The following is a 41611-nucleotide window of genomic DNA, read 5'->3' as shown; positions in this document are numbered from 1 at the left end:
TGCTGTGTCTTAATCCTTGTTTTAATGGATGGTGCACTCGTACGCAATATCTGATAATGCTTGGGTGTATAGCAATACGTCTTAATCCTTGTTTTAATGGATGGTGCACTCGTACGGATGAAAGAAATTATACTTGTGAAGTTAAGTAAGTCTTAATCCTTGTTTTAATGGATGGTGCACTCGTACATATTGAAAAAGAAAGGAACTTATCACACAATGGTGGTCTTAATCCTTGTTTTAATGGATGGTGCACTCGTACAATGCTTTTGTATCTGGTAAAGCTCGGGTATATGATAGTCTTAATCCTTGTTTTAATGGATGGTGCACTCGTACAAATATATAGTGAAATGAAAAAAAAGGATATTATTAAGTCTTAATCCTTGTTTTAATGGATGGTGCACTCGTACACATTAAGGTTATTAAGGTAAAGATGAAGGATGAAAAGGTCTTAATCCTTGTTTTAATGGATGGTGCACTCGTACTTAGAGATTTAGAGTTATCTGAAGAAGTTCTCAAATTGTCTTAATCCTTGTTTTAATGGATGGTGCACTCGTACAAGAAAAATATCAATTCCATAATGTCTAAGCTTATGGATGTCTTAATCCTTGTTTTAATGGATGGTGCACTCGTACAGAAAGAGCAATTCAAGCAATATGCCATCGGCAATGCGTCTTAATCCTTGTTTTAATGGATGGTGCACTCGTACAAAGTGTTTCGAAACACTTTCGTCTTTTTCTTTTAATGTCTTAATCCTTGTTTTAATGGATGGTGCACTCGTACTATCACAAAGTGGACTCTTTATATGGCACTCAATTATGTCTTAATCCTTGTTTTAATGGATGGTGCACTCGTACCAAGAACGGCAACATCAAGTACAAGACAAGACTGTCTTAATCCTTGTTTTAATGGATGGTGCACTCGTACTCGAGCCCATCCACACATGGTGTGTCCGTTATGCTATAGTCTTAATCCTTGTTTTAATGGATGGTGCACTCGTACTACATCTCCTCAGGAAGGAGAATGTAATCTGAGGTAGTCTTAATCCTTGTTTTAATGGATGGTGCACTCGTACATGAGGTCGAAAAGATATTCGAGCCCATCCACACATGGGTCTTAATCCTTGTTTTAATGGATGGTGCACTCGTACGGGTTCACACCAAAACAACGATTAAAAAAATGAAAAGTCTTAATCCTTGTTTTAATGGATGGTGCACTCGTACGCTTGGTGGGAAGGTCGAAAGCTATCATGTGGCTGAGTCTTAATCCTTGTTTTAATGGATGGTGCACTCGTACACACAAAATGGCTCAATTAATTTCAATCGTACAAGAGTCTTAATCCTTGTTTTAATGGATGGTGCACTCGTACCTGATGTTAGCCCGAAAGGGTGCGGTTGAAAGCCAGAAAAGTCTTAATCCTTGTTTTAATGGATGGTGCACTCGTACTAGAATAATCTGAGGTAGTGTAACACCTTGGGAAGTCTTAATCCTTGTTTTAATGGATGGTGCACTCGTACTGAAAAATAATGCAGTAGTAAACGAGAGTGCAAAAGTGTCTTAATCCTTGTTTTAATGGATGGTGCACTCGTACGGGCTAGGTGTTTGGGTGCGGTTTGAAGGAGAAGCGTCTTAATCCTTGTTTTAATGGATGGTGCACTCGTACAGCAAAACTCGGGTTATGCTTTGTTTAAGCGCATTGTAAGACTTGTTTGTGCATCGTAAGACATGTTTTTAACAAATATTACGTACCTTTTAAGCGAGTGCAAAATTACAAAGAATTGGCGAGAATGACGAATGTTTTACGTTAAAATTTAGATTGAAGAAAAGCAACAATATTGTGGAAATAAAGGAGAAACAAGCGGCATGGCATCATCAAGTCCCCTATCTCTTACCCCTACTCAATCGCACATCTAGTCTTAACAACCCCTCATTAGCCATTGTCAAGTCCTCCAATTTCTTGCCTTTCTACCACACATCTAACCTTAGCAACCCCTCATTAGCCATTGTCAAGTCCTCCAATTTCTTGCCTTTCTACCACACATCTAACCTTAGCAACCGCTCATTAGCCATTGTCAAGTCCTCCAATTTCTTGTCTTTCTACCACACATCTAACCTTAGCAACCCCTCATTAAGTGCTATCAAGTCCTCCAATTTCTTGTCTTTCTACCACACATCTAACCTTAGCAACCCCTCATTAAGTGCTATCAAGTCCTCCAACGTCCTGCGTTTCTACCGCACATCAAGCCTTAATACCCCCTCATTAGCCATTATCAAGTCCTCCAACGTCATGCCTTTCTACCGCACATCTAACCTCAATAACTCCTCATTATCCGTTATCAAGTCCTCCAACATCCTTCCCTTATATCGCACATCCAGCCTTAATAACCCCTCATTATGTGCTATCAAGTCCTCCAACATCCTTCCCTTATATCGCACATCCAGCCTTAATAACCCCTCATTGTGTGTTATCACTTGCAAGCTCAACAATTGTTGGCTAGTTAAGTGGCGCAGCCATTTTTCACCAATATTAGTTGACAAGTTGACGAGTTAACGAGTTAACGATATGAATAAGTTAACAGGCGCAGCCATTTTTCACCTTATTCACCCTTTCACCTTTTCACCTTTAAAGGCGCAGCCATTTTTTCACCTTTTCACCCTTTCACCTTTTCACCTTTAAAAGGCGCTGCCATTTTTTCACCTTTTCACCTTTTCAATTTTTCACCTTTATAATCCTTTTCACCTTTAAAATCTCTTTATCATAATCGCCCCCAGCCTTTCTCCAAACGTAGAAGGACTGGGGGCGACGTTGTTACGCGTTGATAAGTGTTACTTCTTCATCATTTTTTCCGTCTTCTTGCTACCATCGGCATACGTAGTAACAACGATGTTAACACCATCGAAGGGTTGTGCCGACTGCAAACCAGCTGCATTGTAATAGCGGATGCTAACCACGCGCTTGCCTGCGGTGGGTTGTTCAACAGCTGTTGTGGGCTGTCGTTTCACCGTTAAGGAGCGTTTGGCAGGCGTAAGCGTTTGGTTATGCTCGGTGGGAATACTCAAGATGCAAACCTCCTTGCCTGCACATACCAAGTTGCCCGCGGGGTCGAAGGCCATTTGGTATATCTCTTTGCCCAAGCCTTCGTAGCTATATTTCTTGGTAAGCGTGGGCGTTGAGCCGTTCCATGCAACGTTGAAGAACTGCAATGCCAAGCTGCCATCGCATATAACGAGGCTCTTTCCATCGTCGCTAACAGCAAATCCCGACCTGCGCGACCCGTTGAGATTCTCTACCCAATCGGCGTTGCCAGAGTTAAAGGTTACTTTTCCGTCCTTATCTACGTACATCAGCGAAGGCACACCCTTGGTGTTGTTGCCTGCTCCGCGATATTGCACCACCCAAAGTCCACCATCAGGACCGGCTGCCAGGTTGTCGTCGGCATTGATAAGCCCACTAACTTTAAGCGTCAGGCTAGGTGCCTTGTTCCACGATGTAAGCACAGAGCCATCTGGTTGCCCAATGTTGTACACGCCAATGGCCGCCTTCATATCTTCTAAGCAAACGTATAGCTTGGCATTACTGCCGCTACCCGTTGGCAAAACCATCGAGGCCGACGAGCCAACGCTTTCTCCATCGTTGGTGATTAGTCCGTCTTCATCAGGCTTACCCACGAAGAACTGCTCGAACTTGCCGTCCATCTGGGCAGGGTTAGCAATAAACACACCCGGATTTTCGTCGCTAAACTCGGCAATATAGAGCTTACCTGTTGCATCAACACTCATTCTGTAATTCCCCATCAGCTTTTGTCCGCCCTTGTACGGAGCTGCATTGTTGCGCGCGCCGTTGGCATCGCACACGTAAACGCCCGTTACGTCAAGTTGTTTCTTATTGGCTTCGCCCACATACATGCGGCCAAAGAAGTCGCTCTCGGTGCTCTTGTCGATGGCCACAGTTGCACGATTGTATGCCGTTGCAACCTCTGGGTTGATGCGGTTGATGCTTGCGATGCGATTTCCCGTTAGACTCACGGCCCAATTCAGTTCTTGTTGCAAACGGCCAGGCAATTGGTCGGTGGCAAAGTCGAAACTGTTGTGCCCAGCCTTTACGCCATTGAGTGGCAGTTCGCCCACGGCAGCGTTTGTTTTGGCATCAGTGAACACCAGTTTAGCGGCTGTGGGTTCGTCATTGGCATCGAACGAGAAGGTGTAACGTTCGCCGGCCTGTGCCAAACGCAGGTTGTAGGCATACACACCTTTCACTGCGGGCTGGGCAACACCCTTGGTGGTAAAGTTGGTCAGCACGCTGTCGGTAATGAGTGTAAGGGTGATGTCGGCATCCTTCACCGTGGCCGTGGCAGCCATAAAGCCCACCTTTTCTAGTGGCGTGGCAAGGTTTAGCGTGGTTGCCTTTATCAATTTGGCCTTTTCTAAACCCTCGCTCACGTCAAAAAGGCGCAGTCCGGCCACCTTTGCATCTTTAAGATAAGGCGTGGCCAAAAGCGTATGCTTGGCGTACTTAAAGAATATGGCACCCGATGCAGCAGCCACTTCGCCCTCGCTGCCCAATATGTCGGCAGGCAAACGGCCAAGTATCTCGCTGTTTACATTAGATGTTGTTGCGGGCTTAAACTCCATCGGCGAGGTTACGTTGCCGTCTACCATCCACTGATCGTCGGCAAAGGGCGATGCACACAACTTGTAATCGTTGCCCAATTTCACCTCGGTGAAGTTGCTGCTGGCGTTGATGGTTTTCTCGGTAAAGAGCGAAGAGGTGATGGTGTTGTTCTCAACGTAGAGCACTAAGTTTCTCACCCCCTTGGCAACACCATTGGCATTGGTTCCGCCAACAATCACTTTGCAGCTCTTGGCAGCACCGCTTACGGCCACCGTCTTGCCCATATCGGCGTTAAGGAAGTTGGCCGAGCTTTGCGTTGTGAGCCACTCAATGGGGTCGGCATCCATGTCTTGCCATTTAAAGATGCGCAACGTGCCACGTTTGTAACCTTTGTCCGTTTCCACTTCTCCATCGTTAAACTGGCATTCCACGCTGTTTACGCCCACCAATTGTCCGTCGGCAGTAAAGGCGATGTCGTTCAAACGGCTGTGGAAACCCTTGTTATCGGTTTCGGCTGCTGGCAGTCCGTTGGTGCTCAACTGCTTTTCAATCTTCCTCGTGGCGTTGTTCACCAAGTAAAGCAGTGGCGTACCGTTGTCGTTGGTCAATATAACCGTCTTGCCTTCGCGCGTGATGGCGCGCTTAACTTCGCCCTTTATGGCCAGTGTAACGGGCTCTTCAGCCTTCATGTTCAGTGCCGCTGGCATGGTTAAGTAGGCCGGTTGCTCAGGGTCGGGATAGTTATGATAGGTGTCGGCGGGCGGTTCGTAGCCCTCAACTTCAAGGTATAGCTTGGTGTAAGTCGTTTGATTTGCCTTAACCACCAGCTTTTCCATGCTCTGTGCCACGAGGTTTTGATACTCGGTAGACGTGGCATCGGCAGTGAATTTGCCTTGTTCCTTATAGCCTTTAAGGGTGGCCCGCACGGTGTATTCGCCCGGTTCTAGGTCTTCGAACACAAAGATACCATTGTATAGCGTATCTACCTGATAGGTTTTCACGGCCTTATCGCCCTTAAAGAGCGTAACGGTGGCTCCGTTCAGGGGCAGCCATTGGTCGTTGGTACGCGGCGCATAGTGGAAAACGGGGTTGACGATACGTTCGTGAAGGTCTTTCACCGTACCCATAATGTAGCCCGTTTTTTCGGCCGGGAGGTTAAAGATGTCGGCCAATCCGCGCGACATCCTGATGGCATCCTGCTTGCAATAGTCGGGGTTTAAGGCGCGATGCCGAGCAGGTTGGTAGGTATGGAAATAGCCTTCGATAAGAAAGCCCGGCACACCATGTTTCAAAACGCCTAGGTAACCCTCGTAATCGCCATGCGTTCCGTGACGAACGGACGAGCTATGATAAAACGAAATGTCGCCCCGAACGTTCATGTTCGTTCGGCTATAATAGCTTTGCGGGTCCAGTTCGTCCATGTAATGGGGTTCCCACATCTTTATGGCCATGTCTCTGCTACCAGGTACAAGGTCGTTGCCCTCTTTATCTCTGCCGCGATAAAGGATAAGTGGATAGTTGGTGTTTCCCCCATCGGTGGCGGCATTAGAGTGTACCGAGATAAAGAAGTCCATGTTGTTGGCATCCACCTCTTCGCAAATCTCCGACAATGGTCGGTCGTATTTATCGTTCTCTGGGTCACCAGTAACATAGGGATATGGTCCGTTGTCTGTTCGCGACAGCATGATGTTATCGCGTTTAACGCCCATCTTCACCAGCTTGTCTACCATAGGGAGGGTTCGCATCAGCACGGTAGTCGACTCGTAGAATCCTTTCTTGCCTGGCCTACCTGTTTCTGGCAGGTTGGGATAAGGTATGGTAGGCATCGGACGGTCGTTAGGTCCGTAGCATCCATGCCCAGGATTGAGGTAGATACGCAGCTCGCTTGCATTTTTTGTCTGTGCTTGCGCAAGGGCAGTAAAGGCCATTGCTATAAAAAGTAATATCTTCTTCATGGCTGTTGGCTTTTAGTTACGTTGATGATATACGCCTTTCCGCTAGGCGTTGAGAATGCAATCTTACCCGCCTGAGCCGAAACTTTGGGGTACATCGCAATGAGCGAGTCGGGCGTGAGTGTCTGTTTGTCGCCTTTGAGGTTGGTTGCCACGATACGCGATGCGTAAACAAACTCGCCATCGTCTTGGTCGTACATGCCTACCACCGTGGAATCGTCCCACCATTGGGGTGCACGCATCATGCCAAGTGGCTTTACATTGCTGCCATCGAGGTTGCAAACAAATGCCCCTTCGGCCCCCACATAATACAAAATCTTGGTTCCGTCGGGCGAAAGCGATGGCCATAGATAACTCTTTTCTTTACCATTGGGCGAGAGATTGCGGGTTTTTCCGTTGCGCGAAATCATCAGTTGGCGGTTGTTGATGCTCAACACCACGGCGTTCTTGGCCGAAACCTTGCCCTCGAACCCCTTGGCAGCCACCTGTCCACGCGTAACGGGCAGGGCAGCTTGATTGTTTAGCGCCATCCCTTGCAGACTTCTCGTGGGGGCAACCAATTCATTATGCTGTCCCGATTCCAAGTTAACGCTACGCAACGACACCATTCGGAGATGTCCAGGCGTGAACGAATTTTCTCGATACACCACGCGTTTGCCGTCGGGCGACACACGTGCATCGTAGCCGGCACCTGCTGCCTGCGTAATGTTTTGGGCTTTCCCTGTGTTCAGGTCTAGCTTAGTAAGTCCGCTGTTGTTGTCGGTTGTGAGTAAAAGAAAATCTCCTTGCCCACTAATTGCCACCACCTTGCTCCCCACATCCGACGGAAGTTCCACAGGGACAAGGCTTGCGACGTTGAAAACTTGCGCCCAACAGCCAACAGTAAGTGCTGCGGCGAGGGCTAATGCTGCTTTCCTCATACGAAAGTTGTTTTTAGGTTAAAACAATAATGTTAGGTTCTTAGATAGCAAGTTCGTGCGTTATTGGGTTGACGAGTTCGCTAGCTTGTGGGTTGAATACGAGATACCACGTCCCACTAAGTTGTCAATAAAACACAAACACGCATAATTTAGGCTTTCGTAGGCCGCACGCTTACGGCCGAAAGATGGTCTTTTACGATGATGTGTGTAAGGGCGATATGTATCAGGTTTGCCAGGGTTGGCAAATTATCCTTAGATGTTTTTACTCGCTTTCACAACACTCCAACGCCACTAACGCGCCCATTTGCTCATGCGCTTGGGCGTGCTTGGCCAGTAAAAACAAATCAAAATAACAAGTTTCTTACAGTTTTGTGTTGCGCTGTTCTTCTTTGGTTTGCGTCTAATGCGCCGTTTCTCTCTTCTCAAAATGTCCGATTTCCATATAAAATAGCCTAATGGCACACTTGCAGCGCTCTCATTTGCGAAGTTAAGAAATAAATAAATACCCTGCAATAAGCCTTAATTTATTTTCATGATATTTAAATATTGTAATGACATTGATGCGGAAAGATGAACGAACAATGGGCTGTTGAATACGCAAATGGACCAGTTGGCGAGCCTAAAACCCAATTAACCGTGGCCATTACTTAAAGTATAAGTCATAGAAGTAGCCTTGATTTTTAATCTTTCTATAACGCGAGGCCCTTGCTATCTTTGTGTTGCAAAACCAAGATAAGCTCTCCGCTCATATACAAAGGGCAGGACAAATCAACTCACTAGCTTATAAACTCACGAAGACCCAATAACGCCCAAATACATCAGCTCATCAACATACAAACTCAAAAACTCACAAACCCATCAACTCAAAAACTTAAACACTCACGAACCAACACATTCGTTAACCTCTCTACCCATTAACTTGTCAATTTGAATTCTTGTTAACTCGTTAACTTGTCAACTTGTAAACTTAAAACCTTGTCAACTCGTTAACTTGTCAACTTGTTAACTCGTCAACTTGTTAACTCATTAACTTAAAATCTTGTCAACTCGTTAACTCGTTAGCTTGTCAACTTGAATTCTTGCCAACTTAGCCCCTTGTCAACTTTTCAGCATAAATTTTAACATTATTAGTACCCTTTCTGTCCACCAATCGCCAACCTTACCGCAAAAAACCGATTCTCGCGAAGGTTGGTTTTGGTGCAAAATGGGGATTGTTGTACATACGGGCAAAATGAATTTTTATTTAAGTTCCCAGCCATTTGCGCCAGTTTTGGGGCTATTTGCTGCTAAACGCAGTGCAATATGCCGCTAAATGCAGTGCATTTTGCTGCTAAATGCAGTGCGTTTTGGTGCTAAATGCGGTGCGTTTTGGTGCTAAACGCAAGGTAAAATGGTGCAAAACGCAGTGCAAAATGCTGCTAAAAGCAAGACAAAAAGCATAAAAATACGCTATAATTGTATAAACAAAACCTATCAGATCCATGAAACACATGACTGAGAAGGGCAAAATAGTCGTTAAAAAGTAGGATTTTAGGGTCTAAAAGTGGGTTTTGGGGCGTAAACAATCATGAGTTGGCAACCAATCTAGAAAGGCTAAATGGTGCAAAACGCAGGTTCTTTTCTTAAAAAAGGACAAGTTAGAAGACGTGAGAGGTTAGAAATAGCGGCTATTTACCCACTTTTTAAACTAAATTTTCGCTAGAACGGGATAAAAATTAGAGTGGTGTTGTAAAATAAAAATAACAATTTTAAGTTTTTGAGTTGGTGAGGTTGCAAGCTGATGGGTTAGTAAGCTGATGAGCTGATAAGTTGGCGAGGTTGCAAGGCTGACAAGGTTGTGGGTTGGTGAGTTGGTGAGTTGGTAAGCTGATGAGTTGATAAGTTGGCGAGGTTGTGAGCCGATGAGGTTGCGAGTTGGTGAAGTTGTGGGTTGGTGAGGTTGTGGGTTAGTGAAGTAGTGGGCTGATACATTCGGGAGTTATTGGGTTTTCGTGACTTGATAAGCCAGTGAGTTAATTTGCCCAGCACTCCGTATATGAGCGGAGTGTTTTTCTTGTGTTTGGTGTCACAAAGACAACAAACTCCTCTCAATTTATAGAAATACAAAAAGTCAATACGGCCTCATCATAAAGCGCATGTTACCATTGCTGTTATCAGCATTTTTCGTATATTTGCATCATAAAAAGCGCAACATCATGAAAACAATCGCCCTTTGGATTATCGGCTGCCTTGCACTGACTGCGATAGGTTGCACCGAACGCACAGACATACGCACTGAATTACCACTTAACCGCATTGACACGGCAAAGCTCAGGTCCGAGCTGAAGGCCGTGGTGAGAGCCTATATCAAGGTGCATCCGCAATACAAAACATTCTTATTAGCGCCAACAGAATTACCCGCAGATGATTGGTCGGTGTACCCCGAAACCTATTTCCTTATCGGTCCTGCATTTGATGGCCTATACAATGGTGGAGAATTCGGCTTTGTGGAAAGCTATCCCACCAGTTACTTCGACCTAGACGGCCATATCGTATTCGTAAAAACCATACAAGAAGATTTGACAATACCAGATAAGGCCGCCATTGACACCTATAATAGGCTTGCCGAACCCCAAGACACATTCGACAAAGGTACGCCAACACCATACGTACATCCTATAAAGAGCTACATATTTAAGGCATGGGTGGTGGAAACAGGTTTCAAAACAACAACAAAACTCCTATCTACACGAGCCGATACACTTGCTACTGTAAAAAGGGTACCCTGCAATCTGCCCAACATGGAATTGCTTTATTCCAATAGTAAAGCACGAAAACCAAGGCACGCAACAAAGAAAGACACCACGCTGAACGACACCGCAGTAGCAGACAGCATATAGGCCATGCGCTTAACCTCAAACCACTAAAAAGTTTCTAGTTCTCGTTGCATACCGTGCAAAATGCTCTTTATTGCATTGAATAAGACGAAAACTTGGCCACTTTTTTATTAAATAAACAACAATTCGTTATCTTTGTAGTGCAAAAAGAGTTGTTCGGTGCATCAAGTTACCATTGTCGTTATCAGCATTTTTCGTATATTTGCATCATAAAAAGCGCAACACCATGAAAACAATCGCCCTTTGGATTATCGGCTGCCTTGCACTGACTGCGATAGGTTGCACCGAACGCACAGACAAACGCGCAGAATTACCACTTAACCGTATTGACACGGCAAAGCTAAAACCAGAGTTGAAAGCCGTGGTGAGGGCCTATATCAAGGCGCATCGGCAATATAAAACGTTTTTGATGGTGCAGGGAAAAGTACAAGAAGAAGAAGAATGGCTTGATTACAAAACACCCTATTATTTCTGCATCGGGCCAGCGTTAGAGCAACTTTTCGATGGTGGAGAATTTACCCTTGGCACAAGCTATCCCACCTCGTACTTTCTACTAAACGGCCGTACAATATTGGTAAAAACCTTACAGGAGGAGTTTGTTGTGCCAGATAAGGCAGTTATCGACACTTATAATCGACTTGCCGAACCGCTAGACACATTTGAAAAAGGCACGACATTATCATACACCTCGCCCGCAACAAACTACATTACAAAATCGTGGGTGATAAGAATTGGAAGAGAAATACCAACGAAAGTGGTGTCTACGCGAGCAGATACCTTTCTAGGTCGTAAAAGAGTTGAATGGACGCCACCACTTACTTGTGTGAAAAGAACCAAGTGCAAGCCCACAAGGGCTAACAAATAATGAGCATTTGTAAACCGCAAAAACAACCCTTAAACATCATTTTCATTCACCCCGACCCAAGCAAACGATTTCACACGCCAACTATCAACAACAACTAGTTGTGCTCCTCATAAGTTGACGCCCTGCTATCAGAGGCAGGAGCGAGATACAAAAGAATATGCCTTATTTGGGTATTGCAACGAAAACTTGGCCACTTTTTTGTTAAATAAACAACAATTCGTTATCTTTGTAGTGCAAAAAGAGTTGTTCGGTGCATCAAAAAGCATTTGGAAGAAACAATGTTGAGAAATGAAAAGATGTGCAACTACATTATGTTGGGTGGCCATGACATGGGCAAATACGGCCTTGGCACAAACCCGATGCGTGGTGGCCGACATGGAAACACACCGCCCCTTGAAGGGTGTGCGCGTGAAAACCGACACCAATACCACCATCGAAACCGACTTTACGGGAACGTGCATCTTGCCTGCCACGTTCAAATCTCTCACGTTTGTGTCCTATGGATATATGCGCCGAATGATGAATAAGGAGGAATTAACCGACACGGTGCTACTTCTTCCCACCATGCTTAACGAGGTGGTGGTATATGGCAAAGCACCAAAGCCAGGGTTCGACGTGCAAGAGGCCGCTAGGCAAAGTGCGAGAATAGGGGCAAGGATGGCACCAGGGGGATTTGGATTCGACTTTTTTAGGATGTTCGACAAACGCACAAGACGTCCTTCGAAGAAAGAACGAGAGATGAACGAGCGTATTCTTAAAACGTACTGACATTCTGCAACCCTACAACAAGCACCCTCACCACATCAAGAAACGCATTCTACCCCACCCCCTCTTCCGCCGCAACAGCAATCGCACACGCCATAAAACGATAAACAAACCTGTTAATATAATTAAGAAAAATGTACTTTAAACAATTTATCCTCGGTGCATTAGGTCTGCTTACCACAACCTTTGCCCAGGCGCAAACCCCAACAACAAAGGCCAACTTCCGCGTTGTGCCACTTCCACAAGAAATAACAAACACATCGGCTGGAGCCTTCTCGCTCAACGCCCAGACGCGTATCGCCTACCCCAAAGGCAACACAGCCCTGCAAAAAGATGCCGAACTGCTGGCGCAATATCTCTTTGCAGCCACCAAAGTGCGCCCCGCCCTAACCACAGCAGCACAAGGGCGCAACCTCATCGTGCTTTCGGCCACATTGAAAAACAACAACAAGGAGGCCTATCGCCTAGAAGTAACCAAAGAGCGCATTACCATCAACGGCGCATCGGCCGCAGGAACATTCTACGGCATACAGACTTTGCGCAAGGCGATACCGCAAACGGGGGCGCAAAGGGTTAGCTTTCCCAGCGTAACCATCGCCGACCAACCACGCTTTGGCTATCGCGGTGCGATGCTCGACGTGGCTCGTCATTTCTTCTCCTTCGAAGAAGTGAAGACGTTTATCGACATCTTGACCTTGCACAACATCAACCGCTTTCACATGCACCTTACCGACGACCAAGGTTGGCGCATCGAAATAAAGAAATATCCCAAGCTAACCGAGGTTTCGTCGATGCGTCCCGAAACAATGGTTGGCCACGATGCAAGCAAGTTCGACGGCAAACCGCATGGCGGTTTCTATACCCAAGAACAGGCAAGAGCCATTGTTAAGTACGCAGCCGACCGCCATATCATGGTTATTCCCGAAATAGACATGCCCGGACACATGGTTGCTGCCCTGGCTGCTTACCCTGAATTGGGCTGTACGGGTGGCCCTTACAAGGTTCGTACTACGTGGGGCATTGCCGAAGAGGTGCTGTGCGCAGGCAACGACCGCACTTTACAGTTTGCCAAAGACGTACTTTCGGAGGTGATGGACATCTTCCCTGCCGAGTATGTGTATATCGGTGGCGACGAATGCCCAAAGGTTAGCTGGGCAAAATGTCCGCGCTGTCAGGCTCGCATCAAGGAGAAAGGCTTGGCGGCCGACGGCAAACACACGGCCGAAGAACGCTTGCAAAGTTACTTTATGAGCGACATAGCCAACTTCATTACCGCTCGCGGACGTAAAGTTGGTGGATGGGACGAGATTTTGGAAGGCGGAATAGCCCCCAATGCCACGGTGCTGTCGTGGCGCGGTATGGAAGGCGGCATCGAGGCTGCACGCTTGGGCCACGATGCCATTATGTGCCCCGTGTCGCATCTCTATCTAGACTATTACCAAACGAACGATCGCGAACACGAACCGCTGGCCTTCAACGGTTTCATACCCATCGAAAAGACCTACGACTTCAATCCCGTATCGCCCAAACTCACGGCCGAAGAGGCCAAACACATCATCGGCGTGCAGGCAAACCTCTGGACCGAGCACATGGATAACTTCCCTCACGTGGAGTATATGGCGTTGCCACGTTTGGCCGCTGCAAGCGAGGTGCAATGGACTATGCCCGAAAAGAAGAACTTCGACGACTTTGCCAACCGCATGCCGCAATTGCTCAACATCTATAACTTGAACAAATACCGCTACGGCCGACATCTTTTCAACGTCAACATCGCACTTTCGCCAGCCGAAAAGCCCGGCAGCCTGAACGTAACGCTCACGGCGCGCAAGGGCGCAACCATCTACTATACCCTCGATGGAACGGCACCCACTGCAAAATCTCTTCGCTATACGCAGCCTTTTCCTGTGAAAAAGTCGTGCAAGTTGCGCACCATCGCCGTTTATCCCACCTTCACCAGCAACGAAAACAGCGAAGATTTGCTCATCAGCAAGGCCACGATGGCCGAGGTAAAATACAACGTTGAGCCAGATGCCAAGTACCCAGGGCTGTCGCCACGCGAACTTACCAATGGCCTACAAGGTAGTGTTATCTTCAATTCAGGTCGCTGGGTGGGCTACGTTGGCAAAGATCTCGATCTCACGGTAGACCTTGGCGAGGTGAAACCCATTCGCCTTATCAGCGTTCGTACGTTGATTAGTTCGGCGCAATGGATTATGCCCCACCGCGGATTATACGTTTGGGTGAGTACAGACGGCAAGAACTTTGAGGACATTTACGACCTACCGGCCGACCCGATGCCTGCAAACAAGCCCGACTACATCGACACCGACAACGTGCTTTTGCCCATGCCGAAAGACGCTCGCTATGTGCGCATCAAGATGTTATCCGAAAAGAGCATGCCTGCATGGCATCCCCATACAGGCAAACCGGCTTGGCTGTTCGTGGATGAAGTGACGATTGAATAGAAAAACTACGCTTTTACATAACTAGTTGACGAATTAACAGGCGCAGCCTTTTGTTTATTTGCTGCCCTGTTAATTCGTCAACTGTTTTTTCGTCTATTTGTTTACTTGATTCAAGTTGCTTACTTGTCAACCCGCAATTCCCAAAAAGCCACGGCCGATGCTGCTGCAACGTTGAGCGAGTCGACACCATGTGCCATTGGTATACGCACCACATAATCGGCTTGTGCAATCACTTGGTGTGGCAAACCGTCGCCTTCCGTACCCATAACAATGGCCAAACGCGGTTCGGCTTTCAGTTTGGCATCGTCTAACGAAATGGAATTATGAGTTAAAGCCATTGCTGCCGTACGGAATCCTAAGGCAGAAAGTTCGGCCAAAGGTTGTTCAGACCACGTCCACGGCACAAGAAATACCGAACCCATAGACACGCGCACGGCACGGCGATTAAGCGGGTCGCACGCGTTTTTAGCCAAAACAACAGCATCAATACCCAATGCCGCAGCCGAACGGAATATGGCCCCGATGTTGGTTGTGTCGGTAACGCCGTCAATCACGCATACACGCGTGGCATCAGCGCACGCCTCGGCCACACTGCGCGTTGGCTTTCGGCGCATGGCGCACAACACACCGCGCGTTAGCGTATAACCAGTTAGCTGGGCCAACAGCGCGCGTTCGCCCGTATATACAGGTATGTCGCCACACCGCGATATGATGTCTGCGGCATCGCCTACAATATGTCGTTCTTCGCACATCATCGACAGCGGCTCGTAACCTGCATCAAGCGCCACGCGTATAACCTTGGGACTTTCGGCAATGAATACGCCCTTATCTGGTTGAAGCCTATTGCGCAACTGTGTTTCGGTTAGTGCGCTAAATACTTCAACACCAGGGTGCGTGAGCGATGTTATTCTTTCTATCGACATGAAAAGGAGTATTTTAAAGGTGAAAGGGTGAAAAGGTGAAAAAATGGCTGCGCCTTTTAAAGGTGAAAGGGTGGAAAGGTGAAAAGGTGAAAGGGTGAAAAAGTGAAAAAATGGCTAACGCCAACAAGGTATTTGGCTTAACTCCTTAACTCCATAACTCCTTAACTCCTAAAGATGAAAGGGTGAAAAAATGGCTGCGCCACTCAACATGTTCATTCGTTCCCTCGTCTACTCGTCAACCGAAAAGACGCTATCTATATTGCCTATAGATTTCGCGCAAGCTGTCGCCTCCCCATCCGTTTGCAGCACTAGCGAGCATTCTTTCTATCCGTTCGTAGAAATACAATAGCAAACCATTGCGGAAAATAAAGTCCATAGCTCTTGCAAAACTATTTGCCAAAGCCGTTTCATATGCCCCTTCGCAATAGCCGTACGTCATTGCCCAGCTGTTTCCTTGCTCAGTTACAGTCAGCATAAGGTCGGCCACACAGTCGGGAGAGGCCTGCATCTTGGCGAAATCGGTAACAATTTTCTTGCATTTAGCAAACGAAGGGTTCTCTGATAAGCCACGAACAGGAAAGAATTCGTGTACAATGCGCACCCTAAGTTTCTCCAATTCGGTCGAGCTGTCGGGTGTAAGATAAAACTCAAAATATGCTTTTGCCTCTGTACGTGCATCATACAAATCTAGCACAACGTTTATAATCTCTTCCTTGGACAATGCCAACAGATGCTTTTTCAGCTTTGCTTTCGACATGAAACACTTGTTTTTGTTGCTGTTGGGTTTACTCTTCTCGTATGCTTACACATTTGTTTGCCTGTTATCGCCCGCCTACTACGAACCACTGCCCTACTCGTTGAGGTCCATTGTCTGCAAAAGCGAGCCGTCGGTTCGATAAACACTTATCACACCATCCTCGTAAGTGGCGAATGTTGGCGGGTTTCCGCCTTTGGGAAAGGTTATCGAACCTAGGTTGCATACCACGCCTTGGGGTGTGCGCGTTAGTTCCCAAAGGTGCGTATGGCCATAAAATAGGGCATCGCACTTGCCCAACGGCCGTTTCTCCTTATTATAAACATGTCCATGAGTAAGTATTAATCGCTTGTTGCCATCAACAAGTAGCAGGTAATCTGCCATGATGGGGAAGTTAAGCAGCATCTGGTCTACCTCCGAATCACAATTGCCGCGAATGGCCACAATATCGTCGGCCATAGCGTTAAGTTGCTCCACGATGCCCTTGGGGTTAAGTCCTTCTGGCAATTGGTTACGTGGCCCATAGTTAATGATGTCGCCCAAGATACAGAGCATGTCGCAGTGCTGCTCCTTATAAAAGTGCAATGCACGTTGCAACGCAGGCAAACAGCCGTGTATGTCTGAAATCAATAGATACTTCATTCTCTGTGTATTAAAGTTATTTGGCGGTTTCGGTTCGTAGCATCATCAGCCAACAAGCCGCAACCATGTTCGTTTCAAAAAGTCGATTAAAGGGTTCGCTCAAAGGGTTCGCTACCTATCATTTCAGGTAAACAGGCAACCCTTCCGCCTTGGTTTTAAAGCCACTCGGCGGCATTCCACACCCCGAGCATAGGCTAGGGCAAGACGTGGACAACCTTGGCGAGCTGCATACAAAGGTAACAAAAAATGCCCATACACGCCTTCTGCGCCCTTCTTTTTTACCAAATGTATTTCGTTCAGCCAAAAATAGGCGCATAAAAAAGCCCGGCCACATACACATGCAGCCGGGTTCTCTCTACTAACATAAAAAATTTCTTCGTTCAATATCCGTATCACGCGGTAATAGGCGGAAACTTGAAAGCTATTCCCAACTCTCCTTTTCTTAATTGTAAATGGCCTAACTCTAACCCTCTCTACGGTCTTGACGAAGTGACGTTGTGCGTCCGATACGTACTGAAAAGCTTGTATTCAATTATCGAACAACCGATATCCAACGTCTTACCATGTAACTAATCCTTGAATAAATCTTTTTATTGCCAATCTAATACCTATGGTATTGTGGATGCAAATGGGCTTTAAGCCCCATGCTATACTGTACCTTATCTAACTCTGTCTCTCTTTACGGCTGCAAAGATACGTAAAGACTTCCAATACCATGCTATATAACATGCGGAAAGTGACAAAAATTTAAGGCAACCGATTGCACAAAAAGCCTTGCTACACAAGTGGGGAGGCGGCTATCTTAACAGCAGTTTTCCACATGTCCCGCGCTACTTTGTTAAAAGAAAGGGAACATTAAAAGGGCAGTTCGAGAACTCTAAAATACTGTTCGATTTATCCATAGGCAGTGCCGCTTGGGCAAAAAGCGCAAGACAACACCTCGAACTCGCATTAATAATAGGTTAAAGACTTGCGAAATCAGAAAAAACAACGTAAATTTGCAAGCATAATAAATTGATTGTATTATTGGTATGAATAAAATTCTTAGTTCAGTTGTCTTATTGACATTCGTTTTATTGTTAGGGAGTTGTGGAGGAAGTAAGGATGTTGTGTATTTCCAAAACATTGATAACACTAGTTTAGAGCCGTCGAAGGGCCTTTACGAAGCCAAGATTATGCCCAAAGACCAGCTATCCATCACGGTGGTTACAACAGACCCAGCAGCAGCTGCGCCGTTTAACCTAACGGTGGGTAACAGTGTTGGCACAAAGGGACAGTTGGCACAGGGGTCTAACCTTCAAACCTATTTGGTAGACAACAACGGCGACATCGATTTCCCCGTAATTGGTAAAGTGCATGTGGGCGGACTGAACAAGAACGAATGCCAAGACCTTATTAAGAGCAAGATATCGGGCTACCTAGCCGCCAGCGAAAACCCCATCGTTACGGTTCGCATGGCTAGTTACCAAGTAACGGTGCTGGGCGAAGTGAACAAACCCACCGTAATACCTGTTACGAGCGAAAAGATGAGCATCGTTGAAGCTTTGGCTCAGGCGGGCGACTTGTCTATCTACGGACGCCGCGACAACGTGATGCTTTTACGCGAGAACCCCGACGGCCGCAAAGAGGCTCACCGCATTGACTTGCGCGACGCCAACCTCATCAACTCGCCTTACTATTATCTGCAACAAAACGACGTTATATATGTAGAACCAAACAAAGCGAAGGCTGCCAACTCTAAGACAAGCACCTCTACAACCATCTGGTTCTCGGTGATAAGCAGCGTGTTGTCGCTCAGCTCTTTGATAGTGAACCTTGTGAGATAACAACAATAAGCCGTTGAGGGATGTTTGCCAACATCCCTCAACTTGTTTAAACCTTAGGCAAAAAGAACAAGATTTGATGGAACCATTAAAACATGAATGCGGTGTGGCCATGATAAGGTTGCTTAAACCGCTGCAATATTACCAGCAGAAATACGGCACGTGGATGTATGGGCTTAACAAGCTTTACCTGCTGATGGAGAAACAGCACAACCGCGGACAAGAGGCTGCGGGCATGTCGTGCGTTAAGCTGAAAACCACTCCGGGACACGAGTACATGTTCCGCGAACGTGTCGAAGGCAGCAATGCCATCACCGAAATATTCTCGACGGTGCAAAAGGGGTTCGCCAAAGAAACGGCCGAACACCTTGCCGATGCACGCTACGCCGAACGCACATTGCCCTTTGCAGGCGAACTATACATGGGACACCTGCGCTATTCTACCACAGGTAAGAGCGGCCTTTCGTATGTGCATCCTTTTCTTCGCCGCAACAACTGGCGCGCCAAAAACCTAAGCCTGTGCGGTAACTTCAACATGACCAACATCGGTGAGATATTCGAACGCCTAACCCGTCAAGGACAATGTCCACGCATTTACAGCGACAGTTACATTATGCTTGAACTGATGGGCCACCGACTAGACCGCGAAGTGGAACGCAACTTCGTGGCGGCACAAGCGCTAGGACTTACCGACACCGACATTACTCAATACATCGAAGACAACGTAAACGTGGCCAACGTGCTGCGAACCACCATGCCCCACTTTGATGGAGGCTACGTTGTATGCGGCGTTACGGGCAGCGGCGAGATGTTTTCGATGCGCGACCCCTGGGGCATTAGGCCCGCTTTCTACTATAAGAACGACGAAGTTGCCGTTGTAGCTAGCGAAAGACCTGTGCTGCAAACCACCTTCGCCATCGAGTGCGACGACGTGAAAGAGTTGGAACCCGGCACTGCCCTTATCGTAAAACGCGACGGCGACTGCCGCATCGAGCGCATCATGGAACAGAAAGCAGACAGTTCGTGTTCGTTCGAAAGGATTTATTTCAGTCGCGGTTCTGACGCCAGCATATATAAGGAGCGCAAGAAATTGGGCGAACAGCTAACAAATCCCATTCTTCGCGCCATCGACTACGACACGAAGAACACCGTTCTGTCGTACATTCCCAATACGGCCGAAGTGGCTTTTTATGGTTTGGTAGCGGGATTTAAACGCTACATGCGCCAACAACATGTGGCTCAGATTCAGGCATTAGACCATGCACCCACGGCCGAAGAACTAGAAGAGATACTTAGCAACACCGTAAGGCTGGACAAGGTGGCGTGGAAAGACATCAAGCTACGCACCTTCATTGCCGAAGGAAACTCGCGCAACGACTTGGCCTCGCACGTGTACGACGTTACTTACGAGAGTATTCGCGCAGGAAAAGATAACTTGGTGATTATCGACGACAGCATCGTACGCGGTACAACGCTACAAAAAAGCATCCTTCGCATTCTCGACAGATTGCACCCCAAGAAGATAATCGTAGTAAGTAGTGCGCCACAGATACGCTATCCCGACTATTACGGCATCGACATGCCGCGCTTGGAAGAGTTCTGCGTGTTCCGAGCCGCCATCGAATTGCTCAAAGAAAAGAATATGCACGCGCTTATCAAGCAAACCTACGACAACTGTCGACGTGAGCTGAAAAAGCCCGTGGAAGAGATGGACAACTGCGTGCGACAAATATACAAGGCCGTTACGGTAGACGAGATTAACCGCAAGATTGTGCAGATGTTACGCCCGAAAGGCGTGAAGACGCCCATCGAGTTGGTGTTCCAATCTATCGAAGGACTGCACGAGGCCATACCCCAACACAAGGGCGACTGGTATTTTACGGGCAACTACCCCACCCCAGGAGGCATGCGGCTATGCAATCAGGCCTTCGTTAATTACATCGAAAAGGTTTATCAAAACGAACAGAAATTCTAGAATATAATGAGAAATGTAACATTAGTTCTGCAAGACGGCACCAAGTTCCACGGCAAGTCGTTTGGTTACGATGCGCCCGTGGCAGGCGAAGTGGTGTTTAATACAGCTATGATGGGCTATCCCGAAAGTCTTACCGACCCCTCTTACGCTGGTCAGTTGGTAACACTCACCTTTCCTTTGGTTGGCAACTACGGCGTTCCACCCTTCACCTTCGGTCCAGAAGGTCTGCCCACGTTCATGGAAAGCGACCACATACACGCCTCGGCCATCATTGTAAGCGATTATAGCGAGCAATACAGCCACTGGAACGCTAACGAAAGCTTGGCCGAATGGCTAAAACGCGAACAAGTTCCTGGCATCACGGGCATTGATACGCGCGAACTCACCAAGGTTCTGCGCGAACACGGCGTGATGATGGGGCAGATAATCTTCGACGACGACCCCACAAACATTCCCCAAGCACAATACGAAGGCGTGAACTTTGTAGACCGCGTTAGCTGCAAAGAGATTATTCGCTACAACGAAGGAGCAGGAAAGCGAGTTGTGCTGGTAGACTGCGGTGTAAAGGCCAACATCATTCGCAACCTCATTGAACGTGGACTAGAAGTGGTGCGCGTGCCTTGGAATTACGACTATACAGGGATGGAATTCGACGGACTTTTCCTCGGTAACGGCCCTGGCGACCCCGACTTGTGCCAAGATGCGGTTAACATTCTGCGCCAACAGATGAACAAAAGCCGCAAACCCATCTGCGGAATTTGCATGGGAAACCAACTTATGGCCAAGGCAGGCGGTGCTAACATCTACAAATTAAAGTACGGACACCGCTCGCACAACCAGCCCGTACGCATGGTAGGCACCGACAAATGCTACATTACGAGCCAAAACCACGGCTATGCTGTCGACGCCTCTACACTAGATAAGGATTGGAGTGAGCTGTTTGTGAACATGAACGACGGCAGCAACGAGGGCGTTCGCCATAACACCAACCCTTGGTTCACTTCCCAATTCCACCCTGAGGCCTGCTCAGGACCGGTCGACACGCTGTTTATGTTCGACCTTTTCGTAGAAAAACTCACCCTTTAAAACCCCTTAGAGAAAATGAAAGACGAAAGCATAAAGAAAGTATTGCTGCTGGGTTCCGGCGCATTGAAGATTGGCGAAGCGGGTGAGTTCGACTACTCTGGCTCGCAAGCACTCAAAGCCCTGCGCGAAGAGGGCGTTAAAACAGTACTTATCAACCCCAACATCGCCACGGTGCAAACCTCAGAAGGCGTAGCCGACCAAATATATTTCCTGCCCGTTCAGCCATATTTAGTTGAAAGGGTTATCGAAAAAGAGCGTCCCGACGGCATACTCTTGGCCTTTGGCGGACAAACGGCGCTTAACTGCGGCGTAGAGCTTTACCAAAGCGGCGTACTCGAAAAGTATGGCGTTAAAGTGCTGGGTACGCCCGTGCAAGCCATCATGAACACCGAAGACCGCGAGCTGTTTGTTGAGAAACTGAACGAGATTAACGTCAAGACCATCAAGAGCGAGGCCTGCGCCAACATCGAGCAGGCACGTCGCGCCGCTGCAAGCCTTGGTTATCCCGTTATCTTGCGCGCCGCTTATGCCCTTGGCGGACTAGGCAGTGGCTTTTGCGATAACGAGGAAGAGCTGAACAAATTGGCCGAGAAAGCATTCTCTTTCTCGCCGCAAGTGCTGGTAGAGAAAAGCCTTAAAGGTTGGAAAGAGATTGAATACGAAGTGGTGCGCGACCGCTACGACAACTGCATCACCGTCTGCAACATGGAGAATTTCGACCCGCTTGGCATACATACGGGCGAGAGCATCGTTGTTGCTCCTTCGCAAACGCTTAGCAATAGCGAATACCACAAGCTGCGCGCACTCTCCATTAAGATTATCCGCCACATCGGAATCGTTGGCGAATGCAACGTGCAATACGCCTTCGACCCCAAGAGCGAAGACTATCGCGTTATCGAAGTAAACGCGCGCCTTAGCCGTTCGTCAGCCCTTGCATCAAAGGCCACAGGCTATCCGCTGGCTTTCGTTGCGGCCAAGTTGGGCATGGGTTACGGACTTTTCGAACTGAAAAACTCGGTTACAAAGACCACCAGTGCTTTCTTCGAACCCGCCCTCGACTACGTTGTCTGCAAGATACCACGTTGGGACTTGAGCAAATTTCGCGGCGTAGACAAGGAACTTGGCTCGTCAATGAAGTCGGTTGGCGAGGTAATGGCCATCGGTCGCACCTTCGAAGAGGCCATCCAAAAGGGATTGCGCATGATTGGACAAGGCATGCACGGCTTTGTTGAAAACAAGGAATTGAAGATCGACGACATTGATGCAGCACTGCGCGAACCCACAGACAAGCGTGTGTTCATCATCTCGAAGGCCATGCACAAAGGCTATACCATCGACCAGATACACCAACTCACGAAGATAGACAAGTGGTTCTTGGAAAAGCTGAAACACATCATCGACATCGACGAGGCCTTGCAACGATGCACCAGCGTGAACGTATTGGATAAGGAATTGTTGCGAACGGCAAAGGTGTATGGCTTTACCGACTTCCAAATTGCCCGTGCCGTGGGTCTTGAAAAGGAGATGAGCAACATGCACAAGGCCGCTTTGGTGGTGCGAAACCTACGAAAATCGTATGGCATTCTGCCCGTTGTAAAGCAGATAGACACGCTCGCAGCCGAATATCCTGCACAAACCAACTATCTTTACCTCACCTATTCGGGCGTGGCAAGCGATGTTCGGTTCGACAACGACCGCCGTTCTATCGTTGTTCTTGGTTCGGGTGCCTACCGTATCGGCTCTTCTGTTGAGTTCGACTGGTGCGGTGTGCAAGCCCTCAACACCATTAGGCGTGAGGGTTATCGGTCGGTTATGATTAACTATAACCCCGAAACGGTGTCTACCGACTACGACATGTGCGACCGTCTGTACTTCGACGAGTTGACATTCGAACGGGTGATGGACGTTATCGACCTCGAAACGCCCAACGGCGTGATTGTGTCTACCGGCGGACAGATACCCAACAACCTGGCAATGAAACTCGATGAGCAACATGTACCCATACTAGGCACATCGGCAACAGACATCGACAACGCCGAAGACCGCGCGAAATTCTCGTCCATGCTCACCCGAAACGGCATCAACCAACCCGAATGGAGCGCGCTAACATCGATGGATAAGATTAACGAATTTATCGCTCGCGTAGGTTTCCCCGTGCTGGTTCGCCCCTCTTACGTACTGTCGGGCGCGGCCATGAACGTTTGTTCAAACCGCGAAGAGCTTGAACGTTTCTTGCAATTGGCCGCCAATGTCAGCGAAGACCACCCCGTGGTGGTGAGTCGTTTCATCGAACATGCCAAGGAAATAGAGATGGATGCCGTGTCCAAAGACGGCGAAATACTGGCCTACGCCATTAGCGAACACATCGAGTTTGCTGGTGTTCACTCTGGCGATGCCACCATCCAGTTCCCCCCGCAAAAGGTTTACATCGAAACGGTACGCCGAATTAAGCGCGTTAGCCGGCAGATAGCGAAAGAGTTGCACATATCGGGGCCATTCAACATCCAATTTATGGCACGCGATAACGACTTGTTGGTTATCGAATGTAACCTGCGCGCCTCGCGTTCGTTCCCCTTTGTGAGCAAGGTTCTTAAACTAAACCTCATCGATTTGGCCACGCGCGTCATGCTTGGCCTACCAGTAGAGAAACCCAACAAGAACCTCTTCGACCTCGACTACGTGGGCATTAAGGCCTCGCAGTTCTCGTTTAACCGCCTGCAAAAGGCCGACCCTGTACTAGGTGTCGACATGGCATCTACGGGCGAAGTGGGTTGTTTGGGCGACGACACCAACTCTGCCCTGCTTACAAGCATGCTTTCGGTGGGCCATCGCATCCCGAAGAAAACCGTTTTGCTCTCAACGGGCGGCGGAAAACAAAAGGCCGAGATGCTGGATGCCGCCAAACGACTGGTGAACAACGGCTACGAACTGTATGCTACTAGCGGAACATCGCACTTCTTAACAGAGAACGGCATTGCCAACACCACCGTGTATTGGCCTACCGACGAGGGAATGGAACCCAAAGTGCTCGACGTGTTGCGCGAAAAGAAGATAGATATGGTGGTGAATATCCCCAAAGACCTCACCCCACGCGAACTTACCAATGGTTACAGCATACGTCGCGCAGCCATCGACCTCAACATTCCGCTTATCACCAACACGCGCTTGGCCAGTGCATTCATCACGGCCTTTACCACGATGCGCGTTGAGGACATCGAGATTAAGGCGTGGTCGGAGTATAAATAAGGGGAGCCGAAGGGCTACAAGACGCTTTGTACTGACGCTACAAGACGCTTGTACGGGAACTACAAGACGCTTGTACTGACGCTACAAGATGCTTGTACAGGCGCTACAAGACGCTTGTAGGGCAACTACAAACGATTTGTTGCCCCACAACAAACGGAATTGTACAAACAAGGGGCTATGGAAGAAATATCCGTAGCCCCTTATTATATAATACAATGTGTAGCGATAGCGACAATATCGTTCGCTTTTCAAAATACCTTAACCAATCTAATAACCCACGCCTACCCCACCCTTTCCTTTATTTCACGCGCAAAAGAAATGTTACGATTGAGGCAAGGCAAGGTAAAAGCCATTACTTTTTACTGCGAATTTCGGCCAAAGCCTTCACCCAATCGGTGTCTAAGGAGAACTGTGTCATATAGTTGCCATTGTCGTAATAGCTCAACACCAGTTCTTTATCCATGTCGTTAAAGCGACTGTTGTTGATGGAGGCGTTTTTAAAGCGAGCCATCACCAACTCTTTCTGTGTTTTCTTCTTTGCCTCCGACAGGCGCTTGAAAAACAAGTTGATGAACTCGTGCATGGCGTAAGCCTGCGTATCGAGCATACGAACAGTACTGTCGGGCATCAGTTCTTTCGACTTCATCGCCATATAGTTCAGTTCGTCTACCTTAAACGTGGCCACCTTGCGCACGTCTATGCTCTTACTCTTATCGGCTGCCGTTTGTTTCGACACCTTCAATATGCGCTTATACACCTCTTGTGCTTGCGCCGTAAACGCCGTGGCACATGCCATCAGCACCAAAATCAAAATCTTTTTCATTGTTGTTCCTTTCATTTTTTATACTTCTAATTTTATTGAGTTCGTGAGTTTATGAGTATTCGGGTTGCGTATTTATTACGAACTTAAAAGCTTTAAACCTCAAATTATTTGCCTGCCACGCGGTCTTGGTTGCGACTTACGAAGTCTTTCCAACCGCGATACTTGGTATCGGTTTCGGGCCTGCCCATCTGTAAGAAGTGGCAATAGGCTGCTCCAAGGGCATCGGTTGCATCCATAAACTTGGGCATATCGTCATCGCTTAGTTTCAACATACGTTTCAACATGCCAGCCACCTGCTCTTTTGAGGCCTGCCCTTGTCCTGTTATGGCCATCTTTATTTTCAATGGCGCATACTCGTGTATGGGAATGTCGCGTTGAATGGCAGCAGCGATAGCCACGCCCTGCGCCCGTCCCAACTTCAACATCGACTGTACATTCTTACCAAAGAACGGAGCCTCGATAGCCAATTCGTCGGGCAGATAGGCATCGATAATGCCCGAAACGCGCTCGAAGATATGCCCCAAACGCAAGTATGGGTCGGGCATCTTGCGCAAGTCGATAACGCCCATAGCCACCATCTGCGCCTTTTTGCCCACCACACGGATAACGCCGTAGCCCATCAACGTGGTACCAGGGTCGATACCCATTATTATCTTTTCTGTTTCTTCCTTATACATGAATCGATTTGTAAGTTGGAAACGAGTTAACGAGCTTATCTAGTTATCCTAGGTTTCCTAGTTACCCTAGGTTTAACTAGCTTACTACTTACTACCTTTACTCCTTACTACTTACTCCTTACTACTTACTCCTTACTACCTTTACTACTTACTACCTTTACTACTCCCCCTTATCTATCCAAATATGGATTATGCGCAAGCTCGTAACCAATCGTTGTTTCTGGCCCATGCCCCGAAAACACGCGGGTTGTGTCGGGCAATTGCGACAAGTGGCGTATGCTTTGCATCATCTTAAACATACTCCCGCCAGGAAGATCTACCCTGCCTATCGAACCCTTAAAAAGCGTATCGCCAGTAAAAGCAACACCTTCAGACTCGCAATAGAACACACAACTGCCCTCCGTATGGCCCGGCGTATGAATGATGGTGACCCGATGGTTACCCCATTCGATGCTATCGGCCTCCGTAAGGTATCGTTCCACGCGCGGTTGCTGCTCTTCTAGCGGCATGTTCAGCAGATAAGCGGCCTGTTCGGGCAGATGTTCTAACAACTCACCGTCGTCTTCGTGCACCTCAGGGCGCAAGCCATACGTGGCAAACACAAAGGCATTCCCCAAGTTATGGTCCACATGCCCATGCGTAGCCAACAGTCGACGAGGCTTTAATTCGTTGTCGGCGATATACTGCGTAAGCGCCGATTTATCTTTCTCGAAGAATGCGCCACAATCTATTATCACGCATTCCTTTGTTTCGTCAGACACAACATAGCAGTTTTCCTGCAACATGTTGCACATTATATGATGTATATTCAGCATTGTGCTAAATCGTTTTGCATTTTATGTTATCGGTTCATCGTGGTCGCGCGCTATCTGCATGCAACCATTCCCAAACCCTTTTGTCACTTGCGGCTACTACCCTTTACATAGGTACATACACCACGTTTTTCTCTTCAAACCACTCGTCTTCGAACCAATTACCCACAGGTGTAATGTCGACAACCTTCTTCACCGTGCGCGTTTCCGCATCAAGATTTCCCCCTTTGAGGCATATCAAACCGTTGGGCAAGGCGTTGCGCTGTTCGCGCGAGATGTTCTTCTTCACGATTTTCATCAAGTCGGGCAAGGGCATCACGGCTCGGCTCACCACAAAATCGTACTCGCCCCACTCTTCTTCGCCTGCCTTTTGCTCGGCAGTGGCATTGGTTAAGCCAATGGCAGCGGCAATTTCTTGCGTTACGCGTATCTTCTTCGCCGTGCGATCAATCAGCTTAAAACGGCATTCGGGAAACACGATAGCCAACGGAATGCCAGGGAAACCGCCCCCCGTACCAAAGTCTAGCACCCGTGTACCAGCCTTAAACTGCACATATTTGGCGATGGCCAGCGAATGAAGTACGTGGTGCAGGTACAAGTTGTCGATGTCTTTTCGCGAAACCACATTTATTCGTTCGTTCCATGTGCGGTATAGTTCGCCCAGTTGCGTTAGCTGTTCAAGCTGCGTGGCGGTTAGTTCGGTAAAATATTTACGTATCTCGTCCATTGTCTTTGCTGTTCTTACGAGGTTTCATGCCTCGTTGCGTTCTGTTTCGGGGCACTCACATTATCGGGCCATTTCTGCCGCCGTGCAAGTTCATCCGCCACTTATTTCAATATTCTGCTCAATTCGCTACGACTTAACGTAACACTTATTTCGCCCACAGCATGTGGTGCTATCTCGTCTTCACAATATATAAAGGTGAAACCATCGTCGTCGATGGCAAAGTTATCTGGCACATATACATGCCCATCGGCAAATATATCCTTCTTATTAAGCTCGTCCAATCCGTCGGCGTTAAAGCGTTCGCCCACCTTTTTCAGCAACAGTTCTTTCAGTGTAGGCTCGTAGCCAGGCACAAAAACATCTTGCAGTTGCAGCACTTTCCCAGTGGTAACGTCGATGTTTCGCACCAACGTTTGATTAATTCCATGCGCTCCACCGCCGTAAGTATATATCTTGGCCGTGTAAACAACAATGTTCTCAGCACCGTTTCGCGTGGAGGTTTTCACCTTATATTCATAATTATAGGAGCTGCCGTTCTCCCTATCTTGCCGATAAAGTGCTGCATAATCGTGTAAATAGTCGTTCAGCATACGTTTCACAAACGAGTCAACCGCCTGTTTCATGCTAAACTTTTGGTTGGTAAGCCCCAGATAATCGGGCATCAAGATGCCAGCATGCAGCAGTGCGTTGTTTATTTTGTCGGCGTTATTGCCTTTGGCGTACTGCAAGTTAAGGCTTATTCGGCATAGCGGCGTTAGTTTCAAATCAGTCAACGCCACGGTGGTATCCACCACAATGCTGTCGAAATCCAGCCCTTCAATCTTGGCCGAAGTAGCAGACTTGTTCGTACAAGCTGCAAACGCCACAAGTGCAACGGCCCAAGCGATGAGTATTCGTTTCATGTTATTCATTACGTGATAATGTGCAAAGTTACGAATAAATTGCGCAAGAATGGGTTTATTGGGTGTTAATCTGTGTTTTTTATGGGAGTTGAGCGGTTCACAAGTTGACAAGTTAACAAGTTGACAAGTTAACAAGTTGACAAGTTAACAAGTTGGCGAGTTAACGAGTTGACAAGTTGACAAGCTGACGAGTTTACAAGTTAACGAGTTAACAAAGTGGTTAGTTCTCTGCAACAAAGCATTTGGCTTAACTCCTTAACTCCTTAACTCCCTAACTCCTTAACTCCCTACCTCCCTTACTCCTTCAAATCAATTTTTCTCTCTCTTCCTTGCTCATTATCAGAAAAATATGCGTACCTTTGCAGCCGCTGTCACGAGTTGACGGCATTAAATTCAAACCTAATTACATTTTAATTTGCACAATGGCAACAAAAATCAGATTACAACGCGGCGGCCGTAAGGGCTATGCTTTCTATGGCATCATTATCGCCGACGCAAGAGCACCACGTGATGGTAAATTTACTGAGAAGATTGGTACGTACAACCCCAACACCAATCCCGCAACCGTAGATTTGAATTTCGAACGCGCCCTACATTGGGTAGAGTGTGGTGCACAACCCACCGACACCGTTCGCAACATCCTTAAAGGCGAAGGCGTTTACTTGATGAAACACCTGCGTGGTGGCGTTAAGAAAGGCGCATTCGACGAGGCAACAGCACAAAAGAAGTTCGACGCTTGGAAAGAAGAGAAGAACAAGGGCACCGAAGCTATCCGTAACAACGAGGCTAAGGCCAAGAAAGACCTCGAAGCCAAAAAGCTAGAGGCTGAAAAGAGCGTCAACGCTGCTATCGCCAAGAAAGTAAACGAAAAGAAAGCTGCTGAGGCTGCCGCAAAAGCTGAGGCTGAGGCCGCTAACGCTGAAGTAGAAAACGCTGCCGAGGCAACAGCCGAAGCACCTGTTCAAGAGGCCAACGAGGCTCCTGCTGAAGCATAAAGCACAACGCTTTACAAACAACAAACGAGGGATATGCCACAAAACGGCATGTCCCTTTTTGCTTTCTTGCTAAACAAGGGGGACGAGTGAACAAGTTGATGAGTTGACGAGTGAGCAAGTTGACAAGTTGACGAGTGCGCAAGTTAACGAGCTGACAAGTTAACGAGTTGACGAGTAGACAAGTTAACAAGTTGACGAGTAGACAAGAAGACAAGTTAACGAGTGAATAAACTTATAAGTTGGCGGGGTTACGAGAGAATGTGTTGTCTGGTTTAGTGGTGCTGCCATTTTTTCACCTTTTCACCCTTTCACTCTTTCACCTTTAAAAGGCGCAGCCATCTTTTCACCCTTTCACCCTTTCACCTTTAAAAGGCGCAGCCATCTTTTCACCCTTTCACCTTTTCACCTTTTCACCTTTAAAAGGCGCAGCCATCTTTTCACCTTTTCACCCTTTCACTTTTTCACCTTTATAAGCCCTTTTCATTATGCTCATTCTATCCGACAATCAAGACATCACCCGAGCTGGTTTGCAATGGCTTTGCAGCGAAATGAAACATAACGACATCGCCATTGCCACGGACAAAACAACACTCGCTAGACTTCTCGAAGGACAAGAACACGCCACCGTGGTGTTGGACTATACTTTGTTCGACTTCACCAGTTTCGACGAATTGCTTATTTGGCAACAACGATTTCACCGCGTGCAATGGCTCTTATTTAGCGAAACGCTTACCAGCGACTTCGTACGTGTGGCCGTTGCAAGCGGCCCGCGCTTTGGCATCATCCTCAAAGACGCACCCCTTCCGCTAATTCGCCAAGCCCTGCACGATGCCCTACGCGGAGAACCATACCACTATGCGCCCCTTGTGCAAATGGCCGATGAACAATGGCAAGAAGTGGAACGGGTGAAACTTACAAAAACAGAAATGGAGGTGTTACGCGACATTGCCCTAGGATTGACCACAAAAGAGATTGCCGAAAAACGTTTTTCTAGCTTTCATACCGTTAATACCCATCGCAAGAACATCTTCCGCAAACTGAATGTGAACAATGTTCATGAAGCAACAAAATACGCCTTACGAGCGGGAATGGTAGATGCGGCAGAGTATTACATTTAAGAATGTGAGCAAATGAGTTGTTGGGTCTGTACCCTTGTAAACTTCTGGCGACGTGTTGACCCAAAAGGTTATTGGCCGTAATGGCTGTTAAACCTGCACTCTTGTAAACTTCTGGCGACGTGTTGACCAAAAAGGTTGTTGCCCGTAATGGCTGTTGAACCTGCGCCCTTACAAGTAGGTAACGACACCGTCCGACAAGCTAACGGGCGAAAGATTAACAAAAGCAGCACACACCATGCCATCAAGCGTTCTTTTCTGGGCGCGGTTTAGGTTTGTTTTCTGCATCAACAAACTCTACCGCTATCGTTCGGCGCATGCCTTTACCCTCCTTCGTTGCGGCATCAACCCACCAGAGACGTGCCTTTATACCACAATCCACCCTACTCCTTATTATATAATAAGGAACGACAAATGTTAATCCGGCCTCATTCTTGGCCACATAGCGTTGTCTTTGTTCGTCTGCCCGAACGATTTGCACGGTTTCCAAGTGCCAAATATCCTGACCATTGGCAGCCGACGGGCGCATGGCTACGATGTTTTTTCGTTTGCCTTCTACTGCTATCTTGGCCTCAACGCAAGCAAACTTCGCCAAGCTGTGTCCACTAGGCCATTGCTTACGATTAACAGAAAGGGTGTTTCCATTGGTGTCGGCCAAGGCCACCTTGTCTGTTTTTCGGCCCGTTTTGGGATTAATTTGCGTAAAGAAGTTCATCACCACCAGCAGGTTCCAATGCAAATCGGGGAACAAGAAGTCGTGGGCTGCATCTAAGTGGGCATTATAGAAAGCCGAAACATCGGCACAAGGGGCGATGCCTGGCGGCATGGCATTGGCTAAGGCCTGCATTTCGGGTGTTGGCGTCCAGCCGTTTCGCCGATAGGTTTCCACATACGCGTTAATCTGCGCTTGAGCCTCAGACAACAAGCCCTGCCCTTTAAGCAACAAGGCCAGCATAAAATGAACCTTACCCAAGAACTCGTCCTTGGGTTGCAGCAATATGGCCTTACACAGAGCCGATAGTTTAAGCTGTTCGTCTGGTGTAATGTCGGCCAGCTCCTTCCATAAGTAAAAACGCTGTTGCTTACGTATTAGGCAACGAAGTGTTTCAAGTGCCTCGTGGTCCTTACACGCAGCCAACTTAACTTTCACCCATAGCCGCATCAAGCTTTCGTTGTCGGCATAGGCATCAAGAGCCTTTTGCAGGATGGCGGGTGGCCGCTCGTTCAGCCTTCTCAGTTCGTGTTTCTCGCAGGCCGACAGCAAAGCAACAAGTGTTTTCTCTACCAATGCAGGGTATCGGCGGTCGTCTTTGGTGGTGCGCTGCCAGTCTTCATCCCTGAAATTGTCCATTCCCCACCCCTTAACAAACCGCAATGCCTGTCGCTGATGGGCTTTGGGCAGATGCCGAAGGTAGAAATGGAGAATGGCCGAATGGTATTCGTTGCGCACAAACGTTCCGCTTATCGTCTGCGCATAATGTTCAGCCAGACCAATGGCGGCCGTTTCGTCTTGTTTTTGCAGCTTGATTATTGCGAAATATTTACTTCGGGCATAGAGTTCTTTCACCTTTTCGTCTGTAAAACGCACGTTAGGCAAGAATGTATTGAGCACTTCTTGCAAGCCATAACCTAAATCGAAACAATGCTCCACAACGCGCTCGGCCAGTGGACGGAACGTTTGCTCCTCGTGTTGCGAGGGCTGGAAGTCGGCCTCGGCAAAGGCATTCACGTCCCAGGCAGCGATAAAATTCAGCAGTTTAAAGTCGGCAAACCGCTCCTTTACCGCGATAGCCATCAGCAACATTTGCGAGTGAAGTAAAGAAGGGCGTTGGTTTTTCAGCATGATATAGTTCAGTAAAGCCCTTCGTGCCGTAGCAGATTGGCATTCGGATGGCAGGCGTTTCAAATAGCGAAACACCACCCAGCCCACTCTTTCGTGCAAGGCAGTTGGCAAGTTTTCGCCCAAAAACGGCAGCAAGGCATCGTATGCTACCCTTTCGCAGCCGTCTTTACTCATTTGTTCGATGTGTCGTATCTGCGGATAAAAGGGCAGAGCGTGTTCTTTCAGCCGTTCGATAGCCTTGCTGGCAATGCCCTCCGTGTCGTTCATCAGGGGTTGCAGCTGTTCCAAAAGGGCGATGCGCTGGTTGGCCTCGTCCAATCGTTGTTCTTTGATTAGCCAGTCGCAGATGTCTTTCTGTACCCAAAACATAGCCATGCATGCATGTGGGCTTTTCTCGTATTGCCAATCGGCGTTGGCTTGTTGCAAGGCCTCATTCAGTCGGCCCGCTTTTCTTAGTGTCATGGTAGCAATAAAACTCATGGTTTAGGTTTAGTGGTTTCTTTGTAGTTAATAACGTCGACTTTGTTGTTTTATTTTAGGCAGGTTCTAAAAATAAAATGAAAAGCGGGCTTAAAAGGAGAAAAGACACAAGCATGGAAACTTTTAGGGCACGCCCGACAATGTAATCTTTTGCGCATAAATTTTAACACTATGGCTGCGAAATTCATGGCCAATCGCCAACCTTGCCGCAAAAAATCGATTCTCGCGAAGGTTAGTTTTGATGCTAAAAGGGGTAGCCTGTGAATGCAGACAAAATGAATTTTTATTTAGAAAACTGCCATTTGGACCAGATTTTGGGGCTATTTGCCGCTAAATGGAGTGCGTTTTGATGCTAAATGCAATGCGTTTTGATGCTAAATGCAATGCGTTTTGATGCTAAATGCAAGGTGAAATGCGGCAAAATGCGAGATGAAAAGCATAAAAATACGCTGAAAAGGTATAAATAAAACCTCTTTGAGGCATTAAAAACAGGACTAAAAAGGACAAAATAGCCATTAAAAAGTGGCGTTTTAGGGCTAAAAGTGCGTAATTGGGCATGAAAAATTACGAGCCAGCAGCCAAACTAGAAAGGCAAAATGGTGCAAAATGCTGGTTTTGTTCCAGAAAATAGACAGAACAAAAGGCGTGAAAGACAAGAAATTGTGGTTATTTGCCTATTTTATATCCGACATTATCGCTAGAATGGAGTGAGAATTAGAACGATTTTGTAAAATTAATAATAACAATTTAAGATTTCGAGTTGATGAGTTTGTGAGGTGGTAGGTTTCCGAGTTGAGGAGTTTGTAAATTGATGGATTGATGAATTGGTGACAGGCCTTAACCATCGGCCACAACGCGACGAACCATTCGACACACAACAAAACCGAGTAAGAAGTTTGTAACTATGAAAGAAATTTTGTAACTTCGCACATGCGGACAGGGCTGCCCCAATAACATGTTTAGCAACGCACATGCACCGCAGCACCATCCCCAAAAGGTCTACTGTTAGTACCAAGCCAACAAAACCATATACAACCGCAAACAACAACGACAAGGACAATGACATTTAAAGAGTTCCAAGAAACACTAAAAGAGCTGGACACATTCAAGTTGAGAAGGGGCAAAAAACGATTCGCACTGGTGAATGTAACACCCGAAACAACCACCCTCACCGAGGTGGGCAGCACAAAGAATATGGATGTGCCCACAAAGATGCTATACGAAGCCTTCAAAGAATTGGAGGTACAAGGCGAATACACCACCAAAGACTTGACGCCATACGTGCAAAGCACGGCCGCACCGGCCTGTGCCGCACTGTTGAACAGCGTGTTTGATGTGGATATGACTAAAGAGCTGGACAGGGTGACTAATGAAATAGAAAACACGTACCTAAAGTTGCAAGACTTGTTTGTGCCTGATGAATTGCTGCTCGATTCCAGTGGTTTTGACCTTGAGCCAACTTCATACAAGAAAGCACTGGGCGAAATGAGCCCAAACATGCTAGAACAGGAAGCCTTACTCCTCGGTGTGCCAAGCATCATAAAGGCGACTAGGACTCCGTCGATGAAGAAAATGCAGCAAGACATCTACAAATTTGTTACCCGATACCCCGAGGAATGGCTGCTAGGACTTCCGATGCGCGACCTGTATTTACTACAAGAAATGGTAAACGGGAAGTTGGTGAACATTGATTACAGCCACACACCGCCCACCTTAAACTGGCTAGGCATCGTTATGGACAAGGCGACAGACGGCAAGAGGGGCGAACATATAGCTATATACGACGACCTTAAAGAGGCTCTGCAACCACTAATCCGCCCCGCCATCACCGCAAAGCTGACGTTAGCCGAGTTCAATTTGGAGACCTTGTTCGTGGGACTGATGAACACGGTGGGATGGATTAGCCGCAAAAAAGCCATCAAAATATTGTCGGAAATGATGCGGGAAAAGATGGGAAGAGAAATGGGTATATACGTGAACACCTATTTTGAACACAGCATACTGACGGCAATCTTTACCTGTATCGCCTCTTGGGACAAACAATGCGGAACATTGTGTGCACCGCGACTGAAAGACATGCCCAACCTAGGCAAAAGCGATTTGGAGGACGACGACCGCCCCGAGCTCTCTTACAACGACTTGATGCTGCGCGGACTCTACCCTTTCATTCGCCCCATAAACGCCGAAGAACAGGATTTCTTCGACTTGCTAACGAAAAAGGGGTTCAGTGAGGATGAAGCTTTTTTGCATTTTACCCTAATTTTCCACCGCATTCAAGAAGAGCGCATGCCTAACGGAAAACTGATAAGCGAAATTATTGAGGTATTTCCACAACGTAAGTTACCCAGCGACAAAGACATAAACATCATCACCAAATTCGTAAACAGCGTTCCTCGTCCGCATCTTAACGGGTATTCGCCAAATCAGATTGCGAACAAACGACTACGACCGAACGCCCACTTTACCGCTGCAACCCCCAGGTTCGACATAGACTCCCCCTTTGACAGCGGTTTTAAAAATCCCTTTGGCAATTTAAACTTGGAGCAACCTAAGGTTGGGCGCAACGAACCCTGCCCCTGTGGAAGCGGAAAGAAGTATAAAAAATGCTGCGGAAGAGAAAACTAAACCCGTAAGGGGCAAACACCGCCCCACCCCGTACCGCTAGGAAACAGCCTTTAAGGCGGGGCTGCGCTTTGCCCCGCCCTTTTCCTATACAGGTGGAGCAGGCCTTAGCACATTTCAATGGGTTTCCCATTAAGAGCTTTCGCACCATGTGTCAATGCCGTTTCGCGGTAGAAACGCGGAGCTGCGGTGCAGAATTGTCGGCCGTTAGCCATCAACTCGAGCCCAACATCGCAGGCACACCATCCCCTACCGCCAAAAAGAAATATCCTTAAAAGGCGAACATTTTTTATACAAACACGCTTGCCTTTGCGGTTTTTTACTATCTTTGCAATACCATTAAAACAATTTGCATTATGAAAGCTACGGAACAAACCATCATGCAGGTGGAACGTGCCATCAACAAGATAGCGCAAAAGTTTCCTAACCAAGAAAACAACACCGCCCTCACCGACATCCATATTAGGGTTTCGCAAGACTCAGGCGAGCTGCTTGCCTTCGACGACGACGACAGGGAGATAACTCGTTGCGTGGTAGAGCAGTGGATTGAAAGCAAGGACGAACACTTTTACCACAGCGTTACACACATTCTGCAAAGCTGCTTACGAAAGCTGAACAACGTGGTAGAACAGATGGGCATTCTCAGGCCATTCAGTTTTGTACTTGAAGATGACGAGAAGAACCATGTGGCAGAACTGTATCTCGTTGACGACGACACAAGTATCATCACGGGAGAGCTGCTCCAAAACCTTGATGAAGACCTTGATAGTTTCATGAAAGACTTGATGAAATAACGCCAAACGCCACGTCTACACGATGCCCACACGCCAGGCATCGTGCCTTTATTCGTCCCTTAACCGTAGCGCTTAGTTATTCTTTACAGAACGTTAAACACGCCCAAATTTCCTGTTCGCGCTTCGAAATGAGCCTCAACCCCAAGTCGGCAGCCGCCTCAACAAGCATCGGTACGTCCGTTTGGTAAAATCCGCTGAACACAATTCTTCCCCCTTGCGCCATCATTTGCACCCAACGGGGCATGTCGGCCAAAAGAATATTGCGGTTGATGTTGGCCACAACCACGTCAAACTGTCCGTCGCCGGCGTTCAATGTCGTGGCGTCGCCCTTGCGCACAGCCATGTTTTGCACGCCATTCAGGTCGGCATTGTGCAGACTGTTGTCCACACTCCACTCGTCAACATCATACCCCAACACCCTATCTGCCCCCAATTTAGCAGCCACAATGCCCAAGATGCCCGTTCCGCAGCCGCAGTCTAGTATGCGTTTGCCTTTCAAAGGCATACTCAGCAGTTGGGCAACAACCATCCGCGTGGTTTCGTGTGCGCCCGTTCCAAAGGCCTGTCGCGGTTCGATGGCCACTTGCAGGTCGAACCCCACAGGCAAGTCGGCCTGCGAATAGTGTCGCGCATCGTATATCATGCAACGCCCATCAATACATATAGGTTCAAAACCGTTGGCCTCCCACTCCTCGTTCCAGTTGCGATTTTCGGCCTCAACCATTTCGTAGGCAATGCTTGCCGAGGCAATGGGAAAGTCGGCGATAGCCTCATCCAATGCCATTTTGTCCAGCAGTTGCGGCTGGACATAACCCACCAACTTATCATCCGTTTCTTCAAAAGCCTCGAAACCAGCTGCCGCAGCAAGGTCGGCAAGCAGGTCTTTGGCTGCATCCATGTCTTCTTCCGCCACGTTCAGCGTGAAGACCGCTTTAAGATATTCCATATATAGATGTGCTTTTATCCTTAAATAATGTCAAACAAGCCGCCTAATCCGACTTGTCCGTCTTGTCGGACCTGTCGGACTAGTCTGACCTGTCCGACCTGTCCGACTAGTCGGACAGGTCTCGCAAAAATACTAAAAAAATAGGGAAAATCCCCCTTTTAGTTAGGGAAAATCCTTATATTTGCATAACTATCATTAGTAAATTTGCAACGTAACAACTTGCCTTTGGCAGAAAGGAACATTGACATGAAAAGATTAGGATTATTGGCAATTGGCTTGACACTGGGGACATTCACGGCAATGGCCCAAACAGACGATGTGTATTTCGTACCTAAAAAATCAGACAGGATTAACAAAGAATATCAAGACAAGGGGGAACGCGATGCCGATGTGTATTATTCGGGGTCGAACAGGAATGTAGACGAGTACAACCGCCACAACCGAAACGGCAGCAGTTACCAAAAGATTAGGCGCGACTCGTTAGGCAACGTCATCGTTGAAGAAGACGTTAGCGCCATGTCTTCGGACCGCAACCGCTCGCGACGAGACTGGCGCGACAGGCGCGACTATTACGATGACGACGACTATTATTATAGCCGTCGCGTTAGCCGTTTCTACGACCCGTGGTTCTTCGGATACTATGCTTACTCGCCTTACTACGGCTACTCACGTTGGGATTGGGATTGGTACGACCCATTCTACTACGGTTATGGCCCCCGTTGGCGCGGTTATTATTCTTATTGGTATAACGATTGGGCTTATCCCTATTACGACTATGGTTGGCGTTCGCCCTACTATTATGGCGGCTACTACGGCCCATACTATGGATATTACAGCCCCTACTACAATTATGGCGGCTATTATTATTCGCCGGGCTACTACTCTTATGGCGGCGTAACAGGCACGCGCAATCATGGCAGCATGAGTTCGCGAGCAGCAAGAGACCGCACCGACTATCGTTACCAATACAACGACAACACTCGCTCGTCGGGCCGCAGCTATGGCAACAGCTACGAACGCAGCAGTAACGGCGATTTCTATAACACCCGTTCGTACGACAACAACCGCAACTACAACCCGCCCACACGCAGTTACGACAGCGGTTCGCGTGGTGGTTCGTTCGGCGGTGGAGGTTCGTCGAGGGGCGGCGGTTCGTTTGGTGGCGGCAGCTCTGGCGGCGGTTCATCCTCAGGGGGAGTAACCTTCGGCGGCAGACGGTAAGTCCGTTTGCAGATAACATGCAGTGAAAGAGAACAGAACGTTTTTGTTAAGCCAAATGAACAATGTCGAACTTGCTCAAGCATTGTCATGGCGAGAAAACGCACTTTTAGAGAAACGATAAAAGAAGTATTTATGAACACAAGATATTTAATGATATGCTCGGCCTTGCTTGCCCTGCCAGCAATGGCCCAAGAAACCTACGAGAACAGCCGCTTACTAGGCAACGACCTCAACGGAACAGCTAGATATGTAGGCATGGGTGGTGCAATGGAGGCATTAGGAGCCGACCTCTCTACCATCCGAACCAACCCCGCGGGCATCGGTTTGTACCGTAAATCGGGCGTAAACCTCTCGTTCGGATTCATATCCCAAGGCGATGCCAACGCTCGCCTAGGGCATTCCGCCACAAAAATGAGTTTCGACCAAGTAGGGTTCTACCGTTCAATGCGCATGGGCGAACGTTCGTTCGTTAACTTCGCCTTCAATTTCAGCAAGGGAACCAACTTCAATTACTTCCTTAGTGCAGCCGGCAAGCTAAGCGATGCCTCGTTGGGCAAACAAGCTTACCTTAAAGGCTTGCGCGGTTCGTTGTACAATGGAGGCTACAATATAAGGCAAGACCCAAAGCATAATGATGTGTATATCGGATATGCAGAAAGTAATCCCAAAAACTTCGACGTGTCTAGAAACTATGGCCAACTAGACTATCTGTATTGGAACTCACGTTTAATAGATAAGAATGACCCTACAAAAGCTGGCTACGATGCAGCCAACGGCTACGACTTTAATCGCTCGCAACACGGTTATATCGGCAACTACGACTTCAACATCAGCGGCAATATCAACGAACGTGTGTACCTAGGACTTACACTTGGCCTGCGCACCGTTAATTACAAGGGCTATTCCGAATATGTTGAAAGCCTCGTAAACAAGTCTGATAAATATATAGGAACAGCAACCATAGCCGACGAACGAAAGGTTACAGGAACAGGGTTCGACCTTAGTGCAGGCGCAATCTTCCGCCCCATAGAAGGCTCGCCCTTCCGCATTGGTGTCTCCATTAACTCGCCTACATGGTACGACTTGAAGACAGAGAACTACACCACCATACTAAACGAAGGCGAAAACAAAGGCAGATACAGCAATGGACGCTCCACCGAGAGCTACAACTTTAAGCTTTTCACTCCTTGGACCTTCGGTGCCAGCTTAGGCCACACCGTTGGCAACTTCTTGGCATTGGGCGCATCGGTTAGCTATGCCGACTATGCAACGATGGACAACCGCTATATTGATGGCGAATACCAAGACTATTATGGCTATACGCACGAAACATCGGCCAGCGATAAGGTGATGAACAACCATGCCAAGCGCACGCTTAACGGCGTTGCTACGTTGAAGTTAGGTATGGAATATAAGGTGCTGCCGCAGGTTGCTGTGCGTGCTGGCTACAACTACGTATCGCCCGCCTACAAAAAAGATGCCTTTAAAGATGGCACACTCAACTCGGAAGGTTCGTATTACAGCTCGGCTGCCGACTACACCAACTGGAAGAGCACCAACCGCATGACTCTCGGCGTGGGTTTCATCGGCAAACAATGGTCGGCCGACCTGGCTTATCAATACAGCACAACCGATGGAGAGTTCTATCCCTTCACCAACGGACTGACAACAGTAGACCCAACTACCAAAAAGCCCCTAACAAACGAAGCCTCTGCCGTATCTGTCAGCAACAAACGCCACCAGATGCTGTTCACCGTAGGATATAGATTCTAAGCCATTGGCTAGTTAGTTGGCTTGCAAACACACAAATAGCAAACCAAGGCTTAACAACAAGGCTAAAAGAGAATAAATAAAATGCCACATGTTTTAGGACATGTGGCATTTTCAATTGCTTAAAATAAAGAGGTGCGCCTTCTAGAAACCAAGAGAAGGCAATCTTAGGCTACGCCTTTATGAAGCCTTTCCCAATCAAGCAGACGTTATTTCTTTATCAAAAATTATATCCAACACCTACATACGGATAGAATACAGCCGCACGATTAACACCTTTATTTCTTAGCCCAGATTCGTCATACGTTTTCAAAGCTACGCCAGGACAAAGCCCTACTCGCACCATAATTCCCCTCTCCGATTGATAGCGATAGCCCAAATCTATAAAACCAAAGGAACCAGACGTATCATATTCAACTTCTCTTCCCGCTTTGTCGTGATACATACAGCTGTAAAGTCCATAGCTTATTCCAATGCCAATTTCTCCATGATGCCTACCATTGCCTATAAGATAATTTACTGCTATGGGGAAACTCCACCCGCGAGTTCTCTCTGTAGCCGACTCAAAGAAATCTTGTGAACGAGAATAGGTGTATGCAATTCCTATTCTTCCTCCCCACCGAGTGTTATCACTGAAACGCGAATCATAATGAATCCCTAACGAGGTAGAGGCCCCAAATAATTCTACAAAAAAGCTTTGTTCGCGCTCTGCAAATGCAGCATTACTTACAATTAACATTGCCAGGGTAGCTAAAAACTTATTCCATCCCATAAACTTTAAGTAATATATTAATGCAAATATAAACAGAAAGAAGTAATATTACCAATGTTCTTATCACCAATCTACTAAATAGCATTAGGAAAAAAAACAAAGCTAAGACCATTGCATAATTACGCAAACCACAATTAACAAAAGGGAGTAACGCTATTTTTCTGTCACCGGGTAAACCTAACTTACTAAAGTTTCCCACCCCCTTAAAACG

28 protein-coding genes and 1 CRISPR repeat array are annotated in these 41611 nt (G+C 47.6%); of the genes, 14 read left to right on the top strand and 14 right to left on the bottom strand.

The window, feature by feature from the left end; genetic code table 11:
• Positions 1 to 6: 6 nt before the first annotated feature.
• Positions 7 to 1660: direct repeats of the CRISPR family, unit length 37 nt; unit sequence GTCTTAATCCTTGTTTTAATGGATGGTGCACTCGTAC.
• A 1163-nt stretch (positions 1661 to 2823) separates the two neighbouring features.
• Positions 2824 to 6564 (bottom strand): carboxypeptidase regulatory-like domain-containing protein, encoded by a 3741-nt coding sequence (locus HMPREF0670_RS00290; protein WP_009229164.1) that lies wholly within the window; start codon positions 6562 to 6564, stop codon positions 2824 to 2826.
• Positions 6561 to 7481, bottom strand: coding sequence for a TolB family protein (locus HMPREF0670_RS00285; protein WP_009229163.1), 921 nt, complete (start codon positions 7479 to 7481; stop codon positions 6561 to 6563). The genes HMPREF0670_RS00290 and HMPREF0670_RS00285 overlap by 4 nt, the downstream gene beginning before the upstream one ends.
• A gap of 2195 nt (positions 7482 to 9676) precedes the next feature.
• Here HMPREF0670_RS00285 and HMPREF0670_RS00280 point away from each other — a divergent pair.
• The 4 genes from HMPREF0670_RS00280 to HMPREF0670_RS00265 all read left to right on the top strand — a co-directional run bounded on the left by HMPREF0670_RS00280 (position 9677) and on the right by HMPREF0670_RS00265 (position 14452).
• Entirely contained in the window at positions 9677 to 10360 is a 684-nt protein-coding gene (locus tag HMPREF0670_RS00280) for a hypothetical protein (protein WP_009229162.1), read from the top strand.
• Between the two features lie 223 nt (positions 10361 to 10583).
• On the top strand, positions 10584 to 11222 hold the full coding sequence (locus HMPREF0670_RS00275; RefSeq protein WP_009229160.1) for a hypothetical protein: 639 nt from the start codon (positions 10584 to 10586) through the stop codon (positions 11220 to 11222).
• 288 nt (positions 11223 to 11510) lie between these two features.
• On the top strand, positions 11511 to 11990 hold the full coding sequence (locus HMPREF0670_RS00270) for a hypothetical protein (protein WP_009229159.1): 480 nt from the start codon (positions 11511 to 11513) through the stop codon (positions 11988 to 11990).
• Positions 11991 to 12121: 131 nt separating this feature from the next.
• Positions 12122 to 14452 (top strand): family 20 glycosylhydrolase, encoded by a 2331-nt coding sequence (locus HMPREF0670_RS00265; RefSeq protein ID WP_009229158.1) that lies wholly within the window; start codon positions 12122 to 12124, stop codon positions 14450 to 14452.
• A 119-nt stretch (positions 14453 to 14571) separates the two neighbouring features.
• On the opposite strand, the gene HMPREF0670_RS00260 is transcribed toward HMPREF0670_RS00265, so the two are convergent.
• The 3 genes from HMPREF0670_RS00260 to yfcE all read right to left on the bottom strand — a co-directional run bounded on the left by HMPREF0670_RS00260 (position 14572) and on the right by yfcE (position 16771).
• Entirely contained in the window at positions 14572 to 15375 is an 804-nt protein-coding gene (locus HMPREF0670_RS00260; RefSeq protein WP_009229157.1) for a TrmH family RNA methyltransferase, read from the bottom strand.
• Between the two features lie 250 nt (positions 15376 to 15625).
• Positions 15626 to 16132: a DUF6155 family protein gene (locus HMPREF0670_RS00255; RefSeq protein WP_009229156.1), complete on the bottom strand. Its 507-nt coding sequence runs from the start codon at positions 16130 to 16132 to the stop codon at positions 15626 to 15628.
• Between the two features lie 93 nt (positions 16133 to 16225).
• On the bottom strand, positions 16226 to 16771 hold the full coding sequence (yfcE, locus tag HMPREF0670_RS00250; protein WP_009229155.1) for a phosphodiesterase: 546 nt from the start codon (positions 16769 to 16771) through the stop codon (positions 16226 to 16228).
• A 1031-nt stretch (positions 16772 to 17802) separates the two neighbouring features.
• Between yfcE and HMPREF0670_RS00245 the strand changes: the two genes are divergently transcribed.
• The 4 genes from HMPREF0670_RS00245 to carB all read left to right on the top strand — a co-directional run bounded on the left by HMPREF0670_RS00245 (position 17803) and on the right by carB (position 24901).
• Entirely contained in the window at positions 17803 to 18597 is a 795-nt protein-coding gene (locus tag HMPREF0670_RS00245; RefSeq protein ID WP_009229154.1) for a polysaccharide biosynthesis/export family protein, read from the top strand.
• A gap of 76 nt (positions 18598 to 18673) precedes the next feature.
• Positions 18674 to 20569, top strand: a complete 1896-nt coding sequence (locus HMPREF0670_RS00240; protein WP_009229153.1) for an amidophosphoribosyltransferase — start codon at positions 18674 to 18676, stop codon at positions 20567 to 20569.
• 6 nt (positions 20570 to 20575) lie between these two features.
• Positions 20576 to 21655: a glutamine-hydrolyzing carbamoyl-phosphate synthase small subunit gene (carA, locus tag HMPREF0670_RS00235; protein ID WP_009229152.1), complete on the top strand. Its 1080-nt coding sequence runs from the start codon at positions 20576 to 20578 to the stop codon at positions 21653 to 21655.
• Between the two features lie 15 nt (positions 21656 to 21670).
• Positions 21671 to 24901: a carbamoyl-phosphate synthase (glutamine-hydrolyzing) large subunit gene (gene carB, locus HMPREF0670_RS00230; RefSeq protein WP_009229151.1), complete on the top strand. Its 3231-nt coding sequence runs from the start codon at positions 21671 to 21673 to the stop codon at positions 24899 to 24901.
• Between the two features lie 352 nt (positions 24902 to 25253).
• On the opposite strand, the gene HMPREF0670_RS00225 is transcribed toward carB, so the two are convergent.
• From HMPREF0670_RS00225 to HMPREF0670_RS00205, 5 genes are all read right to left on the bottom strand, one after another.
• The gene (locus HMPREF0670_RS00225; RefSeq protein WP_232213826.1) at positions 25254 to 25724 is read right to left on the bottom strand and encodes a hypothetical protein; all 471 of its coding nucleotides are present in this window, start codon (positions 25722 to 25724) and stop codon (positions 25254 to 25256) included.
• Positions 25725 to 25828: 104 nt separating this feature from the next.
• Positions 25829 to 26401, bottom strand: coding sequence for a crossover junction endodeoxyribonuclease RuvC (ruvC, locus tag HMPREF0670_RS00220; protein WP_009229149.1), 573 nt, complete (start codon positions 26399 to 26401; stop codon positions 25829 to 25831).
• A gap of 170 nt (positions 26402 to 26571) precedes the next feature.
• Complete coding sequence (locus tag HMPREF0670_RS00215; RefSeq protein ID WP_044077526.1) at positions 26572 to 27216, bottom strand: MBL fold metallo-hydrolase; 645 nt, start codon at positions 27214 to 27216, stop codon at positions 26572 to 26574.
• A gap of 103 nt (positions 27217 to 27319) precedes the next feature.
• Positions 27320 to 27940 (bottom strand): 16S rRNA (guanine(527)-N(7))-methyltransferase RsmG, encoded by a 621-nt coding sequence (gene rsmG, locus HMPREF0670_RS00210; protein WP_009229147.1) that lies wholly within the window; start codon positions 27938 to 27940, stop codon positions 27320 to 27322.
• Positions 27941 to 28041: 101 nt separating this feature from the next.
• Positions 28042 to 28842 carry a DUF3298 and DUF4163 domain-containing protein gene (locus HMPREF0670_RS00205; protein WP_044077800.1) on the bottom strand — a complete coding sequence of 267 codons (801 nt, stop codon included), beginning with the start codon at positions 28840 to 28842 and terminating at the stop codon, positions 28042 to 28044.
• A gap of 422 nt (positions 28843 to 29264) precedes the next feature.
• On the opposite strand from HMPREF0670_RS00205, the gene HMPREF0670_RS00200 reads away from it, so the two are divergent.
• Positions 29265 to 29837: a 30S ribosomal protein S16 gene (locus HMPREF0670_RS00200; RefSeq protein WP_009229145.1), complete on the top strand. Its 573-nt coding sequence runs from the start codon at positions 29265 to 29267 to the stop codon at positions 29835 to 29837.
• Between the two features lie 485 nt (positions 29838 to 30322).
• The gene (locus HMPREF0670_RS00195) at positions 30323 to 30955 is read left to right on the top strand and encodes a response regulator transcription factor (RefSeq protein WP_009229144.1); all 633 of its coding nucleotides are present in this window, start codon (positions 30323 to 30325) and stop codon (positions 30953 to 30955) included.
• A 241-nt stretch (positions 30956 to 31196) separates the two neighbouring features.
• Here HMPREF0670_RS00195 and HMPREF0670_RS00190 read toward each other — a convergent pair whose 3' ends face one another.
• Positions 31197 to 33257 carry a DUF7017 domain-containing protein gene (locus tag HMPREF0670_RS00190; RefSeq protein WP_232213825.1) on the bottom strand — a complete coding sequence of 687 codons (2061 nt, stop codon included), beginning with the start codon at positions 33255 to 33257 and terminating at the stop codon, positions 31197 to 31199.
• Between the two features lie 1077 nt (positions 33258 to 34334).
• Here HMPREF0670_RS00190 and HMPREF0670_RS16615 point away from each other — a divergent pair.
• A complete protein-coding gene (locus HMPREF0670_RS16615; protein WP_009229141.1) occupies positions 34335 to 35900 on the top strand; it encodes a YecA family protein in 1566 nt (521 codons plus the stop codon).
• 353 nt (positions 35901 to 36253) lie between these two features.
• Positions 36254 to 36691, top strand: coding sequence for a hypothetical protein (locus HMPREF0670_RS00180; protein WP_009229140.1), 438 nt, complete (start codon positions 36254 to 36256; stop codon positions 36689 to 36691).
• Between the two features lie 76 nt (positions 36692 to 36767).
• Here HMPREF0670_RS00180 and prmA read toward each other — a convergent pair whose 3' ends face one another.
• Positions 36768 to 37637 (bottom strand): 50S ribosomal protein L11 methyltransferase, encoded by an 870-nt coding sequence (prmA, locus tag HMPREF0670_RS00175; RefSeq protein WP_044077525.1) that lies wholly within the window; start codon positions 37635 to 37637, stop codon positions 36768 to 36770.
• Positions 37638 to 37883: 246 nt separating this feature from the next.
• Between prmA and HMPREF0670_RS00170 the strand changes: the two genes are divergently transcribed.
• Positions 37884 to 38858 (top strand): hypothetical protein, encoded by a 975-nt coding sequence (locus tag HMPREF0670_RS00170; protein ID WP_009229138.1) that lies wholly within the window; start codon positions 37884 to 37886, stop codon positions 38856 to 38858.
• A 150-nt stretch (positions 38859 to 39008) separates the two neighbouring features.
• Positions 39009 to 40631, top strand: coding sequence for a hemin receptor (locus tag HMPREF0670_RS00165; protein WP_009229137.1), 1623 nt, complete (start codon positions 39009 to 39011; stop codon positions 40629 to 40631).
• Positions 40632 to 40848: 217 nt separating this feature from the next.
• Here HMPREF0670_RS00165 and HMPREF0670_RS00160 read toward each other — a convergent pair whose 3' ends face one another.
• Positions 40849 to 41400: a hypothetical protein gene (locus HMPREF0670_RS00160; RefSeq protein WP_044077523.1), complete on the bottom strand. Its 552-nt coding sequence runs from the start codon at positions 41398 to 41400 to the stop codon at positions 40849 to 40851.
• A partial coding sequence (locus tag HMPREF0670_RS16910; protein WP_232213824.1) for a hypothetical protein occupies positions 41387 to 41611 on the bottom strand: 225 nt, incomplete at its 5' end. The genes HMPREF0670_RS16910 and HMPREF0670_RS00160, both read right to left, overlap by 14 nt.

The sequence above is a fragment of the Prevotella sp. oral taxon 317 str. F0108 genome (genome assembly GCF_000162415.1).
In the GTDB taxonomy this organism is placed as follows: Bacteria; Bacteroidota; Bacteroidia; order Bacteroidales; family Bacteroidaceae; genus Prevotella; species Prevotella conceptionensis.
This window is presented reverse-complemented; position numbering and strand designations above follow the sequence as displayed.

What these genes read in the sequence shown, in the direction of transcription:
- HMPREF0670_RS00225 (WP_232213826.1), bottom strand. Translation starts at nt 25,724, where the DNA reads ATGAAAAAGATTTTGATTTTGGTGCTGATGGCATGTGCCACGGCGTTT.
- HMPREF0670_RS00190 (WP_232213825.1), bottom strand. Translation starts at nt 33,257, where the DNA reads ATGACACTAAGAAAAGCGGGCCGACTGAATGAGGCCTTGCAACAAGCC.
- HMPREF0670_RS00165 (WP_009229137.1), top strand. Translation starts at nt 39,009, where the DNA reads ATGATATGCTCGGCCTTGCTTGCCCTGCCAGCAATGGCCCAAGAAACC.
- HMPREF0670_RS00240 (WP_009229153.1), top strand. Translation starts at nt 18,674, where the DNA reads ATGGAACCATTAAAACATGAATGCGGTGTGGCCATGATAAGGTTGCTT.
- HMPREF0670_RS00255 (WP_009229156.1), bottom strand. Translation starts at nt 16,132, where the DNA reads ATGTCGAAAGCAAAGCTGAAAAAGCATCTGTTGGCATTGTCCAAGGAA.
- HMPREF0670_RS00275 (WP_009229160.1), top strand. Translation starts at nt 10,584, where the DNA reads ATGAAAACAATCGCCCTTTGGATTATCGGCTGCCTTGCACTGACTGCG.
- HMPREF0670_RS00160 (WP_044077523.1), bottom strand. Translation starts at nt 41,400, where the DNA reads ATGGGATGGAATAAGTTTTTAGCTACCCTGGCAATGTTAATTGTAAGT.
- HMPREF0670_RS00290 (WP_009229164.1), bottom strand. Translation starts at nt 6,564, where the DNA reads ATGAAGAAGATATTACTTTTTATAGCAATGGCCTTTACTGCCCTTGCG.
- HMPREF0670_RS00205 (WP_044077800.1), bottom strand. Translation starts at nt 28,842, where the DNA reads ATGAAACGAATACTCATCGCTTGGGCCGTTGCACTTGTGGCGTTTGCA.
- prmA (WP_044077525.1), bottom strand. Translation starts at nt 37,637, where the DNA reads ATGGAATATCTTAAAGCGGTCTTCACGCTGAACGTGGCGGAAGAAGAC.
- carB (WP_009229151.1), top strand. Translation starts at nt 21,671, where the DNA reads ATGAAAGACGAAAGCATAAAGAAAGTATTGCTGCTGGGTTCCGGCGCA.
- HMPREF0670_RS00270 (WP_009229159.1), top strand. Translation starts at nt 11,511, where the DNA reads ATGAAAAGATGTGCAACTACATTATGTTGGGTGGCCATGACATGGGCA.
- HMPREF0670_RS00170 (WP_009229138.1), top strand. Translation starts at nt 37,884, where the DNA reads ATGAAAAGATTAGGATTATTGGCAATTGGCTTGACACTGGGGACATTC.
- HMPREF0670_RS00245 (WP_009229154.1), top strand. Translation starts at nt 17,803, where the DNA reads ATGAATAAAATTCTTAGTTCAGTTGTCTTATTGACATTCGTTTTATTG.
- HMPREF0670_RS00265 (WP_009229158.1), top strand. Translation starts at nt 12,122, where the DNA reads ATGTACTTTAAACAATTTATCCTCGGTGCATTAGGTCTGCTTACCACA.
- yfcE (WP_009229155.1), bottom strand. Translation starts at nt 16,771, where the DNA reads ATGAAGTATCTATTGATTTCAGACATACACGGCTGTTTGCCTGCGTTG.
- HMPREF0670_RS00195 (WP_009229144.1), top strand. Translation starts at nt 30,323, where the DNA reads ATGCTCATTCTATCCGACAATCAAGACATCACCCGAGCTGGTTTGCAA.
- ruvC (WP_009229149.1), bottom strand. Translation starts at nt 26,401, where the DNA reads ATGTATAAGGAAGAAACAGAAAAGATAATAATGGGTATCGACCCTGGT.
- HMPREF0670_RS16615 (WP_009229141.1), top strand. Translation starts at nt 34,335, where the DNA reads ATGACATTTAAAGAGTTCCAAGAAACACTAAAAGAGCTGGACACATTC.
- HMPREF0670_RS00215 (WP_044077526.1), bottom strand. Translation starts at nt 27,216, where the DNA reads ATGCTGAATATACATCATATAATGTGCAACATGTTGCAGGAAAACTGC.
- HMPREF0670_RS00200 (WP_009229145.1), top strand. Translation starts at nt 29,265, where the DNA reads ATGGCAACAAAAATCAGATTACAACGCGGCGGCCGTAAGGGCTATGCT.
- HMPREF0670_RS00180 (WP_009229140.1), top strand. Translation starts at nt 36,254, where the DNA reads ATGAAAGCTACGGAACAAACCATCATGCAGGTGGAACGTGCCATCAAC.
- carA (WP_009229152.1), top strand. Translation starts at nt 20,576, where the DNA reads ATGAGAAATGTAACATTAGTTCTGCAAGACGGCACCAAGTTCCACGGC.
- HMPREF0670_RS00260 (WP_009229157.1), bottom strand. Translation starts at nt 15,375, where the DNA reads ATGTCGATAGAAAGAATAACATCGCTCACGCACCCTGGTGTTGAAGTA.
- rsmG (WP_009229147.1), bottom strand. Translation starts at nt 27,940, where the DNA reads ATGGACGAGATACGTAAATATTTTACCGAACTAACCGCCACGCAGCTT.
- HMPREF0670_RS00285 (WP_009229163.1), bottom strand. Translation starts at nt 7,481, where the DNA reads ATGAGGAAAGCAGCATTAGCCCTCGCCGCAGCACTTACTGTTGGCTGT.
- HMPREF0670_RS00280 (WP_009229162.1), top strand. Translation starts at nt 9,677, where the DNA reads ATGAAAACAATCGCCCTTTGGATTATCGGCTGCCTTGCACTGACTGCG.